At 36.0% G+C, this 41882-nt stretch carries 26 protein-coding genes and 3 tRNA genes; 21 read left to right on the forward strand and 8 right to left on the reverse strand.

Translation table 11 applies throughout. From position 1 onward, the window contains the following. Window positions 1-18 precede the first annotated feature (18 nt). The 4 genes from AC4MRQ_RS09085 to AC4MRQ_RS09100 are packed head-to-tail and all read right to left on the reverse strand — an operon-like array spanning window position 19 to window position 5288. Complete coding sequence (locus AC4MRQ_RS09085; RefSeq protein WP_491197353.1) at window positions 19-1290, reverse strand: redoxin domain-containing protein; 1272 nt, start codon at window positions 1288-1290, stop codon at window positions 19-21. 18 nt (window positions 1291-1308) lie between these two features. After that, entirely contained in the window at window positions 1309-2421 is a 1113-nt protein-coding gene (locus AC4MRQ_RS09090; protein ID WP_491197354.1) for a hypothetical protein, read from the reverse strand. A gap of 8 nt (window positions 2422-2429) precedes the next feature. Further along, window positions 2430-4208 carry an aminopeptidase P family protein gene (locus tag AC4MRQ_RS09095; RefSeq protein WP_491197355.1) on the reverse strand — a complete coding sequence of 593 codons (1779 nt, stop codon included), beginning with the start codon at window positions 4206-4208 and terminating at the stop codon, window positions 2430-2432. A 3-nt stretch (window positions 4209-4211) separates the two neighbouring features. After that, window positions 4212-5288: a hypothetical protein gene (locus AC4MRQ_RS09100; protein WP_491197356.1), complete on the reverse strand. Its 1077-nt coding sequence runs from the start codon at window positions 5286-5288 to the stop codon at window positions 4212-4214. A 209-nt stretch (window positions 5289-5497) separates the two neighbouring features. Here AC4MRQ_RS09100 and AC4MRQ_RS09105 point away from each other — a divergent pair, with 209 nt between their 5' ends. Then, complete coding sequence (locus AC4MRQ_RS09105) at window positions 5498-7543, forward strand: TonB-dependent receptor (protein WP_491197357.1); 2046 nt, start codon at window positions 5498-5500, stop codon at window positions 7541-7543. 17 nt (window positions 7544-7560) lie between these two features. Here the strand turns inward: AC4MRQ_RS09105 and AC4MRQ_RS09110 are convergent, their stop codons facing one another. Together AC4MRQ_RS09110 and AC4MRQ_RS09115 are read right to left on the reverse strand one after the other, a co-directional pair. Then, complete coding sequence (locus AC4MRQ_RS09110; RefSeq protein WP_491197358.1) at window positions 7561-7890, reverse strand: hypothetical protein; 330 nt, start codon at window positions 7888-7890, stop codon at window positions 7561-7563. Between the two features lie 180 nt (window positions 7891-8070). Continuing rightward, the gene (locus tag AC4MRQ_RS09115) at window positions 8071-9903 is read right to left on the reverse strand and encodes a peptidase U32 family protein (RefSeq protein ID WP_491197359.1); all 1833 of its coding nucleotides are present in this window, start codon (window positions 9901-9903) and stop codon (window positions 8071-8073) included. A gap of 123 nt (window positions 9904-10026) precedes the next feature. Here AC4MRQ_RS09115 and AC4MRQ_RS09120 point away from each other — a divergent pair, with 123 nt between their 5' ends. After that, window positions 10027-11805 (forward strand): SLC13 family permease, encoded by a 1779-nt coding sequence (locus tag AC4MRQ_RS09120; RefSeq protein ID WP_491197360.1) that lies wholly within the window; start codon window positions 10027-10029, stop codon window positions 11803-11805. A gap of 221 nt (window positions 11806-12026) precedes the next feature. On the opposite strand, the gene AC4MRQ_RS09125 is transcribed toward AC4MRQ_RS09120, so the two are convergent. Next, window positions 12027-12746: a hypothetical protein gene (locus AC4MRQ_RS09125; RefSeq protein WP_491197361.1), complete on the reverse strand. Its 720-nt coding sequence runs from the start codon at window positions 12744-12746 to the stop codon at window positions 12027-12029. Window positions 12747-13038: 292 nt separating this feature from the next. Here AC4MRQ_RS09125 and AC4MRQ_RS09130 point away from each other — a divergent pair, with 292 nt between their 5' ends. After that, a complete protein-coding gene (locus AC4MRQ_RS09130) occupies window positions 13039-14166 on the forward strand; it encodes a carboxypeptidase-like regulatory domain-containing protein (protein ID WP_491197362.1) in 1128 nt (375 codons plus the stop codon). 70 nt (window positions 14167-14236) lie between these two features. Here the strand turns inward: AC4MRQ_RS09130 and AC4MRQ_RS09135 are convergent, their stop codons facing one another. Then, a complete protein-coding gene (locus AC4MRQ_RS09135) occupies window positions 14237-15679 on the reverse strand; it encodes a glycoside hydrolase family 16 protein (RefSeq protein WP_491197363.1) in 1443 nt (480 codons plus the stop codon). Between the two features lie 508 nt (window positions 15680-16187). Between AC4MRQ_RS09135 and AC4MRQ_RS09140 the strand changes: the two genes are divergently transcribed. The 18 genes from AC4MRQ_RS09140 to AC4MRQ_RS09225 all read left to right on the forward strand — a co-directional run. Beyond that, window positions 16188-16967: a polyphosphate polymerase domain-containing protein gene (locus AC4MRQ_RS09140; protein WP_491197364.1), complete on the forward strand. Its 780-nt coding sequence runs from the start codon at window positions 16188-16190 to the stop codon at window positions 16965-16967. Between the two features lie 12 nt (window positions 16968-16979). Next, a complete protein-coding gene (locus AC4MRQ_RS09145) occupies window positions 16980-18029 on the forward strand; it encodes a hypothetical protein (protein ID WP_491197365.1) in 1050 nt (349 codons plus the stop codon). Between the two features lie 113 nt (window positions 18030-18142). After that, window positions 18143-18215: transfer RNA gene (locus AC4MRQ_RS09150), tRNA-Gly, on the forward strand. Window positions 18216-18232: 17 nt separating this feature from the next. Beyond that, window positions 18233-18318, forward strand: a tRNA-Leu gene (locus AC4MRQ_RS09155). A gap of 45 nt (window positions 18319-18363) precedes the next feature. Next, a tRNA-Leu gene (locus AC4MRQ_RS09160) sits at window positions 18364-18447 on the forward strand. A gap of 463 nt (window positions 18448-18910) precedes the next feature. Then, a complete protein-coding gene (locus tag AC4MRQ_RS09165) occupies window positions 18911-19477 on the forward strand; it encodes an RNA polymerase sigma-70 factor (protein WP_491197366.1) in 567 nt (188 codons plus the stop codon). 157 nt (window positions 19478-19634) lie between these two features. Next, window positions 19635-20609, forward strand: a complete 975-nt coding sequence (locus AC4MRQ_RS09170) for a FecR family protein (protein WP_491197367.1) — start codon at window positions 19635-19637, stop codon at window positions 20607-20609. 192 nt (window positions 20610-20801) lie between these two features. After that, window positions 20802-24221: a TonB-dependent receptor gene (locus AC4MRQ_RS09175; protein ID WP_491197368.1), complete on the forward strand. Its 3420-nt coding sequence runs from the start codon at window positions 20802-20804 to the stop codon at window positions 24219-24221. 10 nt (window positions 24222-24231) lie between these two features. Beyond that, entirely contained in the window at window positions 24232-25938 is a 1707-nt protein-coding gene (locus AC4MRQ_RS09180) for a RagB/SusD family nutrient uptake outer membrane protein (protein WP_491197369.1), read from the forward strand. A 612-nt stretch (window positions 25939-26550) separates the two neighbouring features. Further along, window positions 26551-27981 (forward strand): family 43 glycosylhydrolase, encoded by a 1431-nt coding sequence (locus tag AC4MRQ_RS09185; RefSeq protein ID WP_491197370.1) that lies wholly within the window; start codon window positions 26551-26553, stop codon window positions 27979-27981. Window positions 27982-27987: 6 nt separating this feature from the next. Then, window positions 27988-30579: a GH116 family glycosyl hydrolase gene (locus tag AC4MRQ_RS09190; protein ID WP_491197371.1), complete on the forward strand. Its 2592-nt coding sequence runs from the start codon at window positions 27988-27990 to the stop codon at window positions 30577-30579. A 130-nt stretch (window positions 30580-30709) separates the two neighbouring features. Further along, entirely contained in the window at window positions 30710-33091 is a 2382-nt protein-coding gene (locus AC4MRQ_RS09195) for a glycoside hydrolase family 95 protein (RefSeq protein WP_491197372.1), read from the forward strand. Between the two features lie 204 nt (window positions 33092-33295). Further along, on the forward strand, window positions 33296-33892 hold the full coding sequence (locus tag AC4MRQ_RS09200) for an RNA polymerase sigma-70 factor (protein ID WP_491197373.1): 597 nt from the start codon (window positions 33296-33298) through the stop codon (window positions 33890-33892). Window positions 33893-33999: 107 nt separating this feature from the next. Continuing rightward, the gene (locus AC4MRQ_RS09205) at window positions 34000-34992 is read left to right on the forward strand and encodes a FecR family protein (RefSeq protein ID WP_491197374.1); all 993 of its coding nucleotides are present in this window, start codon (window positions 34000-34002) and stop codon (window positions 34990-34992) included. Window positions 34993-35203: 211 nt separating this feature from the next. Further along, the gene (locus AC4MRQ_RS09210; protein ID WP_491197375.1) at window positions 35204-38671 is read left to right on the forward strand and encodes a SusC/RagA family TonB-linked outer membrane protein; all 3468 of its coding nucleotides are present in this window, start codon (window positions 35204-35206) and stop codon (window positions 38669-38671) included. Window positions 38672-38690: 19 nt separating this feature from the next. Next, window positions 38691-40412, forward strand: a complete 1722-nt coding sequence (locus tag AC4MRQ_RS09215) for a RagB/SusD family nutrient uptake outer membrane protein (RefSeq protein ID WP_491197376.1) — start codon at window positions 38691-38693, stop codon at window positions 40410-40412. A gap of 89 nt (window positions 40413-40501) precedes the next feature. Beyond that, window positions 40502-40918: a hypothetical protein gene (locus AC4MRQ_RS09220; RefSeq protein ID WP_491197377.1), complete on the forward strand. Its 417-nt coding sequence runs from the start codon at window positions 40502-40504 to the stop codon at window positions 40916-40918. Window positions 40919-40982: 64 nt separating this feature from the next. Beyond that, the coding region (locus AC4MRQ_RS09225) for a hypothetical protein (protein WP_491197378.1) at window positions 40983-41882 on the forward strand (900 nt) is incomplete at its 3' end.

Here is a 41882-nt window from a genome sequence, read left to right on the forward strand (position 1 = left end):
TTGATTCCTGAAATGACTTTAGTTATAAGGGTCATAGAGATGAATCCATTCAGTAATATCATGATTATGGATGAACTCGATCCATGGGTCTTTTTCCCATTGTGTGTAAACAGCAACAATTTTGATACTATGTTGCTTATATGCATTCCAAACCTCATTGTTCAATTTTGGGATCTCTTTTTCACAATGCCCACATTCAGGTTCCCAAAATGCTAATATGGTTATATCAGCTTGAATCTCGCTTAGTTTGTGAAACTCATCGGTGTATGATTGCATTTTAAAGTCTGGTGCAGTATTACCTAATAAATTCGGTTTAATTTTAACAACACGCTCTTCTAAGTTTTTTAAAAACTCTTCATCAGTCCAATCTGCGTGACCACTTAAGTAGTAGGTTTCTGCCAAATTTACTAAAACAGCATCCATGCCCATTATTTTGCTTTCATTAGCCCGGTTAAAAAGGTGTTGAATTAGGTATTTTTCCATTTCATAATTACCATTGGCCATTGCTATAATACGGTGCGATTCCTTTATAATTGTATCTGGTACTTGCAATAATACACTTTCAAAGTATTTATCAAGTTTATTAGTAAAAAATGGAGTTCTTAATAGTCGTGGATCATCCATTTTGTAGTTCTCAAAGTAATGTGCTTTATAATAATCGTAGCGCATTCGTTGGATGGCAGAGTCAGGATTAGAACAGTTTACCGGTGCGGTCATCTCAGGAACTTCCACTTCTTGTGTTGCCATGAGAAAGGTGCCTAAAAAGCTTTCCTGATGTTTGTTAACAATGTTGGTGTATTTGTTTTTTACATCAACCGATAGTTTCTTAATATCTTCCTGAAGGGCTTTTTTTGTCTTTTCATCGGTACTTGCCTTAAGTTGTTCCTGTATAGGTGCGGCTTCTTTTTGCTTGTCAACAAGGTACTTTTGATAATTCAGAAAATCTGCACTTTCTTCGTTCCCTTGAATTTTCATATCATGTAGCAAATTATCCTTTGAAGTAGTAACAGTGAAGTCCTGATCAGTACCAATTAAAAGGTCAAAATAGGTTTTATCTTCAAGGTAGACTATATATAAACCTTCATCTAATTTTTCATTTCCTTCAAAAACGTAATTACCACTTGGTGAAATGTAAGTGGTATCCTTCACCAGCATTTTTTTATTAAAATAATAGCCAAGTATTAAAGTGGAGTCGCTGTAATTATCAATTTTTACATTGATTTTATAGCCTTGAGAAAATGAGTTAATTGTTAGAAGACTTATAGCAATTAATATCAGAAGGGTTTTCATTGTTTTCAATAATTGATTTCAATTAGTTTTTTGCAAAATACTTATAATTCTTTTTGCATTAATCTTATTATTATAGAATTGTTCTAATACAACTTGACGATCATTTGCATTTTGCTTTGTAAAAGTCTTAGTCATTAATTGGTTGATTGTATTAATCCACATTCTGTCATTGTTTGCTATATAAACAAGTTGATTGAGATTAGTATTGTCAACCATTAAACTATTACAAATAACGTGCCTGCCAAGGTATAGAGAATTTACTAATTTGAGTTTAATTCCAGTTGATTGAAATGTGTGTAATAGTATGATTTGTGAGCCTTTAATAAGTTGAATCATTTCATTTTGCGACGGATTAGATACAAGCATTATGTGCTGGTGATGCTCACAAAGTTTAATAATTGATTCATCAGGTTGACGTCCGGCAATAATTACCTTGTGGTCAATTTTGTTTAGAACATTATTAATAAGATATTTAATAGATTTGATGTTTTCTTCAACCTGCAGATTGCCATGTAATAAAATATATTCTCCCAGGCCAGCATCGCAATTAATGTATTCATGTTCGTGAAATGGAGAAATTAGAACAGAATTTTTGTTTATTTTCTCAAATAATGCCAAATCATTTGGTGAGATGCACAGAACACCTTTTGCTTTTTTTAGCTTATTTTCATAGTTTCTTAATTTTAAGAACTCAGTCCAATAGTAGAATTTCTTATGGTAGGAATTGCTAGCCTTCATAAGAGCCCAGTAGTAATCTTGTTCTACGTTATGAGTTCGTATATAAATACGGTTATTATCAACGTATTTATAAATTGAGAATCCATGAACTCCTTCAATCAGGATTTTGTTGTTGTCTTTGTTTAATTCATCTACTAACTTTTTATTTACTCGTGATTTTACAATGAATGGTGTTAGTGAAAGAGTGTCAATAATTTTTAACCTTCTGTCGTAATAACTTACTTTATAACAGTATTTTTTAAGTTCTTCTGTTTCGTCACGATCATATTTATAACAATGTAGATGAATCTGAACGCCAAGTTTGTGTAGTGATTTTAATTTATAAAAAATATCAATTGCACCTCCATAATTAGGAGGCCATGGAATTGTTAGGCTAACTACGTGGATTTTCATTGTATAAACTAAATCTCCCTACAGAAAATTTTTAACCACTCATTTTCATCCTCTTCAAGAAGCGGTGATAGTAATTTATATACTTTCTGATGGTATTGATTAAGCCAATCTATTTCAACCTGGTTGAGCATTGACACATTAACTGCTCTTAAATCAATAGGGCAAAGTGTCAAGGTCTCGAATTTCATAAATGAACCAAACTCAGTTTCCTGATCTTTGATTGTTAGTATGAGGTTCTCAAGGCGTATACCGTGTTTATCTGGCTTATATATACCGGGTTCGTTTGAAGATATCATACCTTCTAAAATCTCAACTCCGTTATCTTGGGGGCGTATACTTTGCGGTCCTTCGTGTACACAAAGGAAATGCCCAATTCCATGCCCCGTACCATGACCATAATTAATGCCATGTTGCCACATTGCCTGTCGCGCCAAAATATCCAGATGAACGCCTCTTGTTCCAACAGGGAATACTGCCATATCCAGACCAATATTTCCTTTTAATACCAATGTGAAATCTGTTTTCTCTTCTTCTGTTAGAGGACCAAGAGCAATCGTTCTGGTAATATCAGTAGTACTTTCAGAGTACTGTCCTCCAGAATCTATCAGATACAACCCTTTAGGTTCCAGTTTTGAGGCAGTTTCTTCTTTAACAGCATAATGAACAATGGCTCCGTTTCCTGCATAACCACTAATTGTATTAAATGAATCACCATGGTAGTTTTCTTGCTCGGCTCTGAAACTACTTAATTTTCGAGCTGCTGAATATTCGGTAATTTCCTCATTTTTAATTGATTTGTCTAACCAATAAAGAAACTTAACCATAGCAACTCCATCTTTCACCATGGCTTTTCTGAAGTTCTCAATTTCAGTTCTGTTTTTTTGTGCTTTAAGATTGGTTATAATGCTAATCTTTTCAACCTTAGTGCTTTGTTGTGGAATAAAGCTATATACGATGCTGTTAGTACGCGCTGGGTCAATTAAAACAGTTGATAACGGAGGAATATCTTTGATGAAGTTATAAAAATCGTCATAGATAAAGATCTTAACATCTTCTTTAGATAATTGTCGGCCTATATTTGATGTAAGTTTATGAGGGTCGATAAATAAATTAACCTGGTTTTGTGAGATTACCAGATACGCATGGAAAACCGGATTAAACTTTACATCTTTCCCTCTGAAATTAAGCAACCATGCTACTTCATCAAGAGTAGTTACAATATAATGTGTTGCACCATCCTGTTTCATTTTTTCACGAATAATGCTAATCTTCTCAGTTCGTGAAAGTCCACAGTATTCTGTTCCTAGCTCAAAAATACCATCGTCAGGAATTATTGGGCGACCCTCCCAGATATCATCTTCAATAAATAACTTAGAATCTAACCTGATATCAGCTTTTTTAAGGCTTTTTGCAAGTTGTCGATATTCATTCACAGTCATGGTTTTGCCATTGACTCCAACAACTGCTCCGGGATTTAACACTTCAGATAACCATTCTTTATAATCAGGAACATTCACTTCGCCCTGTTTAAACAGATCAATGCCTGAATCAATTAGTTGCTGCTCTGCTTGTAAAAAGTACCTTGAGTCCGTCCACAAACCTGCTTCTTCGTTGGTTACAACAATAGTTCCGGCAGAGCCCGAGAATCCTGAAATCCACTCCCTGAATTTCCAGTGTGAGGCAGGGTATTCACTTAGATGAGGATCTGCACTTGTGATAATACAAGCATCTACTCCTAAGGTAGCCATATGGCTTCTTAGCTTAAATAAACGATCAGGCGTTGACATATATTAGTTAGTTTTTATTGTGATGGATGCGTCTTTATTGAACAAGATCAGGTTAGCCTGGGGATTGATATTATTACCAATAGAACCAGAAAAATTCACTTTTTCATCTTCTCTTATTAATGTTAATTGATCGGAAGAGGGGTGAATAAAATTACCCCTGGTAACTTCACCATTTATCTGATAGGAAGTTTCGCGAGGCATGTTTAGTGATGTATTCACATAATTGTTAGAGATGGTTATATCCTTAATTGTTTCAGATGCACTTATCATCAACTGACCCCTTTCTAATTCGCAGAATAAGTGCGAATTAACATTATTGATCTTTCCAATGAATTGTGAGCCTTTAATTTCAATGCTGTCTGAGTTTGTTATCGTTAGGCGATCAGTGAACGTTTCGATATTAACTGATTGTATATCGACAATACTAGCCATGCAATATTGGGTTTTACCAGATAGGTGTTCGCCCTTATTAAAATTCAAGGTGCAATTTGATAAGTTAATTTTAGCCTTTCCAAACGAGCTAACTTCACCTTCAACAAATGATAAGTCAAATTTGTGTTCTTTGTTAATAGCCAGATTCTTTAGCTCTAATTGTCCATATTTATGAGCTAATTTTACCATACCTTGAATACTATCGACTTTTAAGTTTCCAATTGAGTTGTCGATATTTAAGTTAAGTCTGGATGGGATTTTGATAGTATAATTAATACTAAACGGGTAATTAGAGAAGAAATCCTCAGAAAATTCGGTTTTGAAACTAAGTGTGTTAGAGTAAGTTCGATTATCGAATGAAATTAAATCGAAAACTTCTTCTGCAAAAGTTTCGCTCCTGGTTTCAACTCTGGTAATAATTTCAATTTCAATGGATTCCTTATTCCATGATGAAATATTGACATATCCATGTTGATTTATAATTTTCAAGTCTTTGATCTTTTGAGCGTCAAATTGGTATTTAATGGTTTGACTACGACCAGTTTCGGTTAAAGAACTGCTCATTGTTTCAAAATTGACCTGCGCTTTAGTTATTAGGTTAAAGGTTATAAAGAGAATACTAAAAGTATATATTAATTTATTTTTCATGTTACAGTTTTACATTTAATCCAGAACGTTTCATTCTACATTTAAGCTTCAATTATGTAACCATTGAGCCTAAAAAATGCAGTGGCTAAAATACACAAAATAGGCTTGCTTTGAAAATATGAGAAATCGGATTGTATTTTAATAGATAAAATCAGGTATTTACGGATGATTTATTCTTTTATCTTTGCGGCTTATTTTAATCATTACTTATGAAGACAATCAATTTATTTAAAAGAAACAACTATTGTTTTAAATATTGGAATGGAGCAAGTTATGCTGTTTTTAATAGTATAAAGCAAACTGTAAGAATAGGCACACTAGCCGCAATCTATTTAAGTGTTTTTGGATATCAACAGACATTTGCTCAGGTTGATACTGCATCAGTCAACAAAAAAATCAACCTTGAAGAAGTCGAGGTGTCGGCGCGCAGGACAACTTCAGTCTATTCAGAGGTAGGGCGTGTTCTGCACGTGATTCAACGAAAGGAAATAGAGGAGCTGCCGGTTTATAGTGTTCAGGATTTATTAAAATATGCTTTGAATGTTGATGTTCGCCAGCGCGGACCATTAGGCATACAGGCAGATGTGAGTATACGTGGAGGTTCCTTTGATCAGGTAATGATCTTGTTTAATGGAGTTAATGTTACTGATCCGCAAACAGGACATTTGAGCTTAAATCTGCCGGTTGATATACAAAGTATCGAACGGGTAGAGATTCTGGAAGGGCCAGGAGCACGTGTTTATGGACCTGGGGCATTTAGCGGAGCAATCAACTTTGTTACCGGAACAAAAACTAAAGATAACCTCACTGTAAATTTATTGGGTGGTCAGCATGGATTGTATAATGTCTCTGCTAATGCAACAGTTAAGACTGGCATATTGAAGAATTATATTGCGGCTAATAAAGCTTCAAGTGATGGCTACATTGACAATACCGACTTTAAAAATCATAGTATCTTTTACCAGGGAAATTTAGACTTTGGACAGGAGAAGCTTAATTTTCAGATTGGGCATAACAATAAGGCCTTTGGAGCCAATGCTTTTTATACACCAAAATACCCTAATCAATTTGAGCAGAATAAAACTACTTTTGCCTCCGTTAAACTGACTTCTGGTGATAGAGTAAAAATATCACCAGCTGTATATTGGCGCCGTCACCAGGATCGCTTTGAGTTATTTCGAGATAATCCGGCATCGTGGTATACATCTCATAATTATCATTTGACCGATGTATTTGGTGGAAACTTTAATGCCGTTATTCCTTGGGCTATTGGTAAAACATCGTTGGGAGGAGAAGTACGTAGCGAGAATGTGTGGAGTAATGTTCTTGGTTTTGAAATGGATCAACCAATTGATGTGCCTGGTGAAGACACTCAATTTACCAAATCATACCAGCGAACCAATGTTTCTACCTTTCTGGAACATGTATATTCTAATAATCGTTTTTCAATGTCGGCAGGCGTGTTGATGAATTACAATACGAGTTTAGATTTTGGAGTTGATTTTTTTCCAGGAATTGATGTGAGTTATTGGGCTACAAATGAGATAAAGATATTTGCCAGTGCCAATAAAACTCTTCGTATGCCAACTTTTACAGATTTGTTTTACGACGGACCTAGCAATATTGGAAATCCGAATTTGAAGCCTGAAGAAGCCATTACTTATGAAATGGGTTTGAAAGTAGTAAATAATTGGTTCAGGGGGCAAACAAGCGTTTATTACCGATTGGGTGAAAACTTGATCGATTGGGGACGACTACCTGGTGATGTTGAATATTCAACACGTAATTTATCCGATGTTGAATCAGTGGGTTTTCAGGCGCAAGGTCTGTTTAATTTAGTTGAATTAATTGGACAAACGCCCTTGCAGAACCTTGAATTGGGATATGCGCACATTAGCCAGGACAAAACCATGCCTGGTGGCTACGAATCTGCATATGTTGAAGATTACTTGAAGCACAAACTAAATATCAGCTTATACATAAAGTTATATAGCAAATTAGGTTTGTCAATTAATACCATATACCAGGATAGGGAAGGAGAATATATTGCTTTTGTTGATGGTTCGTATGAAGAGGTGCCAACCGAATATGCACCTTTCTGGCTAACTGATTTACGTTTACAATGGACGGCCAATAAATACAAAGTGTTTGTTGATGCTACCAATGTATTTGATAAAGATTATTACGATCTGGGTAATGTTATTCAACCAGGAAGATGGATTAAGGCAGGTGTTCAGCTAAGTATGGATTGGTAGTAAGCCATTATAAAAGCTCAAAAGAATGTGTGAAAGAGTGTTGTAGCTCGCCCATGATGCATTCCTGCTGCAGTAGAGGGGCATAGTTGGCTGTCCAAATGCTTTTCTGCTGCTGTAGAAATGTTTTCTGCCCGTCCGTAATGGCCTCCTTCCGTAAAATATGAGCCTTGTGGGTGTCTGGCATCAATGTCTGCCGCTCTGCAGGTATCTTGCGGGTGCCACACAAGGATGCTGAGAGCACTACAGGTGTCTCGTGACAGGCACAATGGCTGTCTGCCATAATAGAAGGGGGGAATAGCTGCCTGAAATGAGCCTGTACTGCAGCACCAATCGATCGTGGCTGGCACAACGTAGTTGTACTGCAGCAGGAGCCGATCGTGCGCACCCAAAGACACCTGTATCATAGCCGGAAGCGATAATGGGAGCCTCAACAGGTCCATAACTCCGGCAGGATACGATTGGGGCAAGCCCAACAGACTTGCACTGTGATAGAAATTGTTGCAGACTGCCTGATATATTGTTTTTTGCTACAAACGTTTAATAATCATTTCACAATTTCTGCAGTCAAATTCAAGATGGTAACTGTCTTTGTTATTAAATAAGGTCAACGGCAGAAGTTTCCTTGCTTCCGGGTGCTCCTTTAAACATTGATTATTCATATATAACAGGCAGTGTTTGGTGCGCATCAGTTCAGCGCCTTTAATGTTTGAGTGCTTTTCGAAACCCCAGTCAGCTTTTGTTATTCCATGGCGTTTGTAAAACAATCGAGCCTTTTCGTTGATGATGTTGGCCGTATAGTTTAATTCAGTTTTAGATAAAGGTTTATCATTAGGAGTGAGCTTTCTTTCTTTTGCTTTAAAATGCTCCAGTCTGTTCTGCACATGATGATCTACAAGTTTTCTACGTAACGCATTTAAATCCTTTGCCTGGAAAAACCAATCCTGATTTAATTCAATAAGTATATTCTCAGGATGAAAGGATGTTGCACCCAGTTTACCCAACTGTTTTTGTATCTGCGATAAAGCACGTTCAGGATTATTAGCCGGAATAGGAGACAAACTCTCGGTTATGGTTGTTACAATTTGATCTTCATCCGTCATCGATAATTGAAAACCATCATTCAGTTCCTTTAATCGAATGTCAATCTTTATTTTACGGACTGTGCTATTATTATTGACCTGATCTGCAAATTGCTTGTCAAAATTCCGATAAAGCTGCATTCCCGTTTTAAGTTCTTTCAATTGGTTCGGATAAATCTTTTGGCCCTCAACCTTATTGACTTTTAATCCAGAGAGAGTATTACCTTTAGTGAAAAAGGATAAGCCATCGCCATTAGCAATGGTCGTGTTTGTATCAATTGTAAAATAATCTTTTGACAACTTTTTTATCTTTCCAATTGGTTCGCCAATGTTTTTTGGTGAATTAATTGACCAGATGCCTTTTATCCTGCCATTCACAAAGTAATTTGTAAATCCCCTGTTAAAACTTTTGCTGGCTTGAGGGCTGAAGCCATTAACACAATAACCAGACGATGCTTTTTGAATGTCGTTTCTTTTGGCAATAATATCATCTAATAGCAAGCGATAATGTGCCGTGATGTTTGCCACATAATCCTTGTCCTTTAATCGCCCCTCAATTTTGAAGGAAGAAGTACCTGCATCAATGAGGTTTTCAAGATGAGATGACAGGTTCAGATCTTTTAAAGACAAAAGGTGCTTGTTCTTGTAGATAATATCTCCGTTACCATCTTTCAGATTGTATTTTAAGCGGCAAGGTTGGGCACATTCGCCACGGTTAGCACTACGATTGTTAATGGATGCACTCATATAACACTGTCCGCTGTAACAAACACACAATGCACCATGAATAAAATATTCCAGGGGTACGATCGTGTTATTGCGAATTTCCTTAATTTGCTCAACAGATAATTCACGTGCTAGTACAACTTGATCAAAACCAACGTCTTCAAGAAACTTTACCTTTTCGACTGTTCGGTTATCGGTCTGTGTGCTTGCGTGAATTGGAATTGGGGGTAGTTCTGTTTCCAATAGCCCCATATCCTGGATAATAACTGCATCGGCACCGATTTTATAAACATCGTGAATCAATTTGTTAGCAGCTTTTATTTCATGATCAAATAACAGGGTGTTTAAAGTAATATATACCTTAACACCAAATAAATGGGCATATTCGATAAGATGTTTAATGTCAGTTAATGCATTACCTGCATTTTTCCTTGCTCCAAAGCCGGGGCCTCCAATATAAACAGCATCGGCACCGTGATGAATGGCAGCTAATCCGCATTCTAAATCTTTTGCTGGAGAAAGTAGTTCGATTGTTTTAAATCTCTGGCTGTTCATTGATTTTTATTTAGCTTAATAATTGAGCGGATTAGCAAATTAAGTTTTAATTTATAATTTTGTTTCTCTGCCACTAATCACAATTGGAAGGCAAAAGTAGCATATTTATTTGACCCTTAATCGATGCCAGGCATAGACGTAATAGTTGTTTTTGTTGTAATTGCTTTTATCCTTTTATCCCTTTATCGCGAATGGATGGGGGCTGCATTTACATTTTTTGTAGCGGTGATGGTGCTTGGTATTTTTAAAATACTAACACCTGCTGAAATATTAGAAGGATTTGCCAATGAGCAAATTGCAGTGATAATTATGTTGCTGTTATTGGGGGATGCTATCCGGCAAACATCGGTTATTGAAATTTTCTTTGCGCGCATTTTTCCAGCTTCATCATCTTATAAAGGCTTTTTGGCCCGAATGATGATTTGGGTAGGTGGTTTTTCTGCTTTTTTGAATAATACCCCATTGGTTGCAGTAATGATGCCCTATGTACACCAGTGGAGCAGGCGAAACAATATTTCCTCATCAAAGTTGCTGATTCCATTGTCATATGCAGCAATTCTAGGGGGGTGTGTTACTTTAATTGGTACATCAACAAACTTGATTGTAAGTGGTATGGTGGTTGATCAGGACATTATACCCAATATGACTCCGCTGGAAATGTTTGATTTTGTGTGGGTTGGTTTGCCAATGCTTGTACTTGGTTTTCTGTACCTGTATTTCTTTAGTTTTAGACTGTTACCAAGCCGCGCTACAGCATTGGAAGACTTTAAAGGTTCAGATCGTAGATACCTGGTGGAAGCAGAGATACGAAGTAATTCGGGATTGATTGGTAAAGTTGTAAAAGATGTTGATTTCAAAGGTAACTATGGTCTGTTGGTTGTAGAAATTTGCAGAGGAAAAGAAATTATTCAGATAAGAGAAGGAAATTTTGTTTTAAGGGAGGGCGATGTTTTGCGCTTTGCAGGCGATAATACAAATATTGCCGGATTGTTATCAAATAACACCGACTTAACGGTCCCGTCTGTTGGTATGATGTCGAAGCTTAAACGTTCGCAAATTGTTGAGATTGTCATATCACATAATAGCACACTTATTACTAAGCAAGTAAAAGACATTTATTTCAGGGGAAATTATGATTCTGCATTATTGGCTATTCACCGAAATGGCGAAAGAATCAAGGGGGGGATCGATGACGTCAAGCTTAAGGCAGGTGATGTCTTATTGTTGTTAGCAGGCGATAATTTCACAAGTAGCATTGAAAATGAAATAGACTTCTATGTTATCTCGAGAGTGAAGGAATTAAGAAAGCCTGAAAAGTATAAAATATGGGTCCTATTTGGCGGTACACTTTTAGCCATATTTCTTGCAGCTGTTAAGTTGGTACCTTTGTTTTTAGGTTTGCTTATTGTTTTGGCAATGATTAACATTCTGAAAGTTGTATCGTCAAAAGATTTGCCTAAAAGTATTGACTATAATTTAGGGGTGATTATCGCCTTATCGATAGCATTGGGTACAGCAATGATAAAGACAGGTGTTGCAGATATGATTGCCAATTCAGTGATCCGTGTATTCTTGCCTTTTGGTCGAGTGTCATTATTGGTAGGGATATATCTAATTACATCGGTTTTGGCAGCTTATATTACCAATAAAGCAGCGGTAGCAATCATGTTTCCTATTGCAATTACAGCTGCTAAAAACTTACCTCTTGATCCAATGCCGTTTGTTTTGACAGTTTCTTTTGCCGCAGCAGCTAATTTCATAACACCGATTGGCTACCAAACAAATCTGATGGTTTATGGACCAGGTGGTTATAACTTCAAGGATTTCTTTAAAATTGGCTTTCCTCTGACTGTAATGTATATGATCATTACGATCACAGTATTGAGTTATATGTATTTCTAATAGCGGGAAAGACAATACACTCTACCCAATGATATATTGAGGGGGGGTATATCTTATTTAAGGAGCAATTAGAGGAATTTGTTCGATGTGCATATTGTTGCAGTAGGAGATTATATAGCAGCGGATGTACCAAATATTCTTCAAATGATTGACTTCTTATGGAATGAACTAATTTTCTGCGGAGCACATGAAACGCTCCGCAGAATTAGTGAAGGTTTAAATCAATAATGTCCCAATAATTTAGCGACCTTATCAACTTGTTTGCTCTTGTTTGGGTCAATTGGTTTATTGTTACTTTTTGCTTTCAGCATCTCTTTACGCAGTTCAATAAATGCTGCAGATATCTCCGAAATGTTTTGTTGGCTTTTTACCAATTTGAGTTCCATTTCTTTTAATTGTGCAGATTGTGTATCAAGTTGCTTTTGTATTTCTACTCGCTTAAGTCCGCTGGCACTAGCTTTTTCTTGCGATGCCTTAAGTTCGTCCTGAAGTAGTTTGTTACGTTTCTTTGCCAGTTGTAATGAATAGTTAAGGCTTGCTGTATCTCTTTTAAGAACATTAACGGCTTTAATGGTCTTTTCCAATTCTTCGTTAGCGTGATATGAGTCAGCTTCTTTAGCTTTGAATTGACCAATCGTTTCCTCCAATTTATTGTTTAGCGTTTCACTTTCGTCCTTCAGCTTGGTAACCATAATCATCAAGTCAGAAATTTCATCCGTCTTTAATGCATTGCTCTTACCAAAATCCTGCTTCATACTTTCGTAGTCTGCTATGGCTTGATCGAGGTTAGATTTCAATTCTTTACTTTCTGTAATTTGTTTATCAAGTTTTGTCTCGAGTCTTTCATTTTTCAGTAATGCTGCATCATACTTTTTTTTAGCAACTACACAGCTGCTTAGCGAAAGGGCAACTGCTGCCAATACAAATAATACTCGTGTCATATTATGGAGTTTTAATGATGTTACTTAATTAGTTTACTAATGTGAGCTTAAATATAGAGGAAAAGTAAGGAAAATTACCTTTTACCTCTTAAGGTTTTTACCTCACCGTTGATTTCGTGTTGTTGTGGAGTCTTCTTATTATTCATTATATGAGAAGATTAGTATGGTATTGGTTGAATGATTTTGCATTTGAAATTGGCATTTAGACAATATGGCCAAGAAAAAATAGTATATTGACAGCTAATTGAAAATGGACGAATTGCTATTTATTAGGATTAAAAAGAATTTAAATATGAGACATTTCACTTGCTTGGTGTTTGCTTTTTTAGTGAGCTGTACTGTTGCATTCGCGCAGAATATTACTTTGAAAGGGCGTATTGTTGATGCTGAGACTAACCAACCGGTTGAATTTGCGAATATCGGTGTAGTTGGAACTTATATGGGAACAGCATCTGATTTTGATGGAAATTATATTTTGGAGATAGGTGAGAGTTTTTCAAATTATAAAGTGCAAATTTCGGCTGTTGGCTATAAGGTCAAGGAGTTTACCGTTGATGAGTTATATGTTCTAAGTGGGGAACCAATTAAGTTATTCTCACAAACATATGGGCTCAAGCAGGTGGATGTAAAGGCAGATTCGAAACGTTTATACGGTATAATTAAAACAGCATCGAATATTATCCCGGATTCCTATAAAAAGAACTATGCTGCCAAGGTATATTTTAGCCAGAACATGGACAGTAAAAAGATTGAAGCAGTTATTAATTTTTCTGATGTTAAAGGCTATGGCAATCGATCGTTGGTTTCTGCATTTGAAAGTAGAAACTTTGAATTAAACGAAGTACGTTCCAATTTCAAAGTGTCACCATTAAAAAGTGGACTAATTCATGCTGATGGAATTTTATCATACGATATTGTCAGACAGCGTGGTAATGTGTTAGATATTGAGTTCGTAGATGAATACAATTTGAAGCTGCTGGAAGAAACTGTAGTTGACGGTGATTCTGTATGGGTGATTAGTTACGAGTTGAATGATACAGACCTTGCGAAAACTGGCGATGCTTATTGTAAAAAGTATGAGGGCAATATCATGATTCGACAAAAAGATTATTCAGTCGTACGAAATGAGCTGACTGTTGTATCAAATGGCTTTTTTCATGCCGGTCGTGATGTTTTTCGTGAAAATGTTGGTGAAAAAGAATACCAGACGACAGTTGTTAGTTATTACAGGCAAACCAGTGATAAGAAGTATGCTCTGAGTAAGATTATATATAAAGGTACCGGGGATGATACAAAGCTGAATATGGAATGGATTGTTTATGATTTTAAGCCTTTTAAAGAGGGAACAAGCAAGTCATTTTATGCGGCAGGAGAGTCTGATGCAGATTTCTGGAAGCGTTTTAGTTTACCATCAGAGTAAGATATTACAGCATATAAAAAAACGGGGAGTTAGCAAATGGCCAATTCCCCGTTATTGTTGATAGATAAAACTACTTTGTGTTGTGTTGGTAACATTTAATCCATTCTACATTAATGCAGGCTGTAGAATTCAAATTCTCAATCTCGTCGGTTAAATGGGAGCTAAACACGATGTACATTGGTGTATCAGGTACATGTTTAGTTTGCTCATTAACTTTTTCACCATTGATGTACCAGGTCAGTTTGCCTTTTTCCCATTCCAGCGAATAAATAAAGTAGTCATGATCAAAACGAGCACCTTTGACAGTTTTAGATATAACCTCAGGGCCATTCCCATTTAATAACTGTAGACCGGTGCTTAAAGATTTTGCGTTTTTATCCTCAAAGCGAAAAATATCAATCTGCGGAGCCATCTTTTCACCGACCAACCAAAAGGCATGTTTCACTGGATGAGCATGTTCAACCTTAACCTTAGCTTCAATTTTTCCATACAATTGTCGGTGGCTTTGCCCGGTACTAATTAGTCCTGCCGTGTATTCCAATGTTTTTGGAACAAAGCCTCGTTGAGAATCCCAAATTAAAGCTTCTGTATTTTCTTTCTTCGTTTTTAAGCAAACACCTTTTCCGGTAATTTCGATGTTATCATCTTTAAAAAATTGGTTTTCATTTTCCAGAACATAACTCTTGTTTAAAAGTGCTTTTCCCCAATAATAACTTGTAATCCATTTGTCTTTATTTAATTGGCGTGATGAAAATTCATCTTCAAAGCATAGCTTCCATTTAGTTATTTCGTTAAAGTTATTCTGCTTTTCCAGTTGTTTGAACCAAATGTAATCCGGCGATTTGAGTAAGTTTTTAAGCTCCTGTATTAAACTATATTCTTCTGATTTCTGAAATTTCTTTTTGTCTTCCATCCAACTCTTAAATTGAAGGAATTTTTCAGATGTAACCTCTTGTTCTAATTGTTGGTAGGCCTTTAACCTTTCCGATTCGTGAATATTGTTATAATTTTTGAATAGCGCTGATTTCACTTGTTTATTATACAACTTTATTTCGCCATCCTTCGAAAGTTGCCTGTATCGTTTAAACTTTTTAAAAGCTTCTGATTTTTTATAACCTTTTTGTTTTTTCTCACTTAAGAATTCACTGCTTCTGATGTATTCGCTTAATTCAATTAATTCGTTTCTCTTCTCTGAATTTTCTACTTGTTTTACTTTATCGGGCATACCTGAAGCCAAGTATTTAAAGTACCTTTTGAATTCGCCTGATTTCTTTTGTGAAAGATATTTTCTTAATTGCCTGAATTCTTGTGTATGTTTGAACCTTTCATTTTTTAGCTTATCAACCTTCTTATAAAAATCATTAGAGTTGGTAAGTATCTCAAGATCTTTAATTCGCTGTAATTCCTCTGATTGACTGTATTTTGTAAATCGATCATAATCAGACAGAAGTTGTTTTTGCCTGGCTTCAAATTTAGCTGTTGCGGGATATTTGTTCGAAGAAAATAGTGCCATTAAAATTAGTTTTGGGCGTTTAAGTGATGATGATACGGTATTTATTAAATAAGGTTTAATCGAATTCAATATTTTTTACATTTCAACAAATGTGTTCGAAAATAAACGCGTTTTTGTACGATTATGAACGCTTTAAAATTGTCTGTGTTTTTGATAATGTGCAGATATATAGAGATAAAGGATGTTTGGATCGGTTGTTGAGTGTTTAGTTGGCGTTAAGAACTAATAACGATTAGGCCAATGTTACGATTTATTACATGAAACTGTGATGTTGATTGGGGTTAAGTAAAATTAACAAAAATTAGACTTGTTTTGAAATAACTGTAAGGTAGTGTAAGGTGTTGTGATATAGTGATTAATGTTTTTGTTGTAGTTAGAGGAATCAGAAGTTACTATCAAAAATTATTGCCTTACAGAAATCATGATAACGATCATATCTCATGAAATTCAAAAATGAGTCTTTTGCAGCGAATTTGAAATCGCGGTCTAAATTTAAGCAATGAGAACTATGAACGATTTATTAAAATTAGTTAGCTTTTTTGATACTACTACTCTGGAAGAGATAGGAAGGGCTAATTTATTGAATCGGGTTGATACGAAGTACATTGTGTCACCTTCTGTTTTAGTTGAGGTGTTGTCGCAGCATATAGATGATTACAAAGTCTTAATGATTAATCAGAAGGTTAGTTTAGCATATGATACCATTTATTTTGATACTGATGATTTGGCGATGTATAAAGAGCATCATAATGGGAAAAACCATCGTTATAAAGTAAGGTATAGAAGATATGAGGAGACAGGTGATAAGTTTATCGAGGTGAAAGAAAAGGTTAAAAACAGAACCGTTAAACAGCGTTTGCGAATAGATAAATTTACTTACCCAATTGCCAAAGGTCTTGAATGTTTAGTTAGTGATTGTACACCTTATGATGCAAAAGATCTTGAGCCTAAGTTAACTACAAAATTCAACCGAATTACTTTAATCAATAAAAATACCTGTGAAAGGATTACAATTGATATGGATGTTCGGTTTAAAGATGAAAATGAAGGCTCATATTCTATTGGTAATTGTGCCATTATTGAAATTAAGAGGGATAAAGAGGATGTGTACTCTTCATTTGCTCGTTCTCTAAAACGTCAAGGAGTTTTGCCTTTGTCAATAAGCAAATATTGTCTTGGTACGATTGCACTGAATACAAAAGTGAAGTACAATCGTTTCAAGCCTCGTTTGCGAAAGGTAGAACGTCTTATGGAGCAGGAACATCGCCAACTATCTATGGTTGTTTAAGCATTATTGATAATGAAATGTAGATTGTTTTTAATATGTTTGGTATTAAGTGCATCTGTGTTTGCGAAAGAATATGAACTGGATGCCGCTACAAAACAGCGTATTAAACAAAGCGCTATCCGATTTTTCGAAACTGACGAGGTTTTAAATTTAACAGTTAGGGCTGATTTTAATTCCATACGGGCCGATCGGGATCGTACAACAAATGATTACCATACTGCTACAATTCAAATTCAGGATGACTTGGATACTTTGTTTATTCTGGTTAAGATTAAAACACGCGGTAATTTTCGCTTGAAAGTAGAAAATTGTGATTTTCCGCCATTGCGTTTTAACTTTAAAAAGCGTGATGTTATCAATACAGTTTTTGAAGGTCAGGATAAACTTAAATTGGTAACTCATTGTAGAGATACAAGTGAGGCCATGCAGAATACAATGTTAAAGGAATATCTGGTTTATCGTCTTTATAATGTTATAAGTGAGAAAAGCCTAAAAGTTCGACTTGTAAAAGTCAAGTATGTTGATGTTAACTACGGCGAACTTTTCTCTAAATATGCTTTCTTTATTGAATCAGTTGATCAAATGGCAGAGCGTTTAGGTTGTGAAGAGGTTGAAATGGCCAATCTTAAACAAGATCAACTGGTTGAGGAGAATATTATAAAGTTGGCCTTGTTTAATTATATGATTGGAAATACTGATTGGTCTGTGCCTAAATTGCATAATGTGACTTTGTTACGATCTAATCGACATGCACCACCTGTTGCTATTCCATATGATTTTGATATGTGTGAATTTGTTAATGCAAGTTACATGCACATGTATATGGGACGCGAATTGCTTGAAAACAGGTATAAGGGAAAGAAGGTTTCAAAGGAATCATTAGATTCTGCAATTCTGCATTTTCAAGAGAATCGAAAAAAGATGATTAATACAGTCCTTGGTTTTGAGTATCTGGCTTTAGAATCTAAGCAAGAATGTCTTAATTTAATCGACTCTTTTTATAAAACCATCGACGATCGGCAAGCGTCTCGAAAGGCTTTCATCGCCGAAGCATCAAAATAATTGTTCTAATCGTTTTACCTCCAGATTGTTGGTTTGGCATGGGTTTTTGCCTGCAAAAATCTGCTTATATTCTGTGAAAACATACCTAATTTTTATATTTTTGCCCAGTAAATGCGAAAATAGCTCAGTTGGTAGAGCACGACCTTGCCAAGGTCGGGGTCGCGGGTTCGAGTCCCGTTTTTCGCTCTTAAATTTCACAACTGGCCCAAGTGGTGAAATTGGTAGACACGCAAGGTTGAGGGCCTTGTGGACGATTTAGTCCGTGCTGGTTCGAGTCCAGTCTTGGGCACCCGATCCGAAGTTTAAAACTTCGGATTTTTAATATTTGAATTAAGCCCAGATGGCGAAATTGGTAGACGCGCTGGTTTCAGGGACCAGTGTCAGTAATGACGTGCAGGTTCGAGTCCTGTTCTGGGCACAAAGCTATTCTATGATGGGATAGCTTTTGTCTTATTTCCCGGTTGGTTACAAGGTTACTCTCTTTCAATCCAAATAAAAATGGAAGCGTGATGGTAATCTAAGTTAAGTATCTGAACACAAGCTTATCGAGACCTATTGTTTTCAGATTGATTTGAAACCACTGCAGGAGTTTACCATCATAGTCTCTTTTTTGCTTGTTGTCATCCAAATCGGTCTGTCCTAATAAATTGTTATTGGAGCAGATGTCCTATAATGTTAATATGTCATAGCAGATATAAATTAGGAGATGAAATTAAAAATACTCTATGGACTAAAGAATACTTATATTTTTGATTTCACAGATTGGTTGTTGTAAAAATTGTAAATTGTGCGCCAATTTATTGAATTAGCATCTTTAAAAATATTAGAGACGAAATATAGACATTGTTTTATTCAACTTACGAAGTAAAGCATTTATTAGTGTGAATGAGAAAGAACTCTTGAAAGAATTATCAAAAGGTAATGTATTAGCCTTTAGTCAAATGGTTGCTTTATACGAAACGCGTCTATTGTATTTTGCCAATCATTATTTAAATGATGAAGAAACGGCAAAAGATATAGTACAGGATGTATTTTCAGTTTTGTGGGAAGAAAATTATAAGCTAGAGAATGTAAACAATCTTTCTTCATGGATTTATACTTTAGCTAAAAACCTTTGTCTAAAAAAGATTGATTCCTTTAAGGTTAGGCGCAAGTATGAAGATAATCTTAAGCATCAGCAGACGATGCTAATACAAAATGCGTTACGTGAACTTAATACCTCACCTGCTGCATTTCAGGATATTAATACAATATTGAAGCAAACATTATCACAATTACCCAAGCAAAGTAGGCGGATTTTTGAAATGAGTCGTTTCGAAAACAAAAAGAATAAGGAAATTGCTGAAGAGTTGAATATCTCGATTAAAACAGTAGAGGCTGCTATAACTAAATCATTAAAACTACTGCGTTTAGCATTAAGGCATTACCTACCAATTCTTTTTATATAAAGTGCCGCTGCTTCTTTCCATGTGGGAAGGTTTTGCGCTTTTGTATTACAGATTAAAGCGTAATAATTTATCCGATGAGAAAGAAATATGAAAAAAATAAAGATTTGTAATAGGGTTTTTATCTATTAAACGTACTTATAGGTGTAAAGCTCTTGCAATGAATAGAAAATTATTACACGAATTTGCTTTAAATAAACTTAATGACGACTCTGAGATCAAGGAGGTACTAGATTGGATCAAGGCGTCAGATGAAAATAAAAAGGAATTTATCCGGCTTAAAAACCTTTGGGCTGTAGCAGATTTCAGAAATTATGATGTAATTAATGAAAATCAGCAGATTATAAGTAGTTCAACCGCACCCAAACGAATTAATTTGTTATCTATATTAAAGGTTGCGGCTGTTTTTATCCTGGTGTTTTTTGCAGGAGGAGCTTCTTTTTGGACGTTGAAATCATTTAAGAATAAAACCAGTGAAGCGTTATACGTAATTGCAATTGCACCTGAGGGATCTGTAGCCAAAACTATTTTACCTGATAGCACAGAAATTTACCTGAACTCTGGTTCCGAAATAAAGTATGACGCAAATGACTTTTTAAATAACCGGGAAGTTTTCATGGAAGGAGAGGCATGGTTCAGTGTCAGAAGCAATAAAGAAAAGACATTTGTAGTGCATACACCTTTCTACAAGGTTAATGTCTTGGGAACAAAATTCAATATAAAAACATATAGTGATGATCAGAATGTTGTAACCACCTTAGAAGAAGGTTCTGTTCTTATTACTTCTTTAAACAAGTTTAAATTGGATAGAAACATCGTTTTAAAGCCAGGAGAACAGCTCGTATTTAATAAAAACAGTAAACAACTAAAAAAACTTACCGTAGATCCCAGTCTTTATTCTGCATGGCGTGAGAATAAGCTGATTTTCATTAACATGTCTTTTGAGAATTTGCTAAAGTTACTAGAGCGAAAGTATGGTGTGGATATAGAGGTGGTAGATTCCTCACTTTTAGACGAAAATTATACGGGAACAATTAAAAATGAAACCATTCTGGAAGTGATGGATCTTATTCAACTAACACATCCGGTGACATACTCAATTGAAGGACAAAAAATTGTAATACGAAAAAAATAGGAGGGAATAAATGGAATAGAAACAATCAACATTAACCTAAGAAAACAGAAGATGCGCTAACATCTTCTGCAATTTGAATTAATTAACCGGTGCGCTAACACCAATTAATCTAATTAAATACATTACAAATTTATGAAAAAAAATGGTAACCAATGCTGCCTTTTTAAAGAGTGGCATAAACTATTGTTTGTTATGAGATTATCAATAGTTTTGATGTTAATAGGGATAATGCATGTAACTGCCACAGTAAATTCTCAAACAAGAGTTTCGGTAAAGGCTTCAAATCAAAAAGTTGGAGAAGTATTAAAGCAAATCGAAAGTGAAAGTGGAATTAGGTTCTTCTACAAAGAAGAGCATGTGGATGCCAATCGGGCCATAAGCATTTCTGCTAAAGATGAGACAATTGAAGAGGTTTTAAGTGAGATTTTTGAAGGCACAAGTGTTGAATATCGTTTTTTCGGAAATGAATTGATTTTATTATCTACATCAGAGGATAGTGCGAATTCTACAGTTCATTATCAAGCTCAGCAACGTGAGGTTAAAGGAATAGTTAGAGATAAAAATGGCGAGCCTTTGCCTGGTGTTAATGTTTATGAGAAAGGCAATCCTACCCATGGTGTGATTACAGGTATCGATGGAGGTTACAGTATTAATGTTGGTTCATCTGATGTGATATTGATATTTTCTTTTATTGGATACGAAGATCAGGAATTAAACACAGCCGGAAGGCAGGAAATCAATGTTACATTAATTGAGGAATTTACAGACCTGAATGAAGTGGTTGTGATTGGCTATGGAACAAAGGCAAAAGCCACGGTAACTGGCGCAGTTTCGACTGTTTCAAGCGATGTGTTGAAAGATCAGCCACAACCAAGTGTTGTAAATTCATTACAAGGTATTGTACCAGGTCTCCAAATAACAAGAGGTGGGGGTTCAATCGGTGATGAAGGTCAAGGTATTCAATTACGTGGGGTTACATCTAAATCTGATCCTGGAGTATTAGTAATAATCGATGGAATACCGCAAAGTTTTACAAGTGCCTTAGGATTAAGCAACTTAAATCCTGCTGATGTTGAAAGTATGACAGTTCTTAAAGATGCTCAGGCAGCAATTTACGGAGCTCGGGCAGCAGGTGGTGTGATCCTGATTACTACAAAAAAGGGTAAAAAGGGTAAGCCTCAATTCAATTATACAAATAATTTTGCTCTAAGAGTTCCTGGGAAAACTCCTGATAAGGTGAATTTAAACCAGATGATTGAAATGTCAGTTGATGCCTGGGAGTCAGATGGTCAAACAACACATGCATGGAGTAAGTTAGCCGAAAATTATCCTTATGATCTAAGTAGTGGCGAAGTATTAATTGGTCAGGGACCTTTCCCGGATACACCTGATATTATTGCAACTGACTTTGATTGGTGGGACTATATTTTTGGCAATGCATTAACACAAAAACATGATTTTAGTGTCTCTGGGGCAGGTGACAAGTCAAACTATTTTTTATCTGTTGGATACTTGAAAGAGGAGTCAATGCTAAATTATGGTGAGAATCAACACAAAAAATACTTTACTCGTGCTAAATATGATTATCAGGTAACAGATTGGTTGAATATTGGTACAAACTGGTCATTGGAAAAGAAAGAACTAATAAGGCCATATGAATTAGAAAGTACTGATTGGGGACGCTTTTACTGGACAATGGAAAACACCTATTCATCCCAGGTACCGTTTAACCCTGCTGGTAATACTTATGGATGGGGAGGTGGAGATTTTAGAACTCCTCGTGCATGGCTTGAAAAAAATGGAGACGAGAAGATCGAAAATTATAGGATCAGGCCAACATTTGAGTTTACAATGACACCTTTAGAAGGTTTACAGATTAAAGGACAATATAGTTTATTTATTGATTTTTATGATGTTGCCTGGCAGAAAAAACACTTTAAAGTGTATTCTTGGGAAAATAATTTCCTGTCTCAAAATATAAGGCCGGAAGATAATGCAGCCGGTTCAAAATATCACAAGCATACTCAACAGGTTGTTAACCTATATGCAAACTACTCTAAAAAAATAAATAACCATAATTTTGACCTGATGGTTGGAGGAGCTCACGAAGAAACCTGGAGAAGAGGCTTTGAAGCCTCAATCATGAACTTAATAACTCCAACCCTTCCGGTCATGAATATTGGTGATCCTGACACAAGGTGGATACAAGAATTTGCCAATGATTGGGCAATTAAATCATTTTTTAGTCGCTTGAGTTATAATTATGCTGGTAGGTATTTTGTTGAAGCAACAATGAGACGCGATGGGTCCAGTAAATTTGCGGATGGACATCGATGGGGAACATACCCCGGAGTATCAGGTGGATGGATTCTGACTGAAGAAAACTTTATGGGTAATGTCAAAAAGTATGTTGAATACTTAAAATTACGCGCAAGTTATGGAGAGTTGGGTAACCAGGCTAATGTTGGCTTATATGATCATTTTGCTACAATAGGAACTGGAAATGTTTATCCCTTTGGCTCATATGCTTCTCCATCCCGCTCACCGGCTGCATGGGTTAATGGAATGACAAGCCTCACCAGAACCTGGGAAACAATCAAAACCAAGAATATTGGTATAGATGCTTATTTCTTAAATAACCGTCTTGGAGTAACTGCGGATTATTTCATTAAGAATACAGAAGGAATGCTTGTAGGAAGAGAATATCCTAAGGTGTTAGGTGCTGAACCACCAAAGGTTAACGGAGGTAGTTTAGAGGTAAAAGGTTATGAATTAAGTGTTAACTGGAGAGACAAAATAAACGATTTTAACTATAGCATCCAGTTCAATTTGAGTGATAATAAGGCTAAGGTTACAAGTCTTGAGGACACTCAGGTACCTTGGCACGGGCGTAATGACTTTGTAGAAGGGTATGCTCCTGGTACTTATTTCCTATTCCAATATGGAGGCAAAATTCAGGATGAAGCTACATTAGAACGATATAAACAAATCGAGGGGGTTCCGGGAAATTTACGTGTGGGCGATATCATGGTTAACGATTTGGATGGTGATGGTGTACTTGAAAAGAGATTATACGATCCAGGTAATCCTGAGGAAAGTGGAGATTTAATCCCTGTTGTAAATGATAATATCAGATACCAATTTAGTAGCGTTATAACTTGCGGATATAGAAATTTTGATTTTTCAGCTACCCTTCAGGGTGTTGGTAAATGGATGGTATTTGATAATGCATTGCCTCTAGGTGGAGGATGGTGGAAAATGCCGGAATTACGTTATTATAACAAAACATGGACACCGGATAATATTGATTCAAAATATCCACGCCTAACAGCTGATGGAGGTATAGGGGGGTGGAATTATCAACAAACTGATGCTGGTTATAAGTTATATGACAATAAATATTTAAGGTTGAAATCCATTACGTTAGGATATACTTTGCCGAAAAACTTAGTTCAAAAAGTGGGTATAGGTAATTGTCGTGTTTATTTTAGCGGGTTTGATCTGTTCGAATTACAGAACATACCAAAACACTCTGATCCAGAAAGACCGTTTGTTGCTATGTTTACACCATTCGCAAGAACATTTTCAATGGGCCTTGATTTAACCTTTTAAATTTGAAGTAATGAGAAGTAAAAAATACTTATATATATTAATGATGTTAATTATGACATTATTGACATCATGCGAAAAGGATTTAAACTTACATCCATTGGATGTAATAAGTGAAGAAACTTTCTTTGTCACGGCAAATGATTATAAACTATACGCTAATAATTTCTATTTTATTTTACCAGAATTAGGAACTATTAGTGATCAGGGAGATTTAACCATTGGTAATGGTTATAACGAAATTGCTAATGGTACATGGGTGGCACCTGAAAGTGATGGTACCTGGAATAGTCTTTATGATGTAAATCGTAGAATATTAATTGCATTCGATAAATATGAGGCCCTTGAAGATGAAAGTGTCATAGAAGAGGCCAAACCATATATTGCGGAGATGAAGTTCTTTTTGGCAATGAAATATCTTGAAGGATTGGTGAAATTTGGTGGTGTACCTATTGTAATGGAGGTTCTGGATTTGGATAGTGAAGGTCTTTATGCACCACGAAACACGAGAGAAGAAGTAATGGCATACATTATAACATTGTTAGAAGAAGCTATTGCAGATTTACCACAGCAAGATGAATTAGAGGCGGCTGACAACGGCAGGGTAACGAAAAGTGCGGCTCAGGCCCTATTGGCTCGTGCAGCACTATTTGAAGGAACCTGGAGTAAATTCCATGATAAAGGAGATGGTAAAGAATACTTACAACTTGCTAAAAATATGGCTTTAGCTGTAATTAATAGTAAGCAATATGAACTTTGGGATTATAGAGATGAGATGGACGATGACAGTTACAGATTTGGCTTTATTTTACAAGGGAATGCACAAACAAACCCTGCAAACTTAACATTGGCAGATAACAAGGAATATATTCTAATACGGCGTAGAGATCAGTTGGTTAGTCCCGGAGGATCGTGGACTGCAGCCCTGTTTGGAGAATATCATATGAGTCCCACCAAAAAATATGCAGATATGTTCTTGTGTGATGACGGGTTACCCATTGACAGGTCAGGTAGGTTTCTTGGATATGATGAACCAACTTTCGAATATCAGAATAGGGATCCTCGAATGAAACAGGTTCTTATAGAACCATTCACAAGATATTGGAGTAATAATTTGGGGCCTTTAAACAGAGATTGGGCGAACCCAACCGAAAACGGGGTTATATATGAGGTTGAAATAGGAACGCGTACGCGCACTGGATATTTGCAAAAGAAGTTTAAGCAGGAGATAAATGGTGATGCCTTTAGTTTTCCTGTAATACGGTTAGCTGAAATATATTTAATTTATGCTGAAGCTACATTTGAACTTGATGAAAGCATCAGTGATTCTGATTTAGATCTTTCGATAAATAAGTTACGGGACAGAGTAGGTATGCCTAAATTATCCAATGCTTTTGTGACGGGAAATGGTCTGGATATGCAGACTGAGATACGTCGCGAAAGGAATATTGAATTATTTATGGAAACTAATCGACGTGATGATTTACGGAGGTGGAAGGTTGCAGAAGATGAGATGATTAAGCCGGTTAAGGGAATTACCTGGGAAGGTACTTATTATGAAACGACTGAGCCATGGAGTAATATAAGCGCTGAGCTTGGTGAAGATGGTGCTATAATAATAGAAGATGGAAGGGAATTTAAACCGAAGCACTATTTATTTCCAATACCTTTGAGGCAAATAATATTAAATCCGGCTTTGGAACAAAATCCAGGTTGGTAATCAATGATGGATATTCCTAATGCAAAGGTGTGTGCAATTGGCACACACCTTTATATTTATATACTGTAACAATCAAGAGTAACCTTGAAACCATTGATATATTAATGACTTATAGTATAAAATTTTGGTTTGAGATCGATTACTTATATCACTTCAGATAATTAGAGGTTAAATTCAAATAGCAATTTTTTTACTAGAAAAATAAAAGTATTTTATACATTTATGGTCGCCAAAGTTATCTTTGTCATCTAAACTTGAAACAGTAAGATCAAAAAGTTGATAACGATTTAATGAAGTATAGTATTAGTAATAAGGTGATTAGTTGTGATAAAGGCGCCGGCGGATATAGGAAAGATAAATAGAACAAAAGAATATAACTCAGGTATGAACTGTCAGCAAGTGGGAATCATTGAAGCGAAATGAACACTCCTACCATGCATTTATATATTTTTTTACAAAACATGCTAAAACGTTTAAGCGATTTGTAAATAATAAACAGAGGTATAGAGTGAAGGTTGGTTAGATAATTATGTGGAAGCTCCTAATTACCTATGATATAAGGAAAATATAAGTTGAAACTAAAATGTTCTTTGCGCTAAGAAATAAACGATTATGAAAAGACGAAAATCCAAATCTTTATTAAATAATGTGTTAGGTAAGTGCATTGCTCTTACTTTACTATTAAATTATGCCTGCATGCCTAAGAGTCAAATACAAGATACTGGCCTTAGTAGTAATGGCAATCCTATAATTCCCGGATATTTTGCCGATCCGTCCATATTTATGGATGATGACAGCACATTTTATATCTACGCCACAACCGATGGGTATGATGTAGGAAAATTTACCAACGGTCCTTTTGGTGTGTGGAAATCAAAGGACTTTAAAAGTTGGAAATTCTATAATTTCGATTACCCACAAAATTTTCCCTATGTGAGTGAAAAGCATTGGGCTCCTTCAGTTACCAAAGGAGCAGATGGACGATATTACATGTACTTTGTAAAAGATGGTTATGATTGTTTTGTCGTTTCATCAGAATCACCTACAGGACCATGGATAGAAGAAAATGGAGGTAAAGTTGTATATGAAAATATGTTTGATGCAGAGGTATTCAAGGATACCGATGGTTCATACTATCTGATTTATCAGGCGCCAAAAATAGAAGGAAAATACTCTTTATGGTTAGGAAGATTAAAAGAAAACATGGTTGAATTTGAGGGGGAGCCTCAAAAACTTTACGAAAACTTCGATCTGTTTGAAGGGCCGGGTATGTTTAAACGTAATGGGAAATATTATTTACTGTATTCAGCTGGAGGTTTAGGTGGTTCCTATCATGTCAATGCGGCTTATGGAGGAGAAAATATTTGGGGACCTTATCAACCACATAATGAGAAAGAAAAAAAGTATGATCCAATTATAAAACCTATTCCCGAGAAAAACATGATTTCTACAGGGCACAATTCTGTCTTAAAAATAGATTCAGAGTATTATATGGTCTATCATCGTAAAGCTTACCCATACCGTAAAGGTTCTGATTTATGGCGACAGGTAGCAATAGAAAAATTGCAATTTGATGAAAATGGGCGTTTGATAAGTATTAAACCAACAGAGGAAGGGATCAATCCCTTAGGTGGGTCATTAAAGCCGACAAACAATAAAGCTTATGCAACAATGGTGAAAGCTTCATCAACGAAGGATTCTTTGTTTAATGCCGGTTTTGTAACAGATATGAATAATGGCACAATGTGGAAAGCAAAGGAGAATACCTATCCTCAGACAATTGAGATTGATCTTGGTAAGCCAATTGAATTAAATGAGGTACTCATCTATTTTGAATATGCAACGGAAGCTTATCGATACACAATTGAATCTTCTAAAAACGGTGTACAATGGGAGTTAATAGCAGATAAAACTGAAAATAAAGAATTAGCCTGTCCGACATTGGATGCTGTTAAAACAAAGGCCAGGTATATTAAAATTAGAGTAACTGGTTCTGGAAAGCAGAATCAGGCTGTTGGAATTTGGGAAGTAATTTGTAAATAGAAAGATATGAAAAGATGTAATATAGTTGTAATCCTGTTAATAATATTAGTTGGGATGAGTGCTTTTTCCCAAAATAAGTTTGAACATATGGTGCCGGAAGACAAAGACTTATCGCCATTATGGGAAAAATCGTTATTAGCAGATGAAGGGCAGAAAATTTACAGAGGAGATGAACTAAAAACGATCGGCATGCCTGTAGGTGGCATTGGTGCCGGTCAATTGTATGTGAGAGGTGATGGAACGCTGGCCTGTTGGTGGATTGCTAACAACGCGTATAACACAGGCCCCGGACGTTCAGATGAAATGAATTTTAATACACCGCATGGACCATGGCAGGTATGTTATCAAACTTTTGAGCCGTTTAGTTATTTTAAGCAAGGGTTTAAAATAGAGATAGAGACAAAGAAAAAAAACTACACGAAGCAGCTAAATAAGACCGATTTCAATAACATCGGTTTTATAGGAAATTACCCAATTGCCACCGTGCGGTATGAGAGTGATGAGTTTAAATTACCAGTGAGTATTCAAATGGGGGCTTTTTCGCCATTTATTCCGATGCAGCTGCGCGAGTCGGCCAATCCGGCTACCATCCTGAAATTCAATCTTAAAAACACTTCAAAGCATACAGCCAATGTGAATTTAAGTGGTTTTATTCAAAACATGGTGATGGCCGACCTTAAAAATGAAGTTAAAGGTCAAATCCGTAATACTGACCGCAGTCATTCTAATCGTTCAACTTTATTTATGGATTATGTACCCGAAAATCAAGCATATAAACATCATCCATATTTTGGCAATATGTCACTAAGTTTATTGGGTATTAAAGGAGATGTAAATACGGGTAATGGTAATAATGATGAAGCTACAAGTCAACTTGGAGAAGAGTTGATAGGAGACGTAAGCGCAAACTTCGAATTAAAATCTGGTGAAGATAAAGAGGTAATCTTCCTGTTATCATGGTATTTTCCCAATCGTCCGCAAGATGTAGACATGGGATGGGATTGGAACAAACCCATTAAAACAGAAGGTCCGATTAGAGGAAATATGTATGCTAACTGGTTTAATTCATCTCTTGATGTCGCAGATTATATTCAAGCTAATTTTGATTACCTGGCTGGCTCAACATATCAGTTTCATAAAAGTTGGTACCAAAAATCCAGTTTGCCATACTGGTTGAAGCAACGCATACTGATGCCGGTATCAATATTGGCCACAGAAACAGTACAGTGGTATGCAGATGATAAATTCATGTTGTGGGAAGGCGTTGGATCATGCTACGGTAATTGTACTCATGTATATAACTATGCTCAGTCAACAGCAGCATTATTTCCACAGATAGAGCGTAGTATCCGTGAGAAATCTGATTTTGGCGTTTCATTTAAAGGTGATGGCGGCATCTTGTCGCGCGACGGGCGTGAGCGCGTTTTTATGGATGGGCACTTAGGAGCAATCTTAAAAGCTTATCGTGAGCATCTTAATTCGAAAGATGATATATTCCTTTCACGCAATTGGCGCAAGATTAAAAAAGCCATGGAGTTTGCCATTAAAGATGATGGTAACGATGATGGCCTGATGGAAAGTACACAATCAAATACCTACGATATTAATTTTAGCGGAGCAAATACTTATGTAGGTAGCTTATACCTCGCAGCTCTTAAAGCATGTTCTGAGATGGCACAAGTGATGGGAGAACAGGAATTTGCTCGCAAATGTTCAGAGATTGCAGAAAGAGGAGGTCAGATGTCAGTCGAACGCTTATGGAACGGGCATTACTTTATTCAGGATGTAGATTTGAAAAAGCACCCTAAATTTCAATATGCAACAGGATGTTTGAGTGATCAGTTATTTGGTCAAACCTGGTCATATTTGCTAGACTTAGGGAACTTGTATCAGGCTGATAAAGTCAATACGACATTTCAATCCATTTGGAAGTACAACTGGGCTCCCGACGTAGGTCCACAGGCTGCTAAATACACACCCGAAAGAGATTATGCAGTAGCGGGTGAGCCGGGCTTATTTATTTGTACATGGCCGTTTAGCAAGCATATGAATAAAAACGGGGTTCGTTACCGTAATGAAGTCTGGACAGGAATTGAATACCAGGTAGCGACAGGAATGATTTATAACGGAATGATAACAGAAGGTCTGTCATTGGTTAAATCTGTTCATGAACGTTATAGTCCTGAAAAGCACAACCCATGGAACGAGGTAGAATGCGGCGACCATTATGGCCGTGCCAAAGCATCATGGGGTATCTTGAAAGCACTGGAAGGATATCACTATAATGGTCCAAAAGGCATCTTAAAGTTTGCCCCTAAGATTCATGTAGATAGCTTTAATGGCTTTATTACTACAGCCGAGGGATGGGGAACTTATTCGCAAACTAGCGCAGATGAAAAATCAGAATGCACCATCCAAATTGATTTTGGAAAAGTGGCTGTTAATGAATTAGAAGTCCCGGCATTAGGTAAAAATGCATTAGTGTTAGTAAATGGCAATAAAGTATCAGCTGATGTAGCAAATGTCGATGGAAAGTGGTCAATATCGAACCTGAATTTAGTACTTCATAAAGGCGATAAGCTTGAAGTTGTTCAATAAAAGACGATACGGATGCGATCCTTTTTATAAGACAAATGTAGAGATCGCATCTTTAGATAGATGATGGATGTATCGACATGTTGCAAAAAACGTTGCAATGAGTTTGTAAATAACCTAAAAAACAAAGTTTATGAAATATCAAATATTAACTATTGCCTGTTACCTGACCTCCATTTTAATAATAGGTGGATGTACGGCAACAAAGAAAGAAAATGATCCCAATTTGAAACTCTTTTACAATCAGCCTGCTAAAAGTTGGCAGGAAGAAGCTCTGCCCTTGGGAAATGGTTATATGGGGGTGATGTTTTTTGGTGGAGTAGAAAAGGAACGTTTCCAGATAACAGAAACAACTCTTTGGTCCGGAGGACCGGGGACTGGAGAGAAATACAATTATGGAATCAGAAAAGATGCATGGAAAAGCCTGAAAGAAGTAAGAAAACTGTTAAAAGACAACAAGTTTAAAGAAGCTCATGAATTGGTCAATAATAATTTGACAGGTATTATCCATAAAGAACCAGATTCAGTTGGTTGGCATTATTTTGGAGATTATGGTGCACAACAAACTATGGGTGACCTATATGTTGAAGTCGAAAAGAATGCTTCGATTGAAGGGTATCGCCGTGAGTTGGATATTTCCAATGCAACTGCAACTGTAACCTACAAAGATGGAGAAGTAAACCATAAGCGTCGTATTTTTGCCAATTACCCATCGAAAGTAGTTGTCTATGAGTTTAAAAACGACAGTAAGGATGGTTTGGATTATCAAATTGAATTCAAAACGCCACATAAGGCAATCGATGAAATGTATAGTAATGATATTTACTCGTTTCGCGGAAGTGTTAAGGATAATGACATGCAATTTGAGTATCGCTTGAAAATAGATACCGACAATGGAACGGTTCAGTTCAAGGATGGTAAGATGATTGCGCAGGGATGCAAGCATTTGGTGTTGTACCAGGCAGCATCAACGGATTACTTGAATGTATATCCCCATTATAAGGGAAATAACTATGTTGAGGACAATAATGTGGTTTTTAATGCGATTAAGGAAAAAGGAGTTGAGCAGCTTTATACAGAGCATGTAAATGATTACCAGTCACTTTTTAGCAGAGTTTCTTTGGACTTAAAAGGCGAGCCATCTAAGTATAATATACCGACCGATGAACGATTGAAAAGATACTTTAAAGAACCGGACTTAGATTTGGAAAGTCTGTTTTTTCAATACAATCGTTATCTGATGATTGCAGGTTCTCGGGTTGGGACAATGCCACTCAATTTACAAGGTAAATGGAATAATTCAACGGCACCTGCATGGGCAGCTGACTACCATATGAACATTAATCAGCAAATGCTGTATTGGCCAGCCGAAGTTACCAACTTGAGTGAGTGTCATATGCCACTGTTTGATTATTGCGAATCTTTGGTTGAACCAGGAAGAGTTTCCACAAAGGAGTTCTGGAATCTGCGTGGTTGGACTGTCAGTACCATGAATAACCCTTTTGGATTTACGTCTTCAGGATGGGATTTTCCATGGGGATACTTTCCCGGAGGGGCAGCCTGGTTATGCCAACATTTTTGGGAACATTATCAGTTTACAGGAGATGAAGCTTTTCTGCGGGAAAGGGCTTATCCAATCATGAAAGAGGCTGCTTTGTTTTGGATTGATTATTTAATGGAAGATGATAATGGTTACCTGGTATCTTGTCCATCCTATTCTCCAGAGCATGGAGGAATTTCAACAGGTGCCTCGATGGATCATCAAATGGCCTGGGATTTACTGGACAACTGTATCCACGCATGTAATGTTTTGAGTATAGATGACGATTTTAAGACTCAGGCAATAACTACACGCGATAAAATTTGTCCGCCTATGATTGGTAAATGGGGACAGTTGCAGGAATGGAAAGAAGATGTAGATGATCCGAAAAGTCAGCACCGTCATGTGTCTCATTTGTTTGCAGTTCATCCGGGACATCAAATTACAGAAAGTCAAACTCCGGAATTGGCAAATGCAGCACGAGTTTCTTTGAATGCAAGGGGTGATGGAGGAACCGGATGGTCAATGGCCTGGAAGATTAACTTTTGGGCACGACTGAAAGATGGCAACCATGCATATAAAATGTTAAAGGAGTTGATTGACCCGTATAATATCAAGGACAAACAAAAGTTCCTTAACAGGGGAGGAACGTATAGCAATTTATTTACTACTCATCCACCATTTCAGTTAGATGGAAATATGGGGGGAACAGCAGGTATAGCAGAGATGCTGATTCAATCGCATGAGGGAATGGTTGAGATATTGCCAGCTTTACCAGATGCATGGAAATCAGGTAAGGTGAAAGGATTGAAGGCGCGAGGAGGTTATGAGTTGGATATTGAGTGGCAGGACAAGAAAGTTATCCGCTTGAGAATAAAACCAGATTATAAAAACGATTGTAAGATAATGGTGAATGGTCAGCTAATGGAGTTAACCAGACTTGTTCAACAAAAATGGCAGGAAGTTAAGATTTAACTAAAGTCCCTTTTAATGGGGAAAGTTATAATTATAAGATTGTTATAAGGGGCATATCATTAAGGTTGCCCCTTCAATGTATTCAATAAGTTTTCCGGTATGAAGTTGAATCTGATTCTTGTTTGAGCTTTTGTTTTTAAAACAAAGAAAAATACATTTGTAAATAAACCTGGAGCTTTCTAAGCTTAATAATCCAATCAAGAAATGGCGCATGATAATATTGATGAGTTCTTGTTTGAAAAATTTTTACAAGGAGATGAATCAGTCTTTAATGTAATTTTTGAAAGATATTATTCTGCATTATCAGGCTTTTGTGAGCAATTTATATATGATAGCGAGCAAAGTAAAAACATAGCTCAGGAAGCATATATTAATCTTTGGCTTAAGCGTAGTAAAGTTAATCAGTATAGTGGAATCAAATCGTTTCTTTATACCTATGCTAAGTCAGCATGTTTAAACTACATCCGGCACAAGAAAATTGAAGAGAGATATAAACAGAAACAACTACAAATTCAAGAAGAGGAGTTGAACAGCATGGTGTTAAATCAACTTCGATTTGATGGAGAGGAATTTAAAGAACTGGAAGAACATATCAAACGAACAATTGAAAAAATGCCGGAAAAATGTCGGATGGTATTTGAATTGAAACGTTTTAGTGGTCTCAAAAACGTTGAGGTTGCGCAAAAACTTGGAATAACAGAAAAAGCAGTAGAAGCAAACATGACCAGGGCGATAAAACATTTAAAAACTGCATTAGCACCCTATCTTCCTGTGTTCTTATTAGAAATTTTTCTATCCTGATTTTTAATCCTTTAGTGAACTTGTAAAAAAATGTAATTAAAATATAAAAATAAATGTAGGGTGTTTTACAAGTTGTGTTTACTTAATGTGTAAGCATGATTAAAACAATGGATAACTATCTAGTAAATAAATACCTTATTGGCGATGCCACCGAAAGAGAGGTTCAACAACTGTTTAATTGGATATACCTATCGGAGGACAATAAGAAGCAATTTATCGAGTATAAAAAAGCATGGGCTCTGACATCTGCTTCCGATATGACCTCCCAGTCAACAGAAGAAGGGTGGGGCCAGGTTCGAAAAAGTCTCCCGATTGGTCAAAAAAACAGGAAGTTATATCGTGTAATGCGGTATGTTGCAATTTTGATTATTGTTTTCGGAATTGGAATGACAGTTCAATATTTGTCATTCAAAGATTCTAATGAAAATACGTTATTCGCAAAAGGCTTGACAACAATACAAGTGCCCAAAGGACAAACAAGTTCTGTTGTTTTAGCTGATGGAACAGAGGTGGTGCTTAATTCTGGAAGTAGTCTGTCATTCTTCCCTGTTTTAACAGAAGGGAATAGGTTGGTGAAATTAGAAGGGGAAGGTTTTTTTAAGGTTACCCATGATAGCATTCATCCATTTATTGTGCAGACTGACGATATTGATGTTAAAGTATATGGAACCTCCTTTAATGTTAATGCATACGCGGAAGAAAACACAGTTAGCGCCACGCTTGTTGAAGGTAGTATTGGTTTGCTGGATAAAAAAGGTCACCAACTGATTAGGCTTGCTCCAAACGAAAAAGTTACCTATAAAAAAGAAACGTTCGATCTGAAAGTTGAAAAAGTAGATGCAAGAAAATTTACTGCATGGAAAGAAGGAATCTTTGAATTTAATAACATTAAGCTGTCAGAGCTAGCTGTTATTCTGGAAAGGTGGTATAATGTAGAAATTGTAATTGAAGATTCTAAACGAGAGCAAGTTATCTATGAAGGAACTATTCTAAAACATAAGTCAATTCATCAGATACTTGACATTTTAAAATACACAGCAAACTTAAATTATAAGTTCGAAGAACAGGCCGGAAAGCCTGACATTATCAGATGGTATTAAAGTAAGGTCATACTAATCTCTTAATTGAGTTAGTGTGTAATAGTTGTTCAATCAGTTAACTAATAGGGGAATAGTATATGGATACATCTTAAAAAAATGAGCCGGATATATTGGTAGTATATTCGACTCAAAAAAGGTTGTTTGATAGCCAACCTTAAAATTAAATAACAGCCTTTGACGAGGCATATTATTAATTGAACATTGCAAATTTATGAAAAAAAAGTATGAAATGGGCTATCCCAGGATAGACCGCATTAAAAGACTATTACGTATTATGAAGATCGCGGTAGCATTATTATTGGTATTTACAATAGGGGCTAATGCCAATTCATTCGGACAAAAGACTACTGTCAGTTTTACTATGAAAAACACCTCTATTGCAGAGGTTTTAAATCGACTGGAGAAAGAGACTGGTTATCACTTTTTTATTCAGGAAGAATCCTCAGAGCTGACACAAAAGGTGGATGTAAATTATTCTGATGTTTCAATTATGAATGCATTGGATGAGTTACTTGATAAAACCGGATTAGGATTTCGAGTCATTGATAATTACATAGCCATAATAAAAACAGAGACTTCTGCTAATATGCCAATGCAGCAGGGGTCTATAACAATTAATGGTGTTGTTACAGATTCTAATGGAGATCCGTTACCAGGCGTTAACGTATATGAAAAGGGTAATCCAACAAAAGGAGTTATAACGGGAATTGATGGTAACTACAGTATTAACGTTAGCTCAGCAGATGTTATTTTGTTGTATTCATATATTGGTTTTGACGATCAGGAAGTAAATGTTGCTGGCAGAACAGAAGTTAATATTACGCTTTTGGAAGAATTCACTGACTTGGATGAAGTTATTGTGGTTGGTTATGGAACCAAGGCAAGGACAAGTGTTACTGGTGCTGTAGAGGTAGCAGATAGTAAGCTGTTAACACGAAAAGCTAATACAAATGCGATGAGTGCAATCGCAACAACTTTGCCTGGTTTAGCGGTGACGCGAAATAGTGGACGTGTTGGAGATGAAGGGTATTCATTTTCAATACGTGGGTTGACATCGGTCAATAATAATAATGTTCAACCACTTGTGGTGATTGACGGTGTTCCTGGAGACTATGAACAGCTTGAGTTGATGAATCCTGAGGATATAAAAAATGTTGTGTTGTTAAAGGATGCTTCTGCTGCAATTTATGGTGCCAGAGCTGCGCAAGGTGTGATTTTAGTAACAACAAAAAATGGTGTGCGTGGTAAAATGACAGTTAGCTATAAGGCTGATTGGAATATGAAGACGATTGGTTTATATCCTGAAAAGGCTTCAATGAATGAGCATGCAAAGTTTGGCATACAAGGATTTGAAAATGATGGAAACTTTAATTCACCAATGCATGCATTTAAGGATTATGTTGATACTCCATATGATGAGACAAAAACAATTCAAGGACCTTTCGGGCAAACAACTCCAGCTGTGAAATGGATGAATAATGACTGGGTTGATGCAATGTGGAAAAATGCTTCAACTGTGAATCATAATGTTTCCTTAAGTGGAGGTAATGAAAAATCGATATATTATTTCTCGTTAGGTTATTTAAAGGAAAATAGTCCATTAAAATTTGGTGAGAATAATCACGAGCGTTACAACATGAAATTGAAGCACACGTACAACGTGACCAATAAATTTCAAATACATTCAAATGTTGTACTTGGCTGGAGAGAATTAGTTGAGCCAACACTATTAAATGATGCCTTGAGTGAAATTACCAGGGTATGGGGGTGTGCTCCTGTCTACGCTGAAAATGGTATGTTTTTTCAATTTGCAGATTTCCAGGCACCAGCTGCTTCATTGGAACTGGGTGGAGAAAGTACAAATAAAAAATTAACCGTAAACCTTGATTTAAAAGCGATTTATACTTTTGATAAGGCTTTAGAGGGATTGAAAGCAACCTTTGCTTTTGGTATGAATGATGTGCAAAGTGTAACCAGGAATTATTTAAAACAATATTATACTCATAATAACGAGTACGAGTGGTTAAGCCCAAATACAAGAAGATATAAATCTTCAAGAGCACAGAATTTCTTGTGGGAAAATACATTTAAAAATTACTCATTTTATCTGAATTACGATAAGAATATTGGTGAAGATCATGATATTAATGCGATGTTGGGTGCTTCACAAGAAGAAAATTTATACGAGCATTTCAATGCCACTAGATGGAATATGCTAAATGATGATTTACACACCCTAAATTTAGGAGATCCTAACCAGATGGAAAATACTGGGGGTGGTAATGAATGGGCTTTAAGATCATTTTTTGCCAGAGCAGGATATTCTTATAAGCAAAAGTATTCAGCTGAATTCATTTTTCGTCGCGATGGTTCTTCTAAATTCGTAGATGATAAACGTTATAAAAACTTTTATGGAGTATTAGGATCTTATAACATTAGTAATGAAGATTTTATTCGTGATTTAGGAGTGTTTGATAATTTGAAACTGAGATTATCATACGGAGAATCAGGATATCAAGGTGGAATAGGTTTATATGACTATATTCAGCTTATTAACCTAAACGGTGAATATCCAATGGGAATTAACGATTCTCGTGGTTCAAGAGCCAGATTAGGTGGTATGGTTAGTGAAACCAGAACTTGGGAAACAATTGCAACATCAAATATTGGTCTTGATGTTGGTGTCTTGAACAACCGATTAACTGCTAACATCGATTTTTTCAAGAAAGAAAACAAAAACATGTTACTTAGTGTAACTTACCCGGAAGTTCTTGGTGGTACACCCCCAAAAACCAACAATGGTTCTTTAGAAACGGTAGGTTATGAAATTGCTTTAAATTGGAGTGATCGCATTGGTAATTTTAATTATTACATAGGAGCCAGCTTACAGGATGATAAAAATAAAATTACCGATTTGGCAGGCGCCGAAAACAGAGGCGTAGGCATCGTTAAGACAAAAGAAGGTTATGCATTAAATTCAGTTTGGGTATATCAATACGATGGTATTTTGAAAACTCAAGAAGAAGTAGATGCGTACAAAGAAATCGAGCGTGTTAATCCTAATTTGATTGTAGGTGATGTGCGCATAAAAGATTTAGATGGTGATGGTAGGATTTTCCCATATGAAAACGAAGAAACAGGAGATAAAGGTGACTTAGTACATATTGGTGATTTAAATCCTCGCTATCGATTTAATTTTAGACTGGGTGGATCATATAAGAATATTGATTTTTCTGCAACATTTACAGGTGTTGGAAAACAGTTAACACAGTTATCAAGACAGTGGGATATGATGCCAGGTTCTGCATTTTGGGTATCACCTTTTAAATATTTTGTTGACAATACATATTCGGCAGAAAATCCGAATGGCAGATTTGGTGCTGCTGCACAGGCATGGGGAAGCCCCCGTTTTGGATGGAACTACCAACAAAGTACTTTAATGTATCAGGAAATTTGGTGGATGAAATTGAATGACATTCAAATTGGATATACTTTAACTCCTAAGAATGTACCTCTATTAGAAAGAATTGGTGTGCAGCAAATGCGAATTTTTGCTAACGGAAAAGACGTAACTGAGTGGTCTAATATTGCTGATGGATTTGATCCTGAAGTAGGTTATAAGGTTAATCACTATCCATTTATGAGATACTATGGAGGTGGAGTTCAAATCACATTTTAATTCGTAAAAATTGATGATAATGAAAATGTTAAATAAAATTGTAGTTTTATTACTGATTTTGGTAATAGGATTTGCATGTACAGATGATATTACGCGGGAACCACTAGATACACTAAGTGAAGCTGCTTTTTTTAGAAATGCTGAGGATTTTTCTCTTTTTGCTAATAATTTTTATCCTACACTTCCTAGATGGGGGTATGGTGATAACCAATCAGACATAACGAGAGGTTCCGATTTTAATCAAGTAAGTAATGGAACAAATGTAGTTCCAAATACATCAAGTTTTTGGAATGATAGTTATACAAATTTAAGAAGTGTAAATTTCTTACTTGAGAAATTTGACGAATTTCCGGAAGAAGATAAAGAGACAATTGAGCGATATGCGGGTGAAGCTTTATGGTTTAGAGCATGGTATTATTTTAACTTAGCTAAAGCATACGGAGGTGTTCCTATTGTAAAGCGTGTTCTGGATATTGATAGTGAAGAATTGTATGCTCCACGTAATACAAGAGCTGAAGTTTTTACACTAATTGTAGAAGATTTGGAAAAAGCTGTTGATTATTTGCCATGGCATGATCAAACACCCGAAGAGGAGTACAACCGCATTAATAAAGAAGGTGCTTTAGCATTATTGGCTCGTGTATGCTTATTTGAAGGTACTTGGCAAAAACATAGGGGTGTAAATGGCTCTGTATACCTGCAAAAAGCAAAAGATGCAGCTAAATCAGTGATGGATAAAGCGAATTATAAGCTTTGGCGTCATCCTGAATTAGGTGAAACATGGTATGCTGATTTATTTACGTTAGATGGAATTCAGAATAATAAGTTATCATTAGACAAAACTTCTAATGAAGAATTCATTGTTGTACGTGCACATAATCCAGAATTCCAAGCTGTTCCAAGAGGCGTTTGGGGTGATAGAGTGTCAAATCGTTTATCACCGACTAAGAAATTAGCTGATATGTATTTATGCGTTGATGGTCTTCCAATTGATAAATCAGGTTTATTTCAAGGATACTTGGAGCGTGATTCTGAATATGAGAATAGAGATTTACGCATGATCAGTTTGTTTAAAATTCCTGGAAAACAATATTGGAGTGTTGGGGCTTTAGGTCGTGATTGGAGTGTGCCTGATGAAGAGTTAGGTGATCCGGAAACAAGTGGTGGATTTATTCATTTTGAGGAGAATATTTTTGGAGGACAAACATCTACTGGATATACTCATCGACATGCTGTTCCATCAAATACTGCAGAAGTATATGGATACAATTATCCTGTTATTCGGTACGCTGAGGTACTATTAACTTACGCTGAAGCCACCTATGAATTAAGTGATGCAATTAGTGATGATGATTTAGATATTTCATTAAATCTTGTAAGAGAAAGAGTTGATATGCCAAAATTGACAAATGCTTTTGTCACAAGTAATGCTTTAGATATGAGGGATGAAATACGAAGAGAAAGGACTATAGAACATGCATATGAAGGGTTTAGATTTGATGATATTCGCAGGTGGTATACCGCTCATATAGAATTAAAGCAAGCAATGAAAGGTATCGTTTACAAAGGTACTGCTTGGGAGGATTTTATGGATCTGGAAGGTGAATTTGATGGAGACGGAAGTTTAATTTGTGAAGATGAAAGTACAAGAAAGTTTGATAAGGATAAAAACTATCTTTTCCCATTGCCTATTAATGAGTTAGAGATTAATAAGAATTTAGAACAAAATCCTAATTGGTAACAAATAATGAATTTTTATACAAGAGTTAATCAAACTGATTAGCTCTTGTATACAGTTTAACCAAATTTTTAATACAAAAACAAAAAGCTATGAAAACAATGCAATTAATTGGAATTTTAGGAATTTGCTTAATTATTGGAACTTCTGGTAAAGTAGTATCTAATGAAGTGTCTCATACTAATGCAGAAATAGCTTTAACAGCAGGTAGCTATAATGAAGCAACTTTGAGTTTTGATGATTGTGATATTTATTTGTGGGTAACAGGAGATACTCAAGTACAATGTGAGGTTACCAATAAATCAACTAATTTTAACTATAGTGAGATTTCGTCTTGTTTGGTTGAAAATATGTGGCGTCTTGGAGAAAGTGGTTATTCAGGTGAAGGTACGTGGAACATCTCTAATTATGGGATAACAACCATTGACCTTAACCAATCTGGCTCTACCTTCTTTAATGTAACCAGAAATGGGGTAACAAAAACCGCATACCTTTGCCCGGGGTATTAATAATTAAACTAGAAAGAGGGATCAACTCCCTCTTTTCAAAATGGAAGGAGTAAATAAAAACTGGATGATGAAAACAAGACTATTTCTGTCAGGCATAACTGTGTTATTATTTATTAGTACCACAGTAGCACAAAATAAGAAACTAACCTTCTCCGATATTACCAATAAATTTCACGATTTGGAAGCATTAGCTTTTCTGCCACAGGAGGGAGAGAAAAGCCTGATGGCATCGAGTTACGACAGAAAAAGCATGTATAATTCGGAGCAAGATAAGTATGAAAACTGGACTGCTAATTATGATGGCAATGGGTATTTAGATGAAGAAGAGGGCTATTATATTATGGCCGATATAAAAGGTACCGGTTTTATCAATCGGATCTGGTCGGCCAAACCCGAAGAGGGAGACATCATTATAGAAGTGGACGGAAAAGAGGTGTTAACTTCAAGTGCAGAGGATTTGTTTAGTGTAGACAAGGCACCCTTTAATTTTCCAGGTTTAGTTTATAGCAGTGCCAAGGGGCGAAATATTTACGTGCCCATTTGTTTTCAAAAATCCATTAAAATAAAGGCCGCTAAAGATTGGGGACAGTTTTACCACATTAACTACACCTTGCTTCCTAAAGGTTATAAAGTACCTGCTTTTACCGGAGAATTTAGTACTGAGGAAAGAGAGATACTTCTTGAGTTAGAAGAAAAAGTATATGCTTCACATACTAATGTTACAGGAGAAAACACTATTGAGAGAACATTCTCGTTAGGTGAAGCACAATCCAAAGAAATTATTTTACAAGGAAAAGAGGCTATCACACGTTTTGAAGTAGAGATAGTTGGAGGTGATTTCTACGATGATTTATTAAGAAACATTGAGCTGAAAATATATTGGGACAATAGCCCGGAAACAGCTGTTAAATGCCCATTAAGTGCCTTTTTTGGAGCGAATGTGCATAACCCGGGCAAATTAAGT

The sequence above is a fragment of the Carboxylicivirga sp. genome (genome assembly GCF_982718395.1).

What these genes read in the sequence shown, in the direction of transcription:
- AC4MRQ_RS09085 (WP_491197353.1), bottom strand. Translation starts at nt 1,290, where the DNA reads ATGAAAACCCTTCTGATATTAATTGCTATAAGTCTTCTAACAATTAAC.
- AC4MRQ_RS09090 (WP_491197354.1), bottom strand. Translation starts at nt 2,421, where the DNA reads ATGAAAATCCACGTAGTTAGCCTAACAATTCCATGGCCTCCTAATTAT.
- AC4MRQ_RS09095 (WP_491197355.1), bottom strand. Translation starts at nt 4,208, where the DNA reads ATGTCAACGCCTGATCGTTTATTTAAGCTAAGAAGCCATATGGCTACC.
- AC4MRQ_RS09100 (WP_491197356.1), bottom strand. Translation starts at nt 5,288, where the DNA reads ATGAAAAATAAATTAATATATACTTTTAGTATTCTCTTTATAACCTTT.
- AC4MRQ_RS09105 (WP_491197357.1), top strand. Translation starts at nt 5,498, where the DNA reads ATGAAGACAATCAATTTATTTAAAAGAAACAACTATTGTTTTAAATAT.
- AC4MRQ_RS09115 (WP_491197359.1), bottom strand. Translation starts at nt 9,903, where the DNA reads ATGAACAGCCAGAGATTTAAAACAATCGAACTACTTTCTCCAGCAAAA.
- AC4MRQ_RS09120 (WP_491197360.1), top strand. Translation starts at nt 10,027, where the DNA reads ATGCCAGGCATAGACGTAATAGTTGTTTTTGTTGTAATTGCTTTTATC.
- AC4MRQ_RS09125 (WP_491197361.1), bottom strand. Translation starts at nt 12,746, where the DNA reads ATGACACGAGTATTATTTGTATTGGCAGCAGTTGCCCTTTCGCTAAGC.
- AC4MRQ_RS09130 (WP_491197362.1), top strand. Translation starts at nt 13,039, where the DNA reads ATGAGACATTTCACTTGCTTGGTGTTTGCTTTTTTAGTGAGCTGTACT.
- AC4MRQ_RS09135 (WP_491197363.1), bottom strand. Translation starts at nt 15,679, where the DNA reads ATGGCACTATTTTCTTCGAACAAATATCCCGCAACAGCTAAATTTGAA.
- AC4MRQ_RS09140 (WP_491197364.1), top strand. Translation starts at nt 16,188, where the DNA reads ATGAACGATTTATTAAAATTAGTTAGCTTTTTTGATACTACTACTCTG.
- AC4MRQ_RS09145 (WP_491197365.1), top strand. Translation starts at nt 16,980, where the DNA reads ATGAAATGTAGATTGTTTTTAATATGTTTGGTATTAAGTGCATCTGTG.
- AC4MRQ_RS09170 (WP_491197367.1), top strand. Translation starts at nt 19,635, where the DNA reads ATGAATAGAAAATTATTACACGAATTTGCTTTAAATAAACTTAATGAC.
- AC4MRQ_RS09175 (WP_491197368.1), top strand. Translation starts at nt 20,802, where the DNA reads ATGAGATTATCAATAGTTTTGATGTTAATAGGGATAATGCATGTAACT.
- AC4MRQ_RS09180 (WP_491197369.1), top strand. Translation starts at nt 24,232, where the DNA reads ATGAGAAGTAAAAAATACTTATATATATTAATGATGTTAATTATGACA.
- AC4MRQ_RS09185 (WP_491197370.1), top strand. Translation starts at nt 26,551, where the DNA reads ATGAAAAGACGAAAATCCAAATCTTTATTAAATAATGTGTTAGGTAAG.
- AC4MRQ_RS09190 (WP_491197371.1), top strand. Translation starts at nt 27,988, where the DNA reads ATGAAAAGATGTAATATAGTTGTAATCCTGTTAATAATATTAGTTGGG.
- AC4MRQ_RS09195 (WP_491197372.1), top strand. Translation starts at nt 30,710, where the DNA reads ATGAAATATCAAATATTAACTATTGCCTGTTACCTGACCTCCATTTTA.
- AC4MRQ_RS09200 (WP_491197373.1), top strand. Translation starts at nt 33,296, where the DNA reads ATGGCGCATGATAATATTGATGAGTTCTTGTTTGAAAAATTTTTACAA.
- AC4MRQ_RS09205 (WP_491197374.1), top strand. Translation starts at nt 34,000, where the DNA reads ATGGATAACTATCTAGTAAATAAATACCTTATTGGCGATGCCACCGAA.
- AC4MRQ_RS09210 (WP_491197375.1), top strand. Translation starts at nt 35,204, where the DNA reads ATGAAAAAAAAGTATGAAATGGGCTATCCCAGGATAGACCGCATTAAA.
- AC4MRQ_RS09215 (WP_491197376.1), top strand. Translation starts at nt 38,691, where the DNA reads ATGAAAATGTTAAATAAAATTGTAGTTTTATTACTGATTTTGGTAATA.
- AC4MRQ_RS09220 (WP_491197377.1), top strand. Translation starts at nt 40,502, where the DNA reads ATGAAAACAATGCAATTAATTGGAATTTTAGGAATTTGCTTAATTATT.